General features: G+C 60.2%; 53 protein-coding genes (2 of these 53 only partly in view). 27 read left to right on the top strand and 26 right to left on the bottom strand.

Features of this window, described 5'->3' with window-relative positions; translation table 11 throughout:
- From urtA to ureC, 11 genes are all read left to right on the top strand, one after another.
- On the top strand, window positions 1-153 hold the 3' end of the coding sequence (gene urtA, locus ACM6G4_RS18190) for an urea ABC transporter substrate-binding protein (RefSeq protein WP_007996683.1). The gene continues 1113 nt to the left of window position 1, outside the view; the window shows 153 of its 1266 coding nt (coding positions 1114-1266); the start codon falls outside the window, past its left edge; it ends in the stop codon at window positions 151-153.
- A 155-nt stretch (window positions 154-308) separates the two neighbouring features.
- Window positions 309-1811, top strand: a complete 1503-nt coding sequence (gene urtB / locus ACM6G4_RS18185) for an urea ABC transporter permease subunit UrtB (RefSeq protein ID WP_414914251.1) — start codon at window positions 309-311, stop codon at window positions 1809-1811.
- Window positions 1811-2890, top strand: coding sequence for an urea ABC transporter permease subunit UrtC (gene urtC / locus ACM6G4_RS18180; RefSeq protein WP_056725344.1), 1080 nt, complete (start codon window positions 1811-1813; stop codon window positions 2888-2890). Before urtB ends, urtC begins: the two co-directional genes overlap by 1 nt.
- Entirely contained in the window at window positions 2887-3759 is an 873-nt protein-coding gene (gene urtD / locus ACM6G4_RS18175; RefSeq protein WP_414914250.1) for an urea ABC transporter ATP-binding protein UrtD, read from the top strand. The genes urtC and urtD overlap by 4 nt, the downstream gene beginning before the upstream one ends.
- Before the next feature lie 46 nt (window positions 3760-3805).
- The gene (gene urtE / locus ACM6G4_RS18170) at window positions 3806-4504 is read left to right on the top strand and encodes an urea ABC transporter ATP-binding subunit UrtE (RefSeq protein ID WP_056725349.1); all 699 of its coding nucleotides are present in this window, start codon (window positions 3806-3808) and stop codon (window positions 4502-4504) included.
- Window positions 4505-4918: 414 nt separating this feature from the next.
- Window positions 4919-5758 carry an urease accessory protein UreD gene (locus tag ACM6G4_RS18165; RefSeq protein ID WP_414914249.1) on the top strand — a complete coding sequence of 280 codons (840 nt, stop codon included), beginning with the start codon at window positions 4919-4921 and terminating at the stop codon, window positions 5756-5758.
- Between the two features lie 70 nt (window positions 5759-5828).
- Complete coding sequence (locus ACM6G4_RS18160) at window positions 5829-6131, top strand: urease subunit gamma (RefSeq protein WP_056725351.1); 303 nt, start codon at window positions 5829-5831, stop codon at window positions 6129-6131.
- A gap of 9 nt (window positions 6132-6140) precedes the next feature.
- The gene (locus ACM6G4_RS18155; RefSeq protein ID WP_056725353.1) at window positions 6141-6674 is read left to right on the top strand and encodes a GNAT family N-acetyltransferase; all 534 of its coding nucleotides are present in this window, start codon (window positions 6141-6143) and stop codon (window positions 6672-6674) included.
- 6 nt (window positions 6675-6680) lie between these two features.
- Window positions 6681-7214 (top strand): GNAT family N-acetyltransferase, encoded by a 534-nt coding sequence (locus tag ACM6G4_RS18150; RefSeq protein WP_414914248.1) that lies wholly within the window; start codon window positions 6681-6683, stop codon window positions 7212-7214.
- Window positions 7214-7522 (top strand): urease subunit beta, encoded by a 309-nt coding sequence (locus ACM6G4_RS18145; protein WP_056725355.1) that lies wholly within the window; start codon window positions 7214-7216, stop codon window positions 7520-7522. The genes ACM6G4_RS18150 and ACM6G4_RS18145 overlap by 1 nt, the downstream gene beginning before the upstream one ends.
- A gap of 169 nt (window positions 7523-7691) precedes the next feature.
- Window positions 7692-9392, top strand: coding sequence for an urease subunit alpha (gene ureC, locus ACM6G4_RS18140; RefSeq protein WP_056725357.1), 1701 nt, complete (start codon window positions 7692-7694; stop codon window positions 9390-9392).
- Window positions 9393-9458: 66 nt separating this feature from the next.
- On the opposite strand, the gene ACM6G4_RS18135 is transcribed toward ureC, so the two are convergent.
- Window positions 9459-14729, bottom strand: a complete 5271-nt coding sequence (locus ACM6G4_RS18135) for a dermonecrotic toxin domain-containing protein (protein WP_414914247.1) — start codon at window positions 14727-14729, stop codon at window positions 9459-9461.
- Between the two features lie 247 nt (window positions 14730-14976).
- Between ACM6G4_RS18135 and ACM6G4_RS18130 the strand changes: the two genes are divergently transcribed.
- Window positions 14977-16104 carry a sensor histidine kinase gene (locus ACM6G4_RS18130; RefSeq protein WP_414914246.1) on the top strand — a complete coding sequence of 376 codons (1128 nt, stop codon included), beginning with the start codon at window positions 14977-14979 and terminating at the stop codon, window positions 16102-16104.
- 195 nt (window positions 16105-16299) lie between these two features.
- On the opposite strand, the gene ACM6G4_RS18125 is transcribed toward ACM6G4_RS18130, so the two are convergent.
- Window positions 16300-16605: a chaperone modulator CbpM gene (locus ACM6G4_RS18125; protein ID WP_056725368.1), complete on the bottom strand. Its 306-nt coding sequence runs from the start codon at window positions 16603-16605 to the stop codon at window positions 16300-16302.
- Between the two features lie 27 nt (window positions 16606-16632).
- Window positions 16633-17580, bottom strand: a complete 948-nt coding sequence (locus ACM6G4_RS18120; RefSeq protein ID WP_056725369.1) for a DnaJ C-terminal domain-containing protein — start codon at window positions 17578-17580, stop codon at window positions 16633-16635.
- 298 nt (window positions 17581-17878) lie between these two features.
- Between ACM6G4_RS18120 and ACM6G4_RS18115 the strand changes: the two genes are divergently transcribed.
- Window positions 17879-19153, top strand: coding sequence for an Hsp70 family protein (locus tag ACM6G4_RS18115; RefSeq protein WP_008001051.1), 1275 nt, complete (start codon window positions 17879-17881; stop codon window positions 19151-19153).
- 143 nt (window positions 19154-19296) lie between these two features.
- Here the strand turns inward: ACM6G4_RS18115 and ACM6G4_RS18110 are convergent, their stop codons facing one another.
- From ACM6G4_RS18110 to ACM6G4_RS18100, 3 genes are all read right to left on the bottom strand, one after another.
- Window positions 19297-20310 carry an AI-2E family transporter gene (locus tag ACM6G4_RS18110; protein ID WP_056725372.1) on the bottom strand — a complete coding sequence of 338 codons (1014 nt, stop codon included), beginning with the start codon at window positions 20308-20310 and terminating at the stop codon, window positions 19297-19299.
- 170 nt (window positions 20311-20480) lie between these two features.
- Window positions 20481-20792, bottom strand: a complete 312-nt coding sequence (locus ACM6G4_RS18105) for a PsiF family protein (RefSeq protein WP_056725374.1) — start codon at window positions 20790-20792, stop codon at window positions 20481-20483.
- Between the two features lie 64 nt (window positions 20793-20856).
- Window positions 20857-21651: an AraC family transcriptional regulator gene (locus tag ACM6G4_RS18100; protein WP_223447660.1), complete on the bottom strand. Its 795-nt coding sequence runs from the start codon at window positions 21649-21651 to the stop codon at window positions 20857-20859.
- Between the two features lie 97 nt (window positions 21652-21748).
- Here ACM6G4_RS18100 and ACM6G4_RS18095 point away from each other — a divergent pair, with 97 nt between their 5' ends.
- The gene (locus ACM6G4_RS18095) at window positions 21749-22624 is read left to right on the top strand and encodes a DMT family transporter (protein ID WP_056725378.1); all 876 of its coding nucleotides are present in this window, start codon (window positions 21749-21751) and stop codon (window positions 22622-22624) included.
- Between the two features lie 144 nt (window positions 22625-22768).
- On the opposite strand, the gene ACM6G4_RS18090 is transcribed toward ACM6G4_RS18095, so the two are convergent.
- The 3 genes from ACM6G4_RS18090 to ACM6G4_RS18080 form a co-directional block, all read right to left on the bottom strand.
- Entirely contained in the window at window positions 22769-23659 is an 891-nt protein-coding gene (locus ACM6G4_RS18090) for an esterase/lipase family protein (RefSeq protein WP_414914245.1), read from the bottom strand.
- Window positions 23660-23766: 107 nt separating this feature from the next.
- On the bottom strand, window positions 23767-24072 hold the full coding sequence (locus ACM6G4_RS18085; RefSeq protein ID WP_414914244.1) for a DMT family transporter: 306 nt from the start codon (window positions 24070-24072) through the stop codon (window positions 23767-23769).
- A complete protein-coding gene (locus ACM6G4_RS18080; RefSeq protein WP_414914243.1) occupies window positions 24073-24711 on the bottom strand; it encodes an FMN-dependent NADH-azoreductase in 639 nt (212 codons plus the stop codon).
- Window positions 24712-24832: 121 nt separating this feature from the next.
- Here ACM6G4_RS18080 and ACM6G4_RS18075 point away from each other — a divergent pair, with 121 nt between their 5' ends.
- A complete protein-coding gene (locus tag ACM6G4_RS18075; protein WP_414914242.1) occupies window positions 24833-25735 on the top strand; it encodes a LysR substrate-binding domain-containing protein in 903 nt (300 codons plus the stop codon).
- 99 nt (window positions 25736-25834) lie between these two features.
- Here the strand turns inward: ACM6G4_RS18075 and ACM6G4_RS18070 are convergent, their stop codons facing one another.
- From ACM6G4_RS18070 to ACM6G4_RS18060, 3 genes are all read right to left on the bottom strand, one after another.
- Entirely contained in the window at window positions 25835-26530 is a 696-nt protein-coding gene (locus ACM6G4_RS18070) for a hypothetical protein (protein WP_414914241.1), read from the bottom strand.
- Window positions 26531-26598: 68 nt separating this feature from the next.
- A complete protein-coding gene (locus tag ACM6G4_RS18065; RefSeq protein WP_414914240.1) occupies window positions 26599-27381 on the bottom strand; it encodes a hypothetical protein in 783 nt (260 codons plus the stop codon).
- A gap of 225 nt (window positions 27382-27606) precedes the next feature.
- Complete coding sequence (locus tag ACM6G4_RS18060; RefSeq protein WP_414914239.1) at window positions 27607-29676, bottom strand: AsmA family protein; 2070 nt, start codon at window positions 29674-29676, stop codon at window positions 27607-27609.
- Window positions 29677-30063: 387 nt separating this feature from the next.
- Between ACM6G4_RS18060 and ACM6G4_RS18055 the strand changes: the two genes are divergently transcribed.
- The 7 genes from ACM6G4_RS18055 (at window position 30064) to ACM6G4_RS18025 (ending at window position 35217) form a co-directional block, all read left to right on the top strand.
- Window positions 30064-30492 carry a hypothetical protein gene (locus ACM6G4_RS18055; protein WP_223541720.1) on the top strand — a complete coding sequence of 143 codons (429 nt, stop codon included), beginning with the start codon at window positions 30064-30066 and terminating at the stop codon, window positions 30490-30492.
- A gap of 172 nt (window positions 30493-30664) precedes the next feature.
- Complete coding sequence (locus ACM6G4_RS18050; RefSeq protein ID WP_056725389.1) at window positions 30665-31297, top strand: TetR family transcriptional regulator; 633 nt, start codon at window positions 30665-30667, stop codon at window positions 31295-31297.
- 209 nt (window positions 31298-31506) lie between these two features.
- Complete coding sequence (gene ureE / locus ACM6G4_RS18045) at window positions 31507-32007, top strand: urease accessory protein UreE (RefSeq protein WP_223541721.1); 501 nt, start codon at window positions 31507-31509, stop codon at window positions 32005-32007.
- Window positions 32004-32678, top strand: a complete 675-nt coding sequence (locus ACM6G4_RS18040) for an urease accessory protein UreF (RefSeq protein WP_414914238.1) — start codon at window positions 32004-32006, stop codon at window positions 32676-32678. Before ureE ends, ACM6G4_RS18040 begins: the two co-directional genes overlap by 4 nt.
- A 22-nt stretch (window positions 32679-32700) precedes the next feature.
- The gene (gene ureG, locus ACM6G4_RS18035; protein WP_046039876.1) at window positions 32701-33315 is read left to right on the top strand and encodes an urease accessory protein UreG; all 615 of its coding nucleotides are present in this window, start codon (window positions 32701-32703) and stop codon (window positions 33313-33315) included.
- Between the two features lie 29 nt (window positions 33316-33344).
- On the top strand, window positions 33345-33917 hold the full coding sequence (locus tag ACM6G4_RS18030; RefSeq protein ID WP_414914237.1) for a HupE/UreJ family protein: 573 nt from the start codon (window positions 33345-33347) through the stop codon (window positions 33915-33917).
- 166 nt (window positions 33918-34083) lie between these two features.
- Complete coding sequence (locus ACM6G4_RS18025) at window positions 34084-35217, top strand: AGE family epimerase/isomerase (protein WP_414914236.1); 1134 nt, start codon at window positions 34084-34086, stop codon at window positions 35215-35217.
- Window positions 35218-35240: 23 nt separating this feature from the next.
- Here ACM6G4_RS18025 and ACM6G4_RS18020 read toward each other — a convergent pair whose 3' ends face one another.
- From ACM6G4_RS18020 to ACM6G4_RS17975, 10 genes are all read right to left on the bottom strand, one after another.
- On the bottom strand, window positions 35241-36146 hold the full coding sequence (locus ACM6G4_RS18020) for a cation diffusion facilitator family transporter (protein WP_056725411.1): 906 nt from the start codon (window positions 36144-36146) through the stop codon (window positions 35241-35243).
- A gap of 142 nt (window positions 36147-36288) precedes the next feature.
- Window positions 36289-37050 carry an SDR family oxidoreductase gene (locus ACM6G4_RS18015; RefSeq protein WP_056725413.1) on the bottom strand — a complete coding sequence of 254 codons (762 nt, stop codon included), beginning with the start codon at window positions 37048-37050 and terminating at the stop codon, window positions 36289-36291.
- Between the two features lie 297 nt (window positions 37051-37347).
- Window positions 37348-37596, bottom strand: a complete 249-nt coding sequence (locus tag ACM6G4_RS18010; RefSeq protein WP_056725415.1) for a hypothetical protein — start codon at window positions 37594-37596, stop codon at window positions 37348-37350.
- Between the two features lie 297 nt (window positions 37597-37893).
- Window positions 37894-38610, bottom strand: coding sequence for an ABC transporter ATP-binding protein (locus ACM6G4_RS18005; RefSeq protein ID WP_056725416.1), 717 nt, complete (start codon window positions 38608-38610; stop codon window positions 37894-37896).
- A complete protein-coding gene (locus tag ACM6G4_RS18000) occupies window positions 38607-39482 on the bottom strand; it encodes an ATP-binding cassette domain-containing protein (RefSeq protein WP_056725418.1) in 876 nt (291 codons plus the stop codon). The genes ACM6G4_RS18005 and ACM6G4_RS18000 overlap by 4 nt, the downstream gene beginning before the upstream one ends.
- Window positions 39479-40762 (bottom strand): high-affinity branched-chain amino acid ABC transporter permease LivM, encoded by a 1284-nt coding sequence (livM, locus tag ACM6G4_RS17995; protein WP_056725420.1) that lies wholly within the window; start codon window positions 40760-40762, stop codon window positions 39479-39481. Before livM ends, ACM6G4_RS18000 begins: the two co-directional genes overlap by 4 nt.
- Before the next feature lie 3 nt (window positions 40763-40765).
- Window positions 40766-41680, bottom strand: coding sequence for an ABC transporter permease subunit (locus tag ACM6G4_RS17990; RefSeq protein WP_008048116.1), 915 nt, complete (start codon window positions 41678-41680; stop codon window positions 40766-40768).
- A gap of 249 nt (window positions 41681-41929) precedes the next feature.
- Window positions 41930-43063, bottom strand: a complete 1134-nt coding sequence (locus tag ACM6G4_RS17985; RefSeq protein ID WP_056725421.1) for an ABC transporter substrate-binding protein — start codon at window positions 43061-43063, stop codon at window positions 41930-41932.
- Window positions 43064-43425: 362 nt separating this feature from the next.
- Window positions 43426-44709, bottom strand: a complete 1284-nt coding sequence (locus tag ACM6G4_RS17980) for an NAD(P)/FAD-dependent oxidoreductase (RefSeq protein ID WP_414914235.1) — start codon at window positions 44707-44709, stop codon at window positions 43426-43428.
- Window positions 44710-44853: 144 nt separating this feature from the next.
- Complete coding sequence (locus ACM6G4_RS17975; RefSeq protein WP_414914234.1) at window positions 44854-46344, bottom strand: aldehyde dehydrogenase family protein; 1491 nt, start codon at window positions 46342-46344, stop codon at window positions 44854-44856.
- 175 nt (window positions 46345-46519) lie between these two features.
- Between ACM6G4_RS17975 and ACM6G4_RS17970 the strand changes: the two genes are divergently transcribed.
- From ACM6G4_RS17970 to nadE, 3 genes are all read left to right on the top strand, one after another.
- Window positions 46520-47431 carry a LysR family transcriptional regulator gene (locus ACM6G4_RS17970; protein ID WP_414914233.1) on the top strand — a complete coding sequence of 304 codons (912 nt, stop codon included), beginning with the start codon at window positions 46520-46522 and terminating at the stop codon, window positions 47429-47431.
- Window positions 47432-47637: 206 nt separating this feature from the next.
- Window positions 47638-48864, top strand: coding sequence for a nicotinate phosphoribosyltransferase (gene pncB / locus ACM6G4_RS17965; protein WP_414914232.1), 1227 nt, complete (start codon window positions 47638-47640; stop codon window positions 48862-48864).
- 4 nt (window positions 48865-48868) lie between these two features.
- Window positions 48869-49696, top strand: coding sequence for an ammonia-dependent NAD(+) synthetase (gene nadE, locus ACM6G4_RS17960; RefSeq protein ID WP_056725430.1), 828 nt, complete (start codon window positions 48869-48871; stop codon window positions 49694-49696).
- Between the two features lie 150 nt (window positions 49697-49846).
- Here nadE and azu read toward each other — a convergent pair whose 3' ends face one another.
- On the bottom strand, window positions 49847-50293 hold the full coding sequence (gene azu, locus ACM6G4_RS17955; RefSeq protein ID WP_056725433.1) for an azurin: 447 nt from the start codon (window positions 50291-50293) through the stop codon (window positions 49847-49849).
- A gap of 344 nt (window positions 50294-50637) precedes the next feature.
- On the opposite strand from azu, the gene ACM6G4_RS17950 reads away from it, so the two are divergent.
- Both ACM6G4_RS17950 and ACM6G4_RS17945 read left to right on the top strand, forming a co-directional pair.
- Entirely contained in the window at window positions 50638-51225 is a 588-nt protein-coding gene (locus ACM6G4_RS17950; protein WP_414914231.1) for a TIGR00730 family Rossman fold protein, read from the top strand.
- Window positions 51226-51293: 68 nt separating this feature from the next.
- Window positions 51294-51473, top strand: coding sequence for a hypothetical protein (locus ACM6G4_RS17945; protein ID WP_007973286.1), 180 nt, complete (start codon window positions 51294-51296; stop codon window positions 51471-51473).
- Window positions 51474-51697: 224 nt separating this feature from the next.
- Here the strand turns inward: ACM6G4_RS17945 and ACM6G4_RS17940 are convergent, their stop codons facing one another.
- The 3 genes from ACM6G4_RS17940 to ACM6G4_RS17930 form a co-directional block, all read right to left on the bottom strand.
- Window positions 51698-52588 carry a transglutaminase family protein gene (locus ACM6G4_RS17940; protein WP_223541723.1) on the bottom strand — a complete coding sequence of 297 codons (891 nt, stop codon included), beginning with the start codon at window positions 52586-52588 and terminating at the stop codon, window positions 51698-51700.
- Window positions 52588-55074: a circularly permuted type 2 ATP-grasp protein gene (locus ACM6G4_RS17935; RefSeq protein WP_414914230.1), complete on the bottom strand. Its 2487-nt coding sequence runs from the start codon at window positions 55072-55074 to the stop codon at window positions 52588-52590. The genes ACM6G4_RS17940 and ACM6G4_RS17935 overlap by 1 nt, the downstream gene beginning before the upstream one ends.
- A gap of 88 nt (window positions 55075-55162) precedes the next feature.
- A protein-coding gene (locus tag ACM6G4_RS17930) for a DUF2126 domain-containing protein (RefSeq protein ID WP_414914229.1) crosses the window boundary here: on the bottom strand, window positions 55163-57372 show its 3' portion. It continues 1066 nt past the right edge of the window; only the last 2210 of its 3276 coding nucleotides appear in the window; the start codon falls outside the window, past its right edge — the gene reads right to left on this strand; its stop codon occupies window positions 55163-55165.

Here is a 57372-nt window from a genome sequence, read left to right as displayed (position 1 = left end):
CACCTGCACAAGCCGGTGATGATCGGCGAGATCCAGTCTGACGGTCAGTTCAACGTGGTGTGGCAGACCGAAGGGCCGATCCGCGCCCAGCCGTGGAGCCCGTTCATCCCGGGCAACGACAAGAAGCCGGAGTATGCGGTGAAGAGTAACTAAGCCACTGGGCCTGACGGTAGTTCAGGCCCAACACAACTCCCTGTGGGAGCGGGCTTGCTCGCGAAGACGGCGGCACATCCAACATTTATGTGACTGACACACCGCTTTCGCGAGCAAGCCCGCTCCCACATTTAGTCCGAGCAAGGCGACTCTCTATGCCCACTGCCCTGTACCGATTTCTTCTGGCGATCGCGCTCTTGCTGCCGATGGCCACCCACGCCGGTGACGCCGAAGACTTCGTCGCCGCCAATCCCGTGCAGCAAGCCCGGCTGCTGGAAATCTGGGCCGCGCAACCCGATCCGGCCCGTATCGAACTGATCAACGCCCTGCAACTCGGCGAATTGACCGTCGACGGCCAGCCAAAAAACCTGCGCCTGAACAACCGCCTGCGGGGTCTCATCGACACAGCCCTGGCCAGTCATCAGTTGCTCGCCGCCGACGCCAAACTCCGTCTGGCCGCCGCGCGGCAATTGCAAAAAAGCGCCAAGCCGGCGCAATTGAAATTCCTCGATCAGCAACTGGCGGGCGAAAAGGACGAGAGCGTTCATGCCGCCCTCAGCCTGGCCCTGGCCAATCTGCAACTGGTCGACAGCGATCCGGCCGTGCGCCTCGCCGCTGTGCGCTTGCTCGGCGAAACCGGTGATCCGCTAGCCCGCACACGCCTCGAAGGCTTGCTCGATCCTGGCGTTGAGGCTGATGCCGATGTACGCACTGCGGCCGAAACCAGCCTCGCTCAAGTCAAACGCAAACTGCTGGTCGGCGAGATGCTCGGCCAGGCCTTCAGCGGCATGTCCCTTGGCTCGATCCTGCTGCTCGCGGCATTGGGGCTTGCGATCACCTTCGGCCTGCTCGGCGTGATCAACATGGCCCACGGCGAGATGCTGATGCTCGGCGCCTACTCGACCTATGTGGTGCAACTGATGTTCCAGCGCTTCGCGCCGCAGGCCATCGAGTTCTATCCACTGATCGCGCTGCCGGTGGCGTTTTTCGTCACCGCGGCCATCGGCATGGCGCTGGAGCGCACGGTGATTCGCCACCTCTACGGCCGTCCGCTGGAAACCCTGCTCGCCACCTGGGGCATCAGCCTGATGCTGATTCAACTGGTTCGCCTGGTGTTCGGCGCGCAGAACGTCGAAGTGGCCAACCCGGCCTGGTTGTCGGGCGGCATTCAAGTGCTGCCGAACCTTGTGCTGCCGTACAACCGCATCGTCATCATTGCCTTTGCGTTGTTTGTGGTGGTGCTGACCTGGCTGCTGCTGAACAAGACTCGCCTCGGCCTGAATGTTCGCGCCGTCACCCAGAACCGCAACATGGCCGCCTGCTGCGGAGTACCGACCGGGCGCGTGGACATGCTCGCCTTCGGCCTCGGCTCGGGCATCGCCGGTCTCGGTGGCGTGGCCCTGAGCCAGATCGGCAACGTCGGCCCGGACCTCGGCCAGAGCTACATCATCGACTCGTTCCTGGTGGTGGTGCTCGGCGGTGTCGGGCAGTTGGCCGGTAGTGTTTTTGCTGCGTTCGGCCTGGGCATCGCCAACAAGATTCTGGAACCGCAGATCGGTGCCGTGCTCGGCAAGATCCTCATCCTCGCGCTGATCATTCTGTTCATCCAGAAACGTCCGCAAGGCCTCTTCGCACTCAAAGGACGGGTGATCGACTGATGAACCAGCCCCTGATGCTCAAGGCTACACAAAAGGCCGGCCCCAAAGTCACGATTGCCATCGGCGCGGTGATCCTCGTTTTGCTGCTGGCGTTACCACTGCTGTCGTTGTTAACGCCGGACAGTACGCTGCATGTTTCCGCCTATACGCTGACGCTGGTGGGCAAGATCCTTTGCTACGCCATCGTCGCCCTGGCGCTCGATCTGGTGTGGGGATACGCAGGCCTGCTGTCCTTGGGCCACGGCCTGTTCTTCGCCCTCGGCGGCTATGCCATGGGCATGTACCTGATGCGCCAGGCCTCGGGCGATGGTTTGCCGGCGTTCATGACCTTCCTGTCGTGGACCGAAATGCCATGGTTCTGGACCGGCACCAGCAGCTTCCTCTGGACCCTGTGCCTGGTGGTATTGGCGCCGGGGCTGCTGGCGTTGGTGTTCGGCTTCTTCGCCTTCCGCTCGCGGATCAAGGGCGTGTATTTCTCGATCATGACCCAGGCCCTGACCTTCGCCGGCATGTTGTTGTTCTTCCGCAACGAAACCGGCTTCGGCGGCAACAACGGCTTCACCAACTTCCGCACCATTCTTGGCTTCGGCATCACCGAACCGGGTACCCGCGCCGTGTTGTTTTTCGCCACGGTGCTGTTGCTGGTGGCGAGCCTGTACATCGGCTGGCGCCTGGCGCAAAGCAAGTTCGGTCGGGTACTGACCGCGCTGCGCGATGCGGAAAATCGCCTGATGTTCTGCGGCTACGATCCGCGTGGCTTTAAGTTGTTCGTGTGGGTGTTGAGCGCAGTGTTGTGCGGCCTGGCCGGTGCGCTGTACGTGCCGCAAGTGGGGATCATCAACCCGAGTGAAATGTCGCCCACCAACTCGATCGAAGCGGCCGTCTGGGTGGCACTGGGTGGGCGTGGCACCTTGATTGGTCCGTTGCTCGGTGCCGGCGTGGTCAACGGTATGAAGAGCTGGTTCACCGTGGCGTTTCCCGAGTACTGGCTGTTCTTCCTCGGCGCGCTGTTCATCGTCGTGACCCTGTACTTGCCCAAGGGCGTAATCGGTCTGTTGAAGAAAAGAGGTGAGCAATGAGAGTCACTGCAACCGCTGAATTCATGCTCGAACCGGCGTTCTTTCCACCCCTGGAACCCAACCGCGACGCCGGCAGCAGCCGCGATGCCATCGGTCTTGGTCAGCGTGCCGGTAAAGGCCTGAATACGCGCCACGGCACCATCCTGACCCTGGAAGACATCAGTGTCAGCTTCGACGGCTTCCGCGCCCTGAACAATCTGAACCTGTACATCGGCGTCGGCGAACTGCGTTGCATCATCGGCCCCAACGGCGCAGGCAAGACCACCCTGATGGACGTGATCACTGGCAAGACCCGGCCCAGCCACGGCAAGGCCTGGTTCGGCGAAACCCTGGACCTGACGCAAATGAGCGAAGTGCAGATCGCACAGGCCGGCATTGGTCGCAAGTTCCAGAAACCGACGGTGTTCGAAGCGCTGAGCGTGTTTGAAAACCTGGAGCTGGCGCAGAAAACCGACAAGTCGGTGTGGGCCAGCCTGCGGGCACATTTGAGTGGCCAGCAAAAAGACCGCATTGCCGAAGTACTCGAGACCATTCGCCTGACCCCATCGGTCAACCGCCCCGCCGGTTTACTGTCCCACGGTCAGAAGCAGTTCCTGGAGATCGGCATGTTGCTGATGCAGGACCCGCAATTGCTGCTGCTCGATGAGCCGGTGGCGGGCATGACCGACGCCGAAACCGAGTTCACCGCCGAGCTGTTCAAGAGCCTGGCCGGCAAGCACTCACTGATGGTGGTGGAGCACGACATGAGCTTCGTCGGTTCGATTGCCGATCACGTCACCGTGTTGCATCAAGGCGGCGTGTTGGCCGAAGGGTCGCTGGAACAAGTGCAGGATAACGAGCGGGTGATCGAGGTTTATCTCGGTCGATAGACATGTGAACACCGCTCCCACAGGGGGGGCTGAGGAGAATCTGGAAATGTTGCAAGTCGAAAAACTGCACCAGTACTACGGCGGAAGCCACATCCTGCGCGGCCTGACGTTTGATGTGAAGGTCGGCGAAGTCACCTGCCTGCTCGGCCGAAACGGCGTGGGCAAGACCACCCTGCTCAAATGCCTGATGGGCCTGCTGCCAGCCAAGGAAGGCGCAGTGAACTGGGAAGGCAAACCGATTACCGCCTTCAAGCCGCACCAGCGTGTGCATGCCGGCATCGCCTACGTACCGCAAGGCCGGGAGATCTTCGGCCGCCTGACCGTGGAAGAAAACCTGTTGATGGGCCTGTCGCGCTTTCCCGGCGGCGAAGCGAAGGAAGTCCCGGCGTTCATCTACGAGCTGTTCCCGGTGCTGCTGCAAATGAAGCAACGCCGGGGGGGGGACCTGTCCGGCGGCCAGCAACAACAACTGGCTATCGGCCGTGCGCTGGCCAGCCGCCCTCGCCTGCTGATCCTCGACGAACCCACCGAAGGCATACAGCCGTCTGTGATCAAGGAGATCGGTGCCGTGATCAAAAAGCTCGCGGCCCGGGGCGACATGGCAATCCTGCTGGTCGAGCAGTTCTACGATTTCGCCGCCGAACTGGCCGACCAATACCTGGTGATGTCCCGGGGCGAAATCGTGCAACAGGGTCGCGGGGAAAACATGGAGGCCGAGGGCGTGCGTGGGCTAGTCACGATCTGAGCCAATGGTCACGATCCTCTTGATTCGACTTTCGGGCGTGGAACCCAGCCCGAATCCAGGATTGCCGGATGCGTTTTGTGGATTGATGGAGTAGGCCACCAAAGAACCATCGTGACTTGAGGTGTAATTGTTCTTGAAGACATCGACATGCCTGAAAGCTGTCGCGAGATCGACTGTCAAAGGCAACGCCTGATGCAACTTGATCTGATCTGCGCTGTAGCGGGGGTGAGACCGGGCAGTCTGTTCTGCATACTCCGGTATGTCTAAAAAGGGACAATGCACCAATTTGGTTCTCTACATTTCAGGAGTCTCCCCCTATTGGTGCGTTCAATCCGGCAATAACCGCCTCCTGCTGCGATACCTTGCGGCACAGCCTTTGCAACCATCGTGATGTCCTCACGATAAGCACTGACTATGACTCTTCCCGCTTCTGGTGCCTTGTTTACCCCCAGCTGGCACGCCGAGCTGGAGCTGGGTTACGCCCGATTCGACGACAGCACGCGCCCGGTCCAGCGTCGACACCAAGGTCCGTTGCGGGTGCAAAAACACCTGTATGCCGAAGGGCCGGAAGTCTGCCAGCACATCATCGTCCACCCGCCCGGTGGAATTGCCGGCGGTGATCGGCTGGACATCTCGGCCAGCGTCGAGCGCGATGCCTGGGCACAAATCACCAGCCCCGGCGCGGCCAAGTGGTATCGCGCCGCCGGCCCCGCCTATCAGCAGCTGAAGTTGAAGGTGGCGGCCGGTGCGACACTGGAATGGCTGCCCCAGGAGACGATCATTTTCAGCGCGGCCCAGGCTGAACTCAGCACTTGCATCAACCTTGAAGGCGATGCGCGACTGTTCTACTGGGACGTCGTGGCCCTGGGGCGTCCGGCCAGTGGCGAGCGCTTCGATCTCGGGTACTTCCAGGCGCAACTGGATATCCGCCGCGACGGCCAGTTGCTCTGGCACGAACGCCAGCGCATTGTCGGGGCGGACGGCTTGCTGGATTCGCCCATCGGGCTCGATGGGCGACCGGTATTTGCGACGTTGCTGGTGACCGGGGAAATCGATAGCGACTTGCTGGAAACCTGCCGCTCGCTGCCCAACGACGTGCGCGGGGATCTTTCGCAGTTGCCGGGATTGCTGGTTGCACGGTGCCTGGCCAGTGAAGCGTTGTTGGCGCGGGGATGGTTGATTGATTTGTGGCGCTTATTGCGTCCGACGCTACTGGGACGCGAAGCCATGCCACCACGAATTTGGAACACTTGAAATGCGATTCAATGTGGGATTGTGTTCTCAGATTGAATGACCTTCTAACTGCCGAATACGGATTGCAACAATGGACCTGACCCCACGTGAAAAAGACAAGCTGCTGATCTTCACCGCCGGCCTGGTGGCCGAGCGGCGATTGGCTCGCGGCGTGAAACTCAATTACCCGGAGGCCATGGCCTACATCTCCGCAGCCCTGCTTGAAGGCGCCCGCGATGGCCAGACCGTGGCCGACCTGATGCACTTGGGCACCACCCTGCTGACCCGCGAACAAGTGATGGATGGCATCCCGGAAATGATCCCGGAAATCCAGGTCGAGGCCACTTTCCCCGACGGCACTAAACTGGTCACCGTCCACCAACCCATCGCCTGAGGCCGCGCCATGACTTACCACATCCGCGATGCCGAGCATGCCGACCTGCCAGCCATTCGCGACATCTACAACGACGCGGTGCTCAACACCACGGCGATCTGGAACGAACAGGCGGTCGACCTCGGCAATCGACAGGCCTGGTTCAACGCCCGGCATTCCCAGGCTTATCCGGTCCTGGTGATTGTCGATGCCGACAATACGGTGCTCGGGTACGCCTCGTTCGGCGACTGGCGACCCTTCGACGGTTTTCGCCACACCGTCGAGCACTCGGTCTATGTGCGCAGCGACCAGCGCGGCAACGGCCTCGGTCCACAACTGATGGATGCGCTGATCGAGCGCGCCAAAGGCTGCGGCAAGCACGTGATGGTTGCTGCCATCGAAAGCGGTAACGCCGCCTCCATTCGCTTGCATGAGCGCATCGGCTTTATCACCACCGGGCAAATGCCTCAGGTCGGCACCAAGTTCGGCCGCTGGCTGGACCTGACCTTCATGCAACTGACCCTCAATCCTGGCGCGCAACCACCCGCCGCCAACAAGGAGTGATCGCCCATGAACCCCGCCCAACTGCGACGAGTCAACGTTGAAAGCTTTGCGCATTATCGCCAGGGCCTGATCGATCTGCTGCTCGATGCCGTCGGTTATGGCGCCAGTGTCGGCTTCATGGCTGACCTCGATGCGACCCAGGCCCATGCCTATTTTGATGAAGTCCAGGACAACCTGAACAAGGGCAATGTGTTGCTGTGGGTGGTGGTCAAGGACGAACAGGTGCAGGCCAGCGTACAGCTGAGTCTGTGCCAGAAAGCCAACGGTCTGAACCGTGGCGAAGTGCAGAAACTGCTGGTTCGCGAACATGCGCGGCGTCGTGGTCTGGGCCAGCAACTGATGAGCGCCCTGGAGGCCGCTGCCCTGCAGCACAGGCGCGGCATGCTTTACCTCGACACCGAAGCCGGTTCGCCCGCCGAAGCTTTCTACCAATCGCTGGGTTATACCCGCGCCGGTGAAATCCCCGACTACGCCTGCGACCCGAGCGGCCGCTACAAGCCGACCGCCCTGTACTACAAGATTCTCCAAGGAGCCCATTGATGATTCCCGGTGAATACCAGATCCAGCCCGGCGAGATCGAACTCAACGCCGGCCGGCGCACGATCAGCCTGAAAGTGGCCAACAGTGGCGATCGGCCGATCCAGGTCGGCTCGCACTACCACTTTTTCGAAACCAACGACGCCCTGACGTTCGACCGTTCCGCCAGCCGTGGCATGCGCTTGAACATCCCTGCCGGCACCGCCGTGCGTTTCGAACCGGGGCAGAGCCGCGAGGTGGAGTTGGTGGATCTGGCGGGGCATCGTCGGGTGTTCGGCTTTGCCGGCAGGATCATGGGTGATCTCGACTGACAAATGCGGTGCTCCCAAAAGATCGCAGCCTCGCTTCGCTCGACAGCCCCAACAGAGACCGGGCGCGCGAATGCAGTGTGAACACCCGTAGGAGCTGCCGAGCGCAGCGAGGCTGCGATAGCGAGTAATGCGAGCGGTCTCAAAATCAATTGAATTCCAAGGCGAACACATGAAGATTTCCCGTCAAGCCTACGCCGACATGTTCGGTCCCACTGTCGGTGACAAGGTCCGCCTGGCCGATACCGAGTTGTGGATCGAAGTGGAACAGGACTTCACCACCTACGGCGAAGAAGTGAAATTCGGTGGCGGTAAAGTCATCCGTGACGGCCAGGGTCAGAGCCAGTTGCTGGCCGCCGAGGTGGTCGACACCCTGATCACCAACGCGCTGATCATCGACCACTGGGGCATCGTCAAGGCCGACGTCGGTCTCAAGGACGGGCGCATCGCGGCGATCGGCAAGGCCGGCAATCCGGACATCCAGCCCAACGTCAACATCGCCATTGGCGCCAGCACCGAAGTCATCGCTGGCGAAGGCATGATCCTCACCGCTGGCGGCATCGACACCCACATCCACTTCATCTGCCCGCAGCAGATCGAAGAAGCGTTGATGAGCGGCGTCACTACCATGATCGGTGGCGGCACCGGACCGGCCACCGGCACCAACGCCACCACCTGCACCTCCGGGCCGTGGCACCTGGCGCGCATGCTCCAGGCCGCCGACGCGTTCCCGATGAACATCGGCCTCACCGGCAAGGGCAACGCCAGCCTGCCGGAACCGTTGATCGAGCAGGTCAAGGCCGGCGCCATCGGCCTCAAGTTGCACGAAGACTGGGGCACCACCCCGGCGAGCATCGACAACTGCCTGAGCGTCGCCGACCAGTACGACGTCCAGGTGGCGATCCACACCGACACGCTCAACGAATCCGGCTTCGTCGAAACCACCCTCGCCGCCTTCAAGGGCCGCACCATTCACACCTATCACACCGAAGGTGCCGGTGGCGGTCATGCGCCGGACATCATCAAGGCCTGCGGCTTTGCCAACGTGTTGCCGAGCTCGACCAACCCGACCCGGCCGTTCACCCGCAATACCATCGACGAACACCTCGACATGCTGATGGTCTGCCATCACCTGGACCCGAGCATTGCCGAAGACGTAGCGTTCGCCGAAAGCCGCATCCGCCGCGAGACGATTGCCGCCGAAGACATCCTCCACGACCTCGGTGCGTTCTCGATGATCAGCTCCGACAGCCAGGCCATGGGCCGCGTCGGCGAAGTCATCACCCGCACCTGGCAAACCGCCGACAAGATGAAAAAGCAGCGCGGCCCGTTGCCCGGTGATGGCGAGGGCAACGACAACTTCCGCGCCAAACGCTACATCGCCAAGTACACCATCAACCCGGCGATCACCCACGGCATCAGCCATGAAGTGGGCTCGGTCGAAGTGGGAAAATGGGCCGACCTGGTGCTGTGGCGCCCGGCGTTTTTTGGCGTGAAACCGACGCTGATTCTCAAGGGCGGTGCCATTGCGGCCAGCCTGATGGGTGACGCCAATGCCTCGATCCCGACGCCACAACCGGTGCACTACCGCCCGATGTTCGCCAGCTTCGGCGGCTCACTGCATGCCACCAGCATGACCTTCATCAGCCAGGCCGCGCAGGAGGCGGGCTTGCCCGAAGCCCTGGGCTTGAAGAAGAAAATCGCCGTGGTCAAAGGCTGCCGTGACGTGCAGAAAACCGACCTGATTCACAACGACTACCTACCGGACATCGACGTTGATCCGCAGACTTACCAGGTCAAGGCCGACGGCGTGTTGTTGTGGTGTGAGCCGGCGCAAACCTTGCCGATGGCCCAGCGTTACTTCCTGTTCTGACCCGGCAACCACGACACAAGCAAAGGCCTCGCACACCCTGTGGCGAGGCTTTTGTTTTTTCCGTGGTTACTGGGCGGTTTCAATCCGCAGCCGATCCAGCTTGGCCCGAATCATCGCTTCGCGTGTCAGTTTTTTCAGCAACTGCGTAATCTGCAGATCGATGTCTTCCAAGGCTTGAACATATTGCTCGTCAGTCATCAGCTCGCCATCGGCAAAGTCAGCTTCACTTTTGCCCAATTCACTGCACAGCCCTTTGATTTCCACCTCCACCGCAGCCTTTTCCTCGGAGGTCAGCCCCGTGCCTTCGGCCCTGCGCTGCAACGCATCCTGCAAATCGATGGTCGCGTCGATCCGGCGCTTCAAGCCATTCAATTCCTCGCGGTAAGTCGACTCCAGCCAGGTTCGCCAGAGCGGTTGTTCAACGATTCGATCAATCAGCAACTCGCCCTCCTCCAGCGCCTTGATCCGCTGGAACGCTGCCTCGATCATCTCCTTGCTCACCTTGGCGATCTTGCGAAACTGCATGCCCCGTGCCTGCCACGGCAGATCCAGGCGTTCCGCCAGTTCGGTCATGTAGGCCAGGTGCACTTCCACTTCATCGATAGTGCCGGTCACTTCGCCATCGGCGTCGTAGCGGCGGTACCGCTCTCCCTTCGCCCACCGTTCAGAAACACGCGTACGGGCAATGGCACCGAGTTCATCGAGCCGGGACTTGCCCAGGGCCAGCTCCAGCAATTGCGTTTCGATCAGGTCCGCACGCTCCAGGGCGTAAGCTTCGTGGACCAACACCTGCACGCCCATGGCATTGAACAACTGTGTACCGCCATCCACGCACTCGGTGGGGGTTGCCGCCTCGCTGAACAGCCTGATGCGCAGTTCACTGTCGCTGGCCATGGCTTCGAGCATGCGCCAGACCTTGTCGGTCAGTTCTGACCGATAGGTCCCGCCGGCCTTGAAGTCGGCGGATTCGGTGAGCCTGCGGATTTCATTGAAGAACGGCACTGAATCGAATTCATCCTCGACCGCATCCCAGACTTCCTGTTTTATCTGCCATTGCCGCTCGGTCATGCCCGACTTCCAGTTCTTGCTATCCATTACGCTGCGAGGCGGATAGGGACGTTCCGGATCCATGCCAACCGACTCGATGTAAGACTTGAGGATCTCGAGATCCTCCGGCGAGATCCAGCGCGGGGAACGACTGATCACGGTACGCGCCAATAGCTCTGCGCGAAATGAACCGGGCGCGACCTCGGGTATCCGGCTGATCGGGTTACCGCTCAGATCAAGATAAATACTGCGCGGCCGCGATTGAGAAAACAAACCGACAGGCCAGCTGTCCAGCCCTGTTTCGCCCAGCAACAGCACCTGCAAATACGGCATTCGGCTGATGTTCGGAATGAGCTTCAGCGGGTTGCCGTGCATGTGCAGGAACATCATGCGCGTCAAGTTCTTCAGGCGGTCTACCGCCAATGCATCCAGTTCAATGTTATTGCCACCAAGATACAGGCAAGTGAGATGGGGCATGTCCTCCACCGCCTGCGGCAGCTCTGTCAGCAGATTTTCTTGCAGATTGAGATAGCGCACCTGGTGAAACGAGTCGAGGAATGACATGTGCTCGCCGCGCAACCGGCCCCCGCTCAGGCTCAACTCGGTGACATGATCGAAGTTGGCCTCCAGTTTCGGCAGGGTATCCAGAAGCTCGCTCAACTTTGGAATATTGTCGAACCTCAAGGACTGCGGATGCAGCACACCCACCGCTTCCATACCTTCGGGCCCGGTGCGCTGCCAGCATTGCCTGAGTACTTTGTAGATATTGTTTCGCGCACGCCACTCCGCCATGCCCGCCGGGCTAAAACGAAAGGACTTCGTCGGCGAGTCCAACCAGCGTTGCAGGGCGCGGTTCAACTGGTTGAACTCGGCCTCGAGCACGGCCAGTCGTTCATGCGCCGTACCTTCGCCCTGGCGGACCTCCGCCAGCAGCGTCTCGACCTCCTCCGAGGTAAAACCCGGATACAGCGCACGAGCCCGTCGCCGCAACCCCATGCCATTCGGTGCTTGTCGAGCATAGCCACGCATGCCGCCGCGCAGGCGCATGACGGTCGGATCGTAAGTCGGCTTGAAGTTCGGGTTGTCCCGCAGAATCGGCTCAAATACCTGACGATCCAGCGGATGTGCCTTTATCGTTTGCTCCAGCCGCGCGGCCTCGTTGATGCCGAAGCCCAGGGCCGTTCGTTGCGAATCCGGCAACGCATGCAGCACCGCGGCATACACATTGTCCGCGCCGTGCAGGTGTTGGTCGCTGTCGTCGCGCGCTTCGTATTTGCCATCCTCACCCAGAATCAGCACTTTGCGGATCGGCGCGTCGACGGGGCCGAGACTGTCGGTCAACGTTCCCTCGAATGAATTCTCACGAACCTCCAGACGCACATCCGCCGGCCAGTCTGGCAAGGCCGCCAGGGAGTGCAACTCCAGGCGCGCGGTATCAGCGTTATGCAAGGCATCGAGGTAAAGGCCTTCATAGGCCCGTGTCATCCGCAATTGCTCGGCGTCCTTGCGGGCTTGTTCCGCCAGGCGCAAGGGCACGCGTTTTTTTTCGTTCAGGTGTCGTACGTCCGAAGGATGCGCCTCACCCAGCAACTCTTGCGCCTGGCTGAGCGAGATTTCGGCAAAATCCCCCTTGAGCAGATTCACCAAGGGATCGTCCGAACGGGTCCGACGACTGTACAGAAGGTCGAACAACTTGCGCTTGCGCTGCCCCACCCGTGTTGCCCATTGTTCGCGCAACGCTTCGGTACGCTTCTGCGAGTCACCGGATAACCATTCGCCGAGCAGTTCACGAAGCGCCTGTTCATCAAGGAACCCCACCACGCGCTCGGGCAGCGCCCCCGCCAGCAGGTCGGACCAGCTCATCTGCAACGTATTGGCCGGTAACGCCTGGGCATAACCGTCCTTGATCGCCTTCCCGGTCAGTCCCGGCCCCTGGAAGACTTCAATGGCCTTGTCATCGGGCCAGCCCCTCATTTCGGTCATGATTCGCACGGCGTAATCGGCCCATTCCTCGCCGATCCGGTTGGCCAGAATCTGCTCCGCGCAGGCTTGCGCATCGGTATGGGCCTTGAAGCGCTTGAGGGTATCGGCCAACAGTGCGGGAGGGGTCTGCTGTTCGACGTGAAGCCGGCGCAGCAGATTTTCGTGCACGCCACTGGCGGTCAGAATCTGCTCCAGGGTTTCATCGGAAAGTCCATCCACCGAAGCGCCCAGACGCCTGAGTATCTGCCTCCTGTCCCATTCGAGCGGTTGGTCGAGCTCCGTCTTCCAACTGCCGGCACCGTTGTGCTCCACCAGCGGCTGATAGGCATCGGCGCGAGTCGGGTGTTGAAGTCGATGCCGGCCGGTGGCCGGGTCTTGTTTGACTGCGTAACATTTGTCATCGCGGCGCAGCAGGTCCTGATCCTGATGACGGTACAGCCCTGTGTCACTGGCCTTCGCTCCATCGGGCAACACGATCGGCTGTTCATAGGGACCGAGGTCAGGGCTCCACAAACGCTCCTTGCCGCCGACTTCCACGGGTTTGAGGCCCTCGACAAACGGCGACACTTTGATCGGCGTGACGCCGGTGCCGGGCAGTACATGCCCGGCACCCATGAGTGCCAATTGCGCGAAGTTGATCAAGACCCCATTGAAGTAGGCAGAGGCTTGCTCCTTGTCGCCCTTGCTCCAGTCCTCGATGCCTTCTGCGACCTCGGCGAGCATCTGCGCGACCATGATACCGAGCATGGCTTCGCCCAGTCCGGGCACCAGCATTGCGGCAAAATTGAATACGTTCCAGCCGATCGACAGGTAACTGGTCAAGCGTTTGAAGCGTGCATTGGCATCCTCGTCGTCAGTCGGCACGGCAATGAGCCTGGCATCGGCGATGGCCTTGTCGCGGCGCTCCAGAAACAGCGCCACCCACAGTTCACCCGTAATCTGGTTGGTGATGGGCTCCGCATCGGGGTTTTCAACCGCGGTTTCACGCCACCACGGCCCCATGTCGAGCGGCTCGCGCTCGTGCCAGGCGTAGGTCGTGAGTCGTTCGTTGACCCGGGAGAAAAAAAGTCCTTTGTCCTTCTGAGCTACAAAACGGCTGAAAAAGGCTTGGTAATCGGCATTTCTCAACTGACCGAGCAGCGTTTTCATGAACGCTGTCAGCGACGGATACTCCCTGAAGGGATGCTCCGGATCATCCGGGACATAGGCGATCAACGAACCGGTCAAACGACTTTGTTGATAAATATCCTCGCGGCGCAACAGTTCATCGCTCAGCCCCTGCGGTCCATTGGCAAAGAAGGCTTGCAACAGTTTGAATTGATCATATGCCTGGCCCGGCAGTACCGAGAGGCGGCGCGACCAGTCTATCCAGAAACTCAACAGCTCCGGCGTCAACGCTTCAACTTCGCGTTTTACTTGCGATGGCTCAATGACTGCGCTGAACAGCACGATGCCAGTCATTCGAAAGCCCATCAGCGACAACCGATGACAAAGCAATGGCTGGTTATACAGTTCGATGTTTGCCTGGCCCTCACGCACCTTGTTCAATGTTCCGAAGGCATGGTCACTGATATCCCCCCTCAATCGGGCAATCAGCGCCGCCACATGAAAAGCCGACTTTTCACTGGCCACCGAATCCCGCTGCAAGGTCCTTTGTGCCTGTGGGGTACTGGGTAACAGGACGGACTTGATGTGTCGTCGGTATTGCCCGCCGATATCCAGGCTTCGGCACAAGGCTGCAAACGCCGGGAGGGTGATGGCCGGTTCAAGGCTGAGACTGCCCCGACTGTCCCTGCGGTAAACACCGGAACTGTTGCGCAACGCGTCAGGTGCCGTTTCGTCTTGTTCGAAGTTGTGCAGCGCAGCTTCCAGCAACGTGGATTCGCGCACACGACTGGCCCCGGTATCGATGCCGATAATGAACTTGCTCGGCACCTCGAGCTGTACGGTGAGCTCGTTGAAGTTCTCGACCGTGGTGAATTTCGATTGCAAAGCCGTTTTGAGCAGCGGTTCGGCGAAGGCGTTGATGTCATGCTTCAACTCGCCCCGGGTCTGGTCCAGTACGTCTTGTAAACGCCAACGTTCATCAATCAACCGCTTGAGATATTGACGGTCGACTTCCCGCGCGCCGCTATACCACTCGGGCATTTGCGGCTCGAGCGCAAGCAGGGACTTCAACCTCTCTACCGGCGCATTTTTGATGGCTCCCGGTATCACGTCATTTGCACGACGGTAATGTATCCCGTGACTATCGATGGACACTCCGTCCGGTATTTTCTGTGAGTTGCTTCCATGCAAGTCAGACACTTTTGAATCACCTTGATGACAGGAAAAGAACCACCAGCTTATTCACCTGCACCTGAAACAAAAGTCCAAATAACTGCTTGGCCGCCCCCCCGAAATGGCTCCGGGGGATCGAAATTCAGGGAGCCAAAAACATATATCTACCGCCATCGGCACGTCCGCCTGTGCCACTGCATGAGCGGTCGTGTTTTTTCCGGCAAAGGGACTACTATTCGACTCGCCGCCCCCGATTCATGAACAGGTAACCGCCATGCGTCTTTCCGAATTCATCGTGTTACACGTTGATCGCATCGTCGATGAGTGGGAGCTGTTCGCCAAAACCATCACCCCGGCCGCCGAAAACATGGATAGCGCCGCCTTGCGCGACCATGCCCGGTCGATCCTGCTGGCCGCGGCCCGGGACATGTGCAAACCCCAGACACCTGCCGAACAGGCGGCCAAGGCGCGCGGCGAAGGACCGGAGAAAACCCCCAGCCTCGACGAGGCCGGCGCCAGCCACGGCGAACTGCGTCACACCGTGGGTTTTGATCTGGTGCAGATGACCAGCGAATTCCGTCACCTGCGCGCCTGTGTCATCCGCCTGTGGGTCAACAGCCTGCAATCGCCTGACCTGGCCTACTTCCAGGACATGATCCGTTTCAACGAAGCCATCGACGAAGCCCTCGCCGAATCCACGGCCACATATGCCGAGCAGGTCAATCGTTCACGGGACATTTTTCTGGCGATCCTCGGCCATGACCTGCGCGCGCCCCTGCAGGCGGTGAGCATGTCCACTGAACTGCTGCTGCGCAAAGCCGCGCTCGACGGTGATGCGCTCAAGTGCGCGGTCAATATCCTGCGCAGTACCGGGCACCTGGCGGTGATGGTCGGGGACTTGCTGGAACTGGTGCGCAGCCGCCTGGGCAAGCGCCTGCCGATCGAGCTGGCGCCCATGGACCTGGCCGAAGCCGCGCGCGAAGCGATTGCCCGGGCCTGTGCCAGTCAACCGGAATGCAATCCGACCCTGGATGTGCAGGGCGACACCCGCGGCACCTGGGACCCGCGCCGGCTCGATCAGATGCTGCAAAACCTGATCGGCAATGCCTTGCAGCACGGCTCAAGCAAACGCGAAGTGACGCTGCGCCTCAGGGGCGAGGCTGACAGCGTCCGACTGACGGTGCACAACGACGGAGCCCCGATCCCCTGCGATGCGATCCCGACGATTTTCGACCCGCTGGTGCGCAGTGCCAGCGAAGAACTCGGCGAGCCTACGACCAGCCTTGGGTTGGGGTTGTTTATCGTCAAGGAAGTGGTTGATGCCCATCAGGGAGCGATTGAAGTCAGTTCCCGTGAGATAGATGGCACGACGTTTACCGTGGTGTTGCCGAGGAAGGTCTAGACGTTTGCCGAGGGGAGGCTTTTGTGGCGAGGGAGCTTGCTCCCGCTCGAGCGCGAAGCGGTCGCAAGCCCTGCAATTGCGCTGAACCTGTTGAAATGTGCTGACTGGATGTTTTTGGGGCTGCTTCGCAGCCCAACGGGACGGTGCGGCGATCCGACAAGCTCCCTCGCCACAGGTTGGGTGCCACTCTTTGAGTTACTCCACCACCAACCGCCCCAACCTCTGCTTGAGCATGCGGTTCTCGGCCCGCAGTTGCTGGACTTCTTCGAGCAGGTCCAGCGCCAGGGCGACGCCTTCCCATTCCAGGTCAAGGTCGCGCCGCAGCTTGGCGGCGCGCTTGGCCAGGGTCAGCTCGTAGTCGTTGAAAACCCAGTCCTTGGGCTGGGCGCCCTGAGGTTCGAGGATGCCGTGCTCGACGATTTCGATCACGTAGACGTCCGACAGCCCGGCCGCCTCACAGAATTCTGCCATGTCCAGTTGAACGATCAGGGGACTGCTCATAGTCAGTGACTCCTTGGTTCCATGGGATCAAAAATGCTCTCGCGGGTCGAACGCGGCTTTTTTCGCCAGCTCCTGCCACAGGGCCTTGATGTCCTCGTCGGATTTCTTCGGCATCACGGCTTTCAGTTGCACGAACAGATAACCGCGCTCACCGGCCTTGTTCATCAGGCCATGGCCCTTGGCACGCATGCGCTGGCCATTCTGGCTGCCCGCCGGTACCTTGAGGTTGATCTTGCCGGTCAGGGTCGGCACGGCGACTTCAGCGCCCAACGCCAGCTCCCACGGTGCCAGTGGCAAGGTGATGATCAGGTTCTCGCCTTCGACGTCGAATTTCGGGTGCGGCGCAAAACGGATCGTCAGGTACAGGTCGCCATTGGCCCCGCCACCCACGCCCGGAGCGCCCTGCCCCTTGAGGCGAATGCGCTCGCCGTCGCTCACACCGGCCGGAATCTTCACGTTCAGGCTCTTGCTGGTGTTGCTCACATGCTGGCCGGCCGCATTGTACTGCGGCACCTGGAAGGTGACCTTCTTCGACTCGGTCGACAGCGTTTCTTCGAGAAAAACCCCAAGCTCCATTTCCACGTCCTGCCCTCGACGTCCGGTACTGCGACGCGACTGTCCACCACCACTGAAACCAGGCCCACGGTTGCCGAAGATCGAACTGAAGAAGTCCGAGAAATCGCCCGTGTCCTGGCCACCGCCACCGAAACCGCCACGGCTTTGCCAGCCTGGTGGTCCCTGGAACGGTTGGCCGTGCTGGCCATAGCGGCGCAAATCATCGTATTCGGCGCGTTTGTCGGCGCTTTTCAGCGCTTCATAAGCTTCCGAGGCGTCCTTGAACCTGGACTCGGCGTCCTTTTCCTTGCTGACGTCGGGGTGGTATTTGCGCGCCAGCTTGCGATAGGCGGCCTTGATCGCCTTATCGTCTGCGGTCGGCTCCACACCGAGAATCTTGTAATAGTCTTTGAAGTCCATCGAGGGAATCACCATCCGTTATCAGAATCGCGCCACAGGCCACAGCATGCGCTTGTTTGCAGCCATTGGTTTGACCGATCTCAAGTTTGTGACCGGGCGGCGCGGCAGAAGTTTATCGGCAGCAGGCGGGGCTTCTTGCGAGCACTCCCGCGGCTGTCCGGTTGATGCAGGGTAGTTTGGGGGGGATCACCCATCTTTCAAGGCATTGTCCGCGAAGAATTAGCAGATAACCGGCCTTCGAATCTGGCGCGCTCTGACATACACTGCGCGGCCGTTTTTTAACCGGAACCTGAAAGACATGAACAACGCATCTCCAGCCCGTGCCTTGGGTATCGACTTTGGCACGTCCAACTCCACCGTCGGCTGGCTGCGCCCCGGCGTGGAAACGCTGATCGCGCTGGAGGACGACAAGATCACCCTGCCGTCAGTGGTCTTCTTCAATATCGAAGAACGTCGCCCGGTGTACGGCCGGCTGGCATTGCACGAGTACCTGGAAGGCTACGAAGGCCGCCTGATGCGCTCGCTCAAGAGCCTGTTGGGTTCCAAGCTGATCAAGCACGACACCAGCGTCCTGGGCACGGCGATGCCGTTCAAGGACCTGCTCGGGCTGTTCATCGGCCAGCTCAAGAGCCGCGCCGAAGCGTCCGCCGGTCGGGAATTCGAAGAAGTGGTGCTGGGTCGCCCGGTGTTTTTTGTCGACGATGACCCGATGGCCGACAAGGAAGCCGAAGACACTCTGGTCGACGTGGCGCGCAAGATCGGCTTCAAGGAGGTCTCGTTCCAGTACGAGCCGATTGCCGCCGCGTTCGACTACGAGTCGACCATCGAGAAAGAAGAGCTGGTGCTGATCGTCGACATCGGCGGTGGTACCTCCGACTTCTCCCTGGTGCGCCTGTCGCCGGAGCGTCGGGGTGTGGATAACCGCCACGAAGACATCCTCGCCACCGGAGGTGTGCACATCGGCGGAACCGACTTCGACAAACAGCTCAGCCTGCAAGGCCTGATGCCACTGTTCGGCTACGGCAGCCGCATGAAGAGCGGCGCCTACATGCCCACCAGCCACCACATGAACCTGGCGACCTGGCACACCATCAACTCGGTGTACTCGCAAAAATCGCAACTGGCCCTGGGCAGCATGCGCTACGACATCGAAGACACCGGCGGTATCGACCGCCTGTTCAAGCTGATCGAACAGCGTGCCGGACACTGGCTGGCCATGGAAGTGGAAGAAACCAAGATCCAGCTGACCCACGCCGACAATCGCCACGTGCCACTGGACCGCATTGAAGCGGGCCTGAGCGTGGACCTGAGCCGGGCGCTGTTCGAGTCGGCCATCGACAGCCTGCTGGAGCGGGTGCGCAACAGCGTCACCCAACTGCTGGCGGACGCCGATGTGCGGGTCGACCAGGTCGATACCGTGTTCTTCACCGGTGGTTCGAGCGGGATTCCGGCGCTGCGCAACAGTGTTTCGGCGATGTTGCCGAAGGCGCGGCATGTGGAAGGGAACATCTTTGGCAGTATCGGTAGCGGTCTGGCGATTGAAGCGGCCAAGCGCTACGGCTCTATGGACTGACCACAATCTCTGTGGCGAGGGAGCTTGCTCCCGTAGGACTGCGCAGCAGTTCCCTTCTTTTCAGGGATAAGGGGGCCGCTGCGTGACCCAGCGGGAGCAAGCTCCCTCGCCACAATTTGATCAACTGCTAGATCCGAAGCAGATCAAACCATCCCCACCTGCTTCAACTCACTCTTCAGATACGCGTAGTAAATCGGCCCCGCCACTACCCCCGGCAGGCCGAACGCGGCCTCGAACACCAGCATCGCCAGCAGCAACTCCCACGACTTGGCACTGATCTGCCCGCCGACGATGCGCGCGTTGAGGAAGTATTCGAGCTTGTGGATAACAATCAGGTAACCCAGCGCCGCCACAGCGACCCAGATCGACAACGACAAACCGACGATGGTGATCAAAGTGTTCGACATCAGGTTGCCGATCACCGGCAGCAGGCCGAGCAGGAAGGTCAGCACGATTAGGGTTTTGGTCAGCGGCAGCTTGATCCCGAACATCGGCAGGATCACCGCCAGGAAAATCCCGGTGAAGACAGTGTTGAGCAGGGAAATCTTGATCTGGGCGAACACGATGTTGCGAAACGCCTGGACCAGCAGGTGCAGGCGTTCGAACAGCGCCGCAGCCAGCGGCTTGCGCTTGGTCAGGTCCGGCACACGCTGCAAGGCAATGATCGCACCCAGCACCATGCCGATCAGCAAGGTCACGAACATGTGCGCCGCATCCTTGCCCACCAATTGCAAATCGCTGAGGTGTTTGCTGACCCACTCGCCAATCGCCACGCGGAACTCCGCGGCACTGGCCGGCAGGTAGGCGTCGATGAACGGCGGCAGTTGCCCGCGCGCGCGGTCGACCACTCCCATGAACTTGTCGAGGGAGGCACCGGGGTTTTCCGCCTCGTGCAGCAGGAAGCTGAAGGCACCGGCAAAGATCAGCGATAGCACGCTGACAATCAGAGTCCCCAACAATGCCACCGCCAGCCAGCGCGCACGCCGGCCTTCGATCAGCCGTTGCAGTTGCGGGGTGAGCATGTTGACCAGTTCGAACACCAGCAATCCGGCGAGCAGGCTGGGCAGCAACCGCAGCGGCAGGACCAGCAGCAGCCCGCCAAAAATGATGACCCAGCTGATGACCAGCAAGACTTGACGCTGAGAAAACGTTGGCATACAGCCTCAAAAACGAACGGCGTAAAAAGGATTGGCAGTCTGCCAGCGATCCGGTGCGAGCACTAGGGATTGTGTGGGGCGACCTTAGTGGGGGCCCTGGATGTTTGCAGTGCCTCGACTGGCCTGCTCGCGATGGGGCCCTCACAGCTCCAAAAATTTTCAGCCCTAGTTTATTTTTTCTTCAGGCAATCGCTCATGAACACCTTGCGCTCATCCCCCTTGAGGGCTTTGGTGGCGGCGTCGGCATTGCAGGTCTTCATCTTCTCTTGCTGTGGGGTCAAGGTCTTACCAGCATCGTTTGCCGGCGCAGTCGCCTTCAGACAGGTGCTCATGAAAGCTTTGCGCTCGTCGCCCTTGAGGCTTTTGGCCGTAGCGTCGGCGTTGCAGGTAGTCATCTTCTCTTGCTGGGCCGTATTGGCGGCAAAGCCCTGGGAGCACAGCAGCAAACCGATCATCAACAAAGGGACACGCATCATCTTCATGGAGTTTTCTCCTGGTCGCCACACCGAGGGGCGTGGCCTTGCACTGGAGTGTAGACAACCCCTGTTACACCTTCCTGTTCTCCAGATGGCTGCGCCGATACTGCTCCGGCGTACATCCGGCCTGGCGCTGGAACATCGCGATAAACGCCGAGCCGGTGCTGTAGCCCATGTCGAAGGCGATTTCCTGAATGCTGCGCGGGCTGTCCAGCGCTTCGATCGCCGCCAGAAAACGCAGGCGCTGGCGCCACTCGCCGAAACTCATGCCCAGTTCCCGCACGAACTGCCGCGCCAGGGTGCGCTCGCTGACATGGATGCGTGCGGCCCATTCCGACAGCGGCCGATTGTCCCCCGGCTCGGCCTGCAGCGCTTCCAGGATCCCGAGCAATCCGGGGCTGCTGGCATAGGGCAGGTAGCACTCGTGCACCGGGGCCTGTTGCAACTGGTCCACCAATACCTGGGCCAGACGCTGGTCGGCGGCCTGTTCGGGGATTTTCACGTCCCGGGCGGCGAAGTCCTTGAGGATCGCCTTGAGGATGTCGCTGATGGCCAGGGTGCAGGCTCGCGGCGGCAGGTCGGCGCAGACCTTGGGTGCCAGGCACACCGCGCGGTAGTTGACCGGTTGGTGGCTGTAGAAGCTGTGCTCGATCTGCGGCGGCACCCACACCGCGTATTGCGGTGGCGACATGAAGCGGCTGCCCTCGACGTCCATGTGCAGCACGCCGTGGGCGGCATATTCCAGCGTCCCCCAGGGATGTCGATGGGGCGCGGCGTATTCGTGGGCGTCGAAATCGGCGTAGCGGAAGTACACCGCCGACGGCAGTTCGCTGAAATCCAGCAGGTCGATGTGTTTACTGCTCATGCTGTCCGTCATCAGGGGCCGGTTGTCTGGATCGAAGTATAGGCTTGCATCCAGACAAGAGGATAATTGCCCTTCATTAACGCTCTGGTTTTTCCCGATGCAATACGCTTATCCCCTGCTGGCCATTTTTATCTGGGCCGGCAACACCGTGATCACCAAAATGTCGGCCGGGGCGATCTTCCCCGCCGAGATCGGTTTCTACCGCTGGCTGCTGGCCGGGTTGCTGTTCACGCCCTTCATGCTCAAACCGGTGCTCGCCCATTGGCCACTGATCCGCCCGAAGCTGGGCAAGATCTTTGTCCTCGGTGTTCTCGGCATGGCGGTCTATCAAAGCCTGGCGTACTTCGCCGCGAGCCTGACCTCGGCCACCAACATGGGCATCATCCTGTCGCTGATGCCGCTGATGTCGCTCGCCATGGCGATCATCAGTCTCGGCCAGCGCCTGACCATGGGCGCCCTGGCCGGTGCGGTACTGTCGTTTGCCGGTGTCCTGGTGGTGGTGTCGTCCGGAAGCCTTGGCACATTGCTGGAACACGGGGTCAACCTGGGCGACGCGATGATGCTGATCGCCACCCTGGCCTATGCGGTCTACAGCACCCTGTTGAAAAAATGGCAACTGAAACTACCGCCGCTGGTGCTCTTGTATCTGCAGGTGCTGGTGGCCGTGGTGGTGCTGTTTCCATTGTTCATCGCCTCACCGAAAGTTGGCCCGACCCTGCAGAACATTCCGCTGGTGCTGTACGCCTGCCTGCTGGCATCGATGGTCGCGCCGCTGGCGTGGATGCAGGCCGTGGTGCGTTTGGGACCGAGCCGGACCACGCAGTTTTTCAATTTGCTGCCGCTGATTACCGCCCTGATTGCGGCGGTGGTGCTGCATGAACAACTGGCGCTGTATCACCTGGTGGGCGGGGTATTGACCTTGGGTGGAGTGATTGTTTCCGAGCGATGGACAACGGTGTTGGGTCGCGCCTAGCTTTTTGTGGCGAGGGAGCTTGTCGGATCGCCGCACCGTCCCGTTGGGCTGCGCAGCAGCCCCTATTCATTCACCCAAGACTCAATGATCGATTTGCGACCGCTGCGCCGTCGAACGGGAGCAAGCTCCCTCGCCACAGGCGGTCTAGACGCCTGCCGCCGCCAGCCGCGCCGCATGCTCGACAAACAGCCGGATCGGTTCGGCCCCCTTGCCCACCAGCCCCAGCGACTGGTTGACGATATCGAAGTGATCCAGCGGATACTCATCGCCAATCACCATGCCCAGGTGCGAGCTGTAGCGCCCGACCATGCCGTCGCAATGCCCGGCTTCGCGGACGAAGGTTTTAGCGAATAGCCGGCAAGTGCGGTTGGTGCCGTCCAACAGATTGCGCCCGCGATCGGTAATGCCCGGTTGCAAGGTGCCGGACCAGGAGTAATAACGCACACCGTTGACCTGCTCCGGCCCCTGACCACCCCAGGTGTCAGGCAAGCCCTGTGGATAACGCTGGTTGAACAGCGCCACGCCAGCACTGGTGAGGGAGTGATGAGACGCATGGATATCCACCGGCAGCTTCGGCCCGCGGTAACCGGTATCCAGCCAGCCCATCAGCACCCCGATCATCCGTAGCAAAACGCTCAGCAGACGACCACGGACGCTGTCATGGGGATAATGCTCGTGCAGGTAATCGGCGAGCTCCGAACCGTGGTTCGGCCCCGCCACCGAGGTCACCGAAGCGATCAGGTCCGGGCGTTTGGCCGCTGCATAACGGGCGGTCAGCGAGCCCTGGCTATGGCCGATCAGGTTAACCTTGGCGGCTCCGGTTTCCCGCAGGATTTCGTCGATACGCACCAGCAATTGCTCGCCGCGCACTTCGTTCGAATTGAGCGGCGAGACCTGCACCGCGAACACCACCGCACCACCACGGCGCAACGCCTCGACGATCCCGTACCAGTACGGATAAAGCACCAACCGTATGAACCCGAGCATTCCCGGGACCAACACCAGCGGGTAGCGCGGGGCAGAACCTTGCGACATGGGTGGACATCCTTGTGGTCGGGTGTTGATGCAAGGCGGGATGCAAGACATCCGCCAAGCTAAGCCTGCGAAGATGACAACTCGACGACAAGTCTATGTCATCGGCCCTACTTCAACCCCACCACGCCCGCCACGATCAGCCCGACCGAGACCAGCTTGATCACGCTCAGGCTTTCACCCAGCAGCGCGAAACCGAGAAACACCGTGCCCAGCGAACCGATGGCGGTCCAGATCGGGTACGCGATGCTCACCGGCAACTCGCGCATGGCCAGGGTCAGGAAGTAGATTCCGCCCACAGCGGCCACCACGGTGACCAGTGAAGGCCAGAGCCGGGTGAAGCCCTCGGCGTACTTCATGCCCATGGCGAAGGTGACTTCGAACCCGGCGGCGACCAGCAGAAACAGCCAGGCCATCTAGAACTCCCCGGCCAGCGCCAACAAGCGCTGCTCAGCCTCGGCGGCAGAGATTTCAAAGCTGCGCTCGGCGGACTCTTCGCCCTCGGCAGCCACCACGGTGACGTCGGTGATGCCGATGAATCCGAGCACCGTGCGCAGTAGCGGGTCGGCATGGTTCATGGCTTCCAGTTCGCCGCCCGGGCCAAAACCGAAGCCGCCACGGCTGGTGATGATCAGGGCCTTTTTACCCTGTACCAACGGCTCGTACTGGGCCACGCCATTGTCCAGGCTGTGATCGAAGGTCACCCCGACGCGCACGATCTGATCGATCCAGGCCTTGAGGCCGCTGGGTACGCTGAAGTTGTGCATCGGCGTGGAAATCAGCAACACATCGTGGCCAAGCAGTTCGCCAACCAGTTCGTCACTGAGTGCCAGGTCGGCCTGCATCGACAGCGGCCGAGCGGCAGGCTCGGGGTAAAACGCGGCGGCCACGAATGCTTCGTTGACCGGCGGTATCAGCGCTCGCCCGACTTCGCGTCGGGTCAACTGCGAGTGTGGATGGCGGGCCTGCCAGGCCGACAGAAACACTTCGGCCAAACGCCGGGAGTGCGAACGGTCACCACGTGGGCTGGCGTGAACAGCAAGAATTCTACTCATCTGTCTCTCCTCAGGGCTAAACTCAAACGGCTTTTGGCTTGCAGCTTGAAGCTCACCACCGTCCTCGTTCAAATGAGCAGAAATCAGTCTGGATGAATCCATTTCATCCATGGAGTGTTGAATGTTTGCCTCGTTGCCGTTGACCGCCCTGCGGGCCTTCGAATCCGCCTCACGCCTGTTGAGCTTCAAGGCTGCCGCCGAAGAACTGTCCGTCACCCCGACGGCGGTGTCACACCAGATCCGCTCCCTGGAAAGCTGGCTCGGTGTGCCGTTGTTCGAGCGCCTGCCACGCCAGGTACGCCTGACCGAATGCGGCGAACGGCTGTTCCAGAGCCTGCACGGGGCTTTTCTGGAAGTGGCGCAAAGTGTCGATACCCTGCGCCCACAACGCAGCGGCGCCAACCTGACAGTTTCCACCACCGCCGCCTTCGCCGCCCTGTGGCTGGTGCCACGGCTTGGACGCTTCTACGCCCGTCACCCGAACATCAACGTGCGCCTCGATACCCACTGCGAGGTCATCGATCTGCATCAGGACGCCAGTGTCGATCTGGTGCTGCGCTACAGCCTCGATGATTACCCCAACCTGTACGGCCAGTGCCTGTTCGATGAGTCCTTCGGTGTCTACGGCTCGCCAGAACAGGTGGCCCTGGCGTCGAGTCGCCCCCCCACGCTGATCAGCGTGCGCTGGCACAACTCCAAGCTCTATGCCCACGGCTGGGAGGCCTGGTGTGCGCGATCCGGTGAAACATGGTTGAACGGCCAGCCCGCCGTGCGTGAATACGACGAAGAACACTACGCCCTGCAAGCGGCGATTGCCGGGCAAGGTCTGGTGCTGGCGAGCAATATTCTGGTGTCGGAAAGCGTGGCCAGTGGGTTGTTGGTCGCTTATCGAGGCGAAATTCAGGTCGACGGTGCCGGCTACAGCGCGTTGTGCGTGCCGGGGCGTGAGCGACACCCGCCGGTTCGGGCGTTTTTTCAATGGCTCGCAGAAGAGGCGCGTTTGTCAGGGCATCCCTTGCAATGAGTGCTGCCCCGCAGGGACCACTGCCAAACGTGGGCAACACTTGCAAACAGGCCGCACGCAGCAGACCCTGCCGGATTTTCCAGTGACTGGCTATCGGCATCAAATACGTTGTGAAGTAATGTCAAAAACATACTTGTCCGTTGAATCAGGGAGTTTACTCAGTATCTGGTCCAGCATCCGGTCTTTTTCATATCCCGCCTTGTTCAGCAGTTGCTTCGAGACGTCAATACTGACCTTACCGACAATATGCTCGCCCACAAATCGCTGATTGATAAAATCAACCTCAACGTCTTCAATCGTTCCAAAATGAACAAACGCCGAATAAACAGCCGGCCCCGCCCCTACAAAACTCAACTGCAACGCAATAGTTGAAATAACTGAATCTTTCTCTCCCGGCGCACTCACCACCGCACGCTGCCTAAGTTTCGCACCCACCACTTCCGTATTGAGCGAATCTTCAACAGAAGCCATCAAGCGCTCAAACTGCGGAGCTTGACTCAAGCCAAAGAGACTGCCAAGTCTTGCACCAACCAAATCTTGCAGCACAACAACCGCGCCAACCTCCGGCTCAAAGCTATAACTCTTATATGCTTCACGCCCCCACTTAACTTTCTCCATTGCATTTGAAAAATCTTTATACCACTGATCAGGAGCAACAAACCTGTCAACCTTCGAATTCGCATACAGGCGAGACCAAAGCAACGAATTCAGAGCCTCCTTCCTCCAAAAAGCTGGAATATCGGTTGAAATAGACAACGGATCCCCCGCGACCAAAAAAACAATATCCTTATTCATTAACAACCTCCGTAGAGCAGTAAGCCGACGCGGGTTGCCTTTTCAGTAACCCGCGTGCAGCCTTTCACTTATCCAAGCTTGGCGCCCGCAAAGAAATCTTCCGAGCTCTTATCAAGCCCCGCATATATGAGATCTCTATTGCGCTCATGCACCCGCATATTGAGTTCAACCATGGTAGCTACTTTCTTCATTTTTAATTCCGAAAGCTTCCACTTCCAAAACCAGGCGCCGCCCTGCTGCGTCTTGAGCTCACAATCGACAGCTAGGTAAGCGGTGATAGCGGTACCGCCCTCGGATTGCAAGCAGGGTACAATTCTGAACTCCGCGTTTTTTCCGCTCTTGCTATTATTATCAAACAAAGTGATCAGTTGCTCTTCATCTTTCACCTTGCCCAGGACTCCATCCAGCAATTTCAGCATCGCTGGTGCATTCCTTCCGGCAACAGTTTTTATAATGTCCATGACAATAACGTCCATCGTAACATTAACCTGCTTACTGACATGATCTTCATACTTATTATTGATCAATGTCCAACCACAATGCTTCATGGCCTCACGATATTTCTCATGCCAGTCAATTGGCGTCAACTTAATATCTGAATTGCCGTCAGCATAGCGCTCCGCATAATGAATACTGTCTGCCGCTGCTTGTTTTTTATCTTCATCGAGATTATCTGTAAATCCGATAATCGTAGGGCTTTCTTTGCCGACCAGTACATCTTGCTCTTTTACGCCCACTTCCTCCGACTGAGTAATGACCTGAGCACGAGCAAATCTAACACTTTGTGTTGCAAGCTTTGCCCCTTCAAAAAACGCCTGACTCTCTTCAAAGCTCGGCAATATAATACTCATATAAATCTCCATATTTAAAAATAAATATCACTTGCAAGACCAGCCTTGTGACTGGCGATCAAAACTTAATAAAATTGAGGAATAATAGCCACCAAACAAACATAACACTTCATTACCCACCCCAAGATAAAAATATGAAAATCAAACGCACCAGAAAAAACACAGCTGATCATCCGAGACTAATTCAAATAGTCCGCAACCAAGTTTCCAGCATTTACCGCCAGATCATCTCTCTACACTCTTCGGCGCCTTGCCCGCCTTCATCTGCTCCAGCAATGGCGCGCATTGATTCGCCTCCCCCCCACTCGGCGCCACCAGCGCCAGCAACCCTGCCGCCGGTGCGGCGATCACGCCCAGCGCCACCATCCCGGCTCCGCGCAACATCAACGGCACGGCCTTGACCCCGGCATCGGGCTTGATGAACTTGCCGCGCACGTACAGCGGCGAGCGCAATGAAATCAGGCGCCAGCCCTTGGATTCCGGGGTGATGGTCAGGTCCAGTTGTTCGGTCGCCATGTTCGCCGTGCCATCGATGTAAACAATGGCGTTCTCGGTGTCGAACACAAACAGGCGGGTACTCGCCAGGCCGGACTGGATGCCAAAGTCGGCGGCGGCGCAGTTGATCTTCACTTCCTTGTCGCCAAAGATTTTGCCGACCACGTAGTTGCCGACGTTCAGGCCCGCCAGCTCCATCAACTCGCGACTGATGGCGCCATCGTTGATCAGCATTTTCAGATTACCATTGGCGCTGCCCAGCAGTTTGGCCACCGAATTGCCGTGCCCGCTGATATCAGCATCGCCGTTGAGTTCGCCGAAACTGGTTTTCATCGGTTCAAAGCCGGGGAACAACTGCTTGAGCTTGAAGCCTCGGGCCGTGAGTTGGGCATGACCCTCCAGTGGATCGGCGTGGCCGTTCAGGCGAATCTGCGCATCCAGCTTGCCGCCGGCCACGCCGAAACGCAGCGGTTCGAGGCTGAGTACGCCATCGGTGAGTACCAGGTGGGTATAGAGGTCGTTGAACGGCAGCTTTTCGCTGTGCACGATGCGCTTGCCGGTGAACTCGACATCAGCATCCATATCGCGCCAACGATCGGTCTTGAACTCTTCGACCGGCAGCACTTTGTCCGCCGGCTGTTTGCTGTCACCGCCCCGGGCCTTCTGTTCGGCGTTGGAGTCGGCACCAATCAGCGGCGCCAGGTCAGCGAATAGCAATTGATTGGACAGCAGCGAGCCGCTGAGTTTTGGCCGTGGCTGGCTGGCCACATAGGTCAGATTGCCGTGGATGTCGCTTTCACCGATCTTGCCGTTGAATTGTTCATAGCGGAACACCGCACCACCTGCCTCGTGCAACTTGGCGATCAGGTGGCCATCGGTGGCATAAGGTGGCGTGTCCGGCAGGATCACGCCGGTCAGCGGGTAGAGGTTGCCCAGGCTGGTGCCGGCCAGTTTCAGGCGCAAGTCCAGGGCACCCAGGTTCAGTGGATCGGTCAGGGTGCCGGCCAGTTCAACGCTGGAATCGGCGATCTTTACCTGTGCCTGAAGCGGAAACGGCCGTGCCGCGTCCTGCAACGCCAACAGCCCGCCAATCTTGCCCTGGCCCGCGAGTTTCTGGCCGTGGTACTGGCCGTTGACCTTGAGGGCGAACGCATAATCCTGGGGTGACGAGCCCTTTTCCTGCGCGGCTTTCGCCGCCTTGTCGCCGACGATATCGCTGAACGGGATCGGTTTGCCCAATGGATCGATCAGCACGTCGAGCTGGGTCTTCAGGTTCTGGTCATCGAGGGTGACATGGCCCTTGTCGAAGCCAATCGCACCGATATCCACCACCCAGCTCGAAGGCTCGGCGTCCGGGTCTTTCGGGTCGAATTTGAAGGTCCAATTGGCGCGCCCGTCAGCCAGGCGTTGCAGTTGGGCATTGGGTTCGGTGAGATCGATACGCGGGATCACCACCCGCTGCGCCAGCAATGCCAGGGGTGAAATACGCAGCTCCACCCGCTTGAGGGTGACCATCTGCGGTTGTTTCGACCAATCAGGATTGCCCAGGCTCAAGTCTTCGGCCACCACATGAGGCCACGGCACCCAGGCGCGCCAGCCGCTTTCATCGGGCTCGGGCTGCCAGACCACCGACAGATTGCCGTTGATGGCGAAGGCGCGGTGCAGCTCTTCGGAAACCTTGGCGTTGAGCGGCGGTTTGATCCGGTTCCAGTCAAAAAACACGATGATCAGCACCAGCACCATCAACAAGCTAAGGAAAGTGGAAAGGGTCCAGACCAACGTCTTTTGAGTGCGCGTCATTGCACAGGGCTCCTGATACGACTGAGCGCCCCGACTGCGACGCACATGTGAAACGGTGAGCCGCAAACGGCTCGCCATGAGAGTTACGACTGATAAAAACCCGGCAGGTTTAATCGAAAGACCGATTTCGCTGAATTCACCCAGTCAAAAGCTGACCAATCAGTCATTCAGCGTTACCGCCCCCGCACTACTGCCTGTCGAAGATGAGTCGAAAATACCCATTTCGGGGCAGGACAACTCGCCTGAAACGCCTGGTTTAGAGCCTTCGCAGTAAACAATCAATTCCATTGATTATTACCATTGCGTTTATGAACTTTCATATCGATTTATCGAGAGTAGCATTGCTCTCGTACCCAATTTTTCGCACCCCCGAGGAGCACAACGATCATGAAACGCCAATTACTGCTTAGCCTTACACTCTCGATGCTGGCCAGCACTGCCTTTGCCCTGCCAGCCGCTGACCAGGCCACCCCACAAGTGAAACAAGACCACTCGGCGTTCAGCCAGACCGTTGCCGCCGATGGCTCCGACCGTACTCCACAAGGCCAGACCCTTGCCGAAGGCGGCAATGATCGCCTGAAAGAAAAAGGCCTGATCACTCAGGATGGCTCGGACCGTACTCCTCAGGGCCAAACCCTGGCAGCCGATGGTACCGATCGTACCCCACAAGGCCAGACCCTTGCCGCTGATGGTTCGGATCGCACTCCACAAGGTCAGACTCTCGCTGCTGATGGCTCCGACCGTACTCCACAAGGTCAAACCCTCGCTGAAGGTGGTGGTGACCGTGTGATCGAACGCAACAGCGCCGTGAGCTAAGCCCCATGGCCGCCCTGAAAAAAAGCCCAATCCCCGGATTGGGCTTTTGCCTTTTCAGCGGTCCGCTTGATAGATGCGGCACTTCTCCCGCTTGATCCTCCACAGTCGTTCGACGCCGGCAAAGCCGATTTGCTAGAGTGCGCCGCGTCCCTGTCCAGAAAACGCCCTTGCGATGCTGCCCCGCGCCGAACAGAAACAACAAACCCGTAATGCCCTGATGGACGCTGCCAGGCGCCTGATGGATGGCGGCCGAGGATTCGGCAGCCTGAGCCTGCGCGAAGTCGCGAAAACCGCCGGGATCGTACCGACCGGTTTCTATCGGCATTTTGCCGATATGGATGAATTGGGCCTGGTGCTGGTCAGCGAAGTCGGCCAGACATTCCGCGAAACCATTCGCCTGGTACGACACAACGAATTCGTGATGGGCGGCATCATCGATGCCTCGGTGCGGATCTTTCTCGACGTAGTCAGCGCCAACCGATCGCAGTTCCTGTTTCTCGCACGCGAGCAATACGGCGGTTCGCTACCGGTGCGCCAGGCCATCGGCCGTTTGCGTGAAAACATCAGCTCGGACCTGGCGGCGGATTTGTCACTGATGCCGAAACTGCAGCATCTGGGCATCGCCGACCTCAGCGTCATGGCGGACCTGATCGTCAAGAGCGTGTTCGCTACTCTGCCAGACATCATCGACCCGCCAACCGAGGCCTTGCCCGAGCACCTGACGCCCCAGGCAAAAATCACCCAGCAGTTGCGATTCATCTTTATCGGCCTCAAGCATTGGCAAGGGCTTGGAAGTACTGAGTAACGCCCCTCGTTTCAGAATGCTCCAAAACCCACATTGAGCTTGATCGCTTCAACCTGGTGCAAAAATCAAAAACAACGCACCAACTTCAACCAAAAAACTCACCCCATCGTCGCGCATCCCACATCTCCGTCAGTCATTTCCTACGCATCATGTCGATTGGCAAGCCCCTTGCTCTAGCCTGAGCATTGTCCATTGCTGGAAGCCTTCCGATGCTGGTGATTCATCGCAGAATAGACCCTCAACCCGCCTGGGCTGCCGAACTGCACCTGACGTTCGAAGCCCGCAGCAAAAGCCGTTTGCGCTGTTTCAGTGCCGAAGGCGAAGACGTCGGGTTGTTTTTGGAGCGCGGCCAGCCGCCATTGCATGATGGCGAATGCCTGCAAGCCGAAGACGGGCGAATCGTGCGCGTTTGCGCCCGCCCCGAACAACTGCTGCACGTCACCTGCGCCAATGCCTTCGAATTGACCCGGGCGGCCTATCACCTGGGCAATCGCCATGTCGCCCTGCAGGTCGGCGACGGCTGGTTGCGCCTGCTCGACGATTACGTGCTCAAGGCCATGCTCGAACAACTCGGTGCCGTTGCCGTGAACATCGAGGCGCCGTTCCAGCCGGAACATGGCGCCTACGGCGGTGGTCATCATCATTCTCGCCACGGCGATGAAGACTTCAACTACGCGCCGAAACTGCACCAGTTCGGCGTACGCACATGAACCCGGCCTGGGCGCTGCTGCGCCTGGCCAGTCCACAACTGCCGATTGGCGGCTACAGCTACTCCCAAGGGCTGGAAATGGCTGTGGATAACGGCCGTGTTCACGACGCCGACAGTGCGCGACGCTGGATCAGCGATCAGTTGCTGCTGAATCTGGCGCGCTTCGAAGCGCCGCTGTTGCTCGCCCATTGCGTGGCCGCCAGCGAGGAAAACTGGGACGAGTTGCTGCAGAACTGTGAAGCGCATCGCGCCAGTCGCGAAACTCGCGAGCTGCATCAGGAGAGTCGGCAGATGGGCTACTCGTTGCAGCAATTGCTCAATGGCTTGCCGGAACTCGACGCGCCGGCCCGTGCCTTCCTCGATCAACGCAGCGAGCCGCATCTGGCCCTGGGTTGGGCCTTGGCCGCACGCGCCTGGCGGATCAGCCCGCAGGACGCCCTGGCCGCATGGCTCTGGAGCTGGCTGGAAAATCAGTTGGCCGTGCTGATGAAGACCCTGCCCCTGGGTCAGCAGGCCGCCCAACGCCTGACCAGCGAACTGTTGCCACTGCTTCAACAAGCGCAACAGAACGCCACCCGAATCGATCCCGATCACTACGGCAGCGCCGCTTTCGGCCTGTCCCTGGCGTGTATGGCACACGAGCGCCAGTACAGCCGTCTGTTCCGTTCCTAGGGCCCCTATTTTGGAGAATCACATGAACACACAACCCCTGCGCGTCGGCATCGGCGGTCCGGTCGGCTCCGGCAAAACCGCCCTGACCCTGGCCCTGTGCCTGGCCCTGCGCGAGCGTTACAACCTGGCCGTCGTGACCAACGACATCTACACCCGCGAAGACGCCGACTTTCTGGTGCGCAACGAAGCCCTGGCGCCGGAACGCATCATTGGCGTGGAAACCGGCGGCTGCCCGCACACGGCCATCCGCGAAGACGCCTCAATCAACCTCGAAGCCGTGGATCAGCTCAACCGACGTTTTCCGGGGCTGGACCTGATTCTCGTGGAGTCTGGGGGCGACAACCTCTCCGCGACCTTTAGCCCGGAACTGTCGGACCTGACCATCTACGTGATCGACGTCTCGGCCGGCGACAAGCTGCCGCGCAAGGGCGGGCCGGGAATCTGCAAATCCGACCTGCTGGTGATCAACAAGATCGACCTGGCGCCGCTGGTCGGTGCTTCGCTGGAGATGATGAACAGCGACACCCAGCGCATGCGCAACGGCAAGCCGTTCGTGTTCAGCAATCAGAAAACCGGTTTGGGCCTGGAAGAAATCATCGCCTTCATCGAACGCCAGGGTTTGCTGACCGCGGCCTGAGCAAGACTTATCAACAAGGAAGCTTATCCATGACACTCAAACGCATTCTCGGCGCCCTGGCCCTGCTGCTGGCCCCGACCCTCGCCTTCGCCCATCCGGGGCATGGCGACAACGGCTTGATCGCCGGCATCAGCCATCCGCTTGGCGGCCTCGATCACTTGCTGGCGATGCTCGCCGTCGGCCTGTGGGCGGCACAGCAGCAAGGTGCTGCGCGTTGGGCGCTGCCGTGCGCCTTTGTTGGCACTATGTTGATTGGCGGGCTGTTGGGTTTTGAAGGATTGAACCTGCCGGGACTGGAAGGCGCGATTGCCGCTTCCGTGTTGGCTTTGGGGTTGGCGGTTGCCTTGGCGGTGCGTCCACCGTTGGTGATGGCGGTGGGTGCGACTGCGTTGTTTGCGCTGTTCCATGGCGTGGCCCATGGTCTTGAGCTACCGGACATGTCGAGTCCCTGGACCTACGCCGCAGGTTTTGTCGCAGCGACGGCGGTGTTGCATGCGGCGGGTTATGCAGTCGTGCGGGTGTTGCCACAAGCAGCTGCGCCACTGGTTCGACTGGCAGGCGCGGCTTCGGCGGCGACCGGGGTGTGGTTGCTGGCGGGCTAACCCCCTCCCTGTAGGAGCTGCCGCAGGCTGCGATCTTTTGATCTTGCATTCAAAATCCACATCAAAAGATCGCAGCCTGCGGCAGCTCCTACGAGGATCGCATCCGTCGAGTCAGCCTCTCTGCTAACATGTCGCGCAATCGCCCCTGCCGTGACGACGCCAGCCAATGCCGCCTGTTTCCCGCTCCGCCTCTCAGCCCGAATTGACCGCCCTGTTCGCCTCGGTGCAACAGCACTTCCTGAACGTCATCGTGCCGCTCTGGCAAGGTCCGGGCTGGAACGCCGACATGGCGTTGCCCTACGAGGCGCTGGATGCCGAACACCAACCGCTGCCAGCGCAACGCTACCGAGCCATGGCCTGTGCGCGGCAGTTGTATCTGTTTGCCGGCCTGATCGGTCAGGTGCCGGGTGCCGAAGAGCGTGCCGCCGCGTTGTTCCGCTCGATGCAGCGGCACTTTCACGATGCCGAGCACGGAGGTTGGTTCTATAGCGTCGATGCACAAGGTGCGCCGCTGGATCAGCGCAAGGACCTCTACACCCACGCCTTCATCCTGTTCGCTTGCGCCCATTATTGGGACAAGGTCCGCGAGCCGCTGGTGGAGTCGGTGCTCAACGCCTCGCTGGAAGTGGTCGCGCAGCGCTTCGCCACGGACGACGGCCTGTACGAAGCCACGCTCGAGCGCGACTGGTCGTCGCTGGACAGCGGCCCATTGCAAAACCCGCTGATGCACCTGGCCGAAGCTTTCCTCGCCACCCTGTCGGTGCGCGAAGACCCCGACGTGCAACAGGCGCTCGTCGAGTTATGCACAGCCATGCACGCGCGCTTCATCGATCCGCAGCACGGCGTGTTGATGGAGAAGCCGCTGGGGACTGTGGATAACTGGTTTGAACCGGGGCATCAGTTCGAGTGGTATTTCCTGCTGGAATCCTCGGCGCTGTTGCGCAGTTCGACGCTGCATGCCGATCTGGAGCGGGCTTTTGCCTTTACCGAGCAAGCGGGCGTCGATCAGCAGACGGGTGCCGTGCGGGCGATGCTCGACTTCGCAGCGCAGGGCGGCGTGCGGGATGCCACGCAGCGTATCTGGGCCCAGGCCGAGTACTTGCGCGCATTGACGCTGCGTCCGGACAGCGAAGTGGCTGTACTGCGTCAATTGCAAGCCTTGCAGCAGCGCTCGCTGCATGCCGGCGGCTGGTACGAATGCCGTGACGAGCACGGTGAAGTCAGCCGCCGCGACATGCCTTCTACCACGCCCTATCACCTGGCGACCTGTTATCGCGGGCTGGCGCAATATCTCGGCTGACTTTGTGACGAGGGGGCGTCCAATCACTCAATCCACTTGCGATCGCCGGTAAAGCTGATGGTCAGCCATCGCGCGGCATCCGGCTCGCCAAGCTTCGCGGAAATTTCCTCGCGCAAACTGTCCAGTTGCCCCACACCGTCGAGCCAGTAATCCTTCGGCAATACGATGTGAATCTCGATAAAACAGGCCCTGCCGTGTTTCTGCACGTAGGAAATGTAATCGTCGAAACCATGCTCGACCTTCGCCACCTCCATCACCTGACGCACCTTGTCGTCCAGTTGATCCGGGACGATCCCCAGCACATCGCGCAAGGCCGGTCCGAGGATTTTGAACGCCGGGGGGAGCATGCCCAGGGCCAGCAGGATCAGGATCATCGGGTCGACATACACCGCCCACTTGTCATAACCCTGAGTCTTGAGCAGCAGCGCGATGAGAAAACTCACCAGCAGGCCCGCCGACAGCATCGCGTCCACCAGCCAACTGATGTTGTCGAACTGGATCAGCGATGAGTTGAGTGTGCGATTGCGTTGGCGGACGTAGAAAAAATAAATGAGCTCAACGACAGTGAAGAACGCCGCGTAGAAAATCACCAGCCCCAGTTCGACCTCGCGGCCACCACTGATGATGCCGAACACACCGTTGAGAAAGGCATAAACGGCGACCAGGAAAATGAAGCTGCCCTCGATCACCAGCACCATGGGCTCCAGGTGCCAGGATCCGAACTGGAAGCGCTGGTTGCTTTCCTTGGCGATCAGCCGGGCGGTAATCAGCATCAGGACCTTGATGAAGGCCGCGATCAACGAAAAGAAGCCATCGAACAGGATGGATTGGGCGCCCGAAACAAACCCGGTGATGATCCCGGCGAATGTCACGGCAAGCATCAGGAAGGTCGATTGTTTGAGCAGCGACTGCTCGCCTCGATTACTCACTTGATCTCCTCTAATACCTCTAGACCGCCGGGTGTGGCGGAGTTGTTGGGTGAGGAGTCTAGCTGATGTCTTGCACTGCCAGTTCCGCCCCCTTCGTCGGAGCGCCGCCCGGAGCAAGCCCGCGAAGGGCCGTTACGCGGTCTTAAGACTTACGCTCGATTGCAAACCCGGCCCAGGTCTGGCTGACCGGCATCAGTTCCAGGCTGTTGATGTTGATGTGCGCCGGGGCATTGAGCACCCAGAAGATGGTCTCGGCGATGTCCTGCGGCTGAATCGGCTCGGCACCGGCGTAAGTGGCGTTATAGCGCTCCTGGTCACCGGCAAAACGCACCAGCGAGAACTCGCTCTCGCACAGGCCTGGTTCGATGTTGCTGACCCGTACGCCCGTGCCTTGCAGGTCGCAGCGCAAGTTCACGGAGAACTGCTTGACGAAAGCCTTGGTCGCGCCATAAACGTGGCTGCCCGGGTACGGGTAGTTGCCGGCAATGGACCCCAGGTTGACGATACCGGCACCACGACCATGGGCAATCAGGCGCGGCAACAGCAGACGGGTGCTGTACATCAGGCCTTTGACGTTGGTATCGACCATGGTGTCCCAGTCGTCCAGGTCGCACTTGGGCGCCGGATCAACCCCCAGGGCCAGCCCGGCATTGTTGATCAACCCGCGCAGTTTGGCAAAGGATGGCGGCAGATTGGCAATCGCCTCCTCCATGGCCTTGCGATCGCGCACATCAAGCACCAGGCCATGGACTTCGGTCTGCTTCGACAGCTCGGCGCACAGTGCATTGAGGCGCTCTTCACGACGGCCAGTCAGCACCAGTTTCCAGCCGGCCTCGGCAAAACGACGGGCACAGGCTTCACCAAAACCGGAGGTCGCGCCGGTAATAAACAGGGTGTTGGACATCGTGTTCTCCTTGCTTCGGCTGATCGCCAGCCATTGGAATAGAAAATCAGCAGGCAGCATGCCCGACCTTGTTCACAGCGGCAACCACCGTTCAATCTGTTCAAAAAACGCTCAATCCCGGCAAGCCCTTGACCAGCGCGGCCTACAGCCATGTGCGCGCACGTTATCCACAGGCCGGTCCACAGTCTTTGGGGGCAAGTGGAAAAGCTGCAAGCCGCTATCCACAAGGCTTTGCGCGGCGTTTTGAAACTTTTTCGCTTGACCCTCGACCGCCTGCTGTGTAGCCCTTGGCCATTTTCATGACTGATGGGTCAAACCGACGATGGCGCCAAGCCAGTAACCACGGCCTTCAGCCGAGTCTTTCCAGAGTTTAGTCACAGACTTATCCACAGGCTTGTCCACCCCGATTTCACGCTCTTGCGCCCTGAACAAAAAGGTTGACAAAGCGGCCTTCAAGCTGCGCAAAAACACTTGATCAAAAAACAACCACCCCTCTGCAAGCCACGGTTTAAAAGGCCTCCAGCCAGCTACTCCCACGTTATTCACAGCCGGTTCCACAGTAAACGGGGACAAGTCAAAACTGTGACAAAACAACTATTTGCAGCGGCTTTATGTCGCGGTTTCGGAGCTTGGGAATATTGTTTTCCACAATTTTACTTTACGTCACATCGCCGCTCTTGTGGGAGCTGCCGAAGGCTGCGATCTTTTGATCTTGACCTTTCAAAACAAGATCAAAAGATCGCAGCCTCGTTTCACTCGACAGCTCCTACCACGGCCTTTACAGAGCGGGCATAAAAAACGCCCTGACACTGAGAGCGGCAGGGCGTTTTTTAACGCTGAGGATCAATGCCCGCCGAGATAGGCGTTACGCACATCCTCGTTGACCAACAACTCCTTGCCGGTGCCGGTCATGCGGATTTCGCCGTTGACCATCACATACGCCCGGTCCGACAACCGCAGGGCGTGGTTGGCGTTCTGCTCCACCAGGAAGATGGTCATACCGGTCTTGGCCAGTTCCCGTAGCGTTGCAAAGATCTGCTTCACCACGATCGGCGCCAGGCCCAGGCTCGGCTCATCGAGCAGCAACAACTTGGGCCGGCTCATCAGGGCCCGGGCGATGGCGAGCATTTGCTGCTCGCCGCCGGACATGGTCATCGCCCGCTGGGTACGCCGCTCTTCGAGCCTGGGGAACAGCTCGAACATGCGCTGCATGTCCTCCTTGGCATACTTGTCACCGATAGGGATGGTGCCCATCAGCAGGTTTTCCTCGACGGTCATGTCGGGGAACACCCGCCGCCCTTCCGGCGACTGCGCGATGCCGTTGGAGGCGATGTAGTGGGACGACTTGTGGGTAATGTCCACGCCCTGATAGAGGATCTGCCCGTCGGCTGCCCGTGGCTGGCCGAAGATCGACATCAGCAGAGTCGACTTGCCGGCGCCGTTGGAGCCGATCAGGCTGACGGTTTCCCCTTCGTTGATGTGCAGCGAGACGCCTTTAAGGGCCTGGATCGGCCCGTAGAACACGTCCAGTTCCTTGAGTTCGAGGATGGGTTGGCTCATAGCACCACTTCCTCTTCATCGGCGCCCAGGTAGGCCGCAATCACTTTCGGATCGTTACGAATCGCATCGGGTCCGCCCTCGGCGATGACGATGCCGTGGTCCAGCACCACGATATGATCGGAGATACTCATTACCATGCCCATGTCGTGTTCGATCAGCACCACCGTCAGATCATGCTCGTCGCGCAGCAGCCGGATCATCGCGCTCAGCGCTTCGGTTTCCTGAGGGTTGAGGCCGGCGGCCGGTTCGTCGAGGCAGATGATCTGCGGTCGGGTGCACATGGCACGGGCGATTTCCAGGCGGCGCTGCTGGCCGTAGGACAGTTCACCGGCCAGGCGGTTGGCACAGTCCACCAGGTCCACCACTTCCAGCCAGTAGAACGCGTGGTCCAGTGCATCGCTTTCGGCCTTGCGATAGCCCTTGGTGTTGAGGATGCCGGCCAGCATGTTGCGGTTGACCCACATGTGCTGGGCCACCAGCAGGTTTTCCAGAACGGACATTTCCTTGAACAGGCGAATGTTCTGGAAGGTCCGCGCCAGGCCAGCACGGTTCACCAGGTGGGTGCCGCCGAATGCCTTGTAGAACAGCCGACTGGCGAAGGATTTCGGCGAAACGAAATCCGTTGGTTTGAACGGCTCGCCCAGCAACTTGATGACGTTGGTCTGTTGCCCACGAATGTTGAGTTCGATCTTGCCGCCGGAAGCTTTGTAGAAACCGGTCAGGCAGTTGAACACCGTGGTCTTGCCGGCGCCGTTTGGGCCGATCAGGGCGAAGATCGAGTTGCGGTGCACTTTCAGGCTGACATCGCTCAACGCCTTGATGCCGCCGAAGTGCATCATCAGCTTTTCTACACTGAGTACGACTTCGCTCATGGCGCTACTCCTTTACGCGGGGTCACACCGGTACGGCTGATCCGAATCAGGCCGCGCGGTCGCCAGATCATCATCAACACCATCAGGATGCCGAACAGCAGCACTCGGTACTCGGCAAAGCCACGCAGCAGCTCAGGGGCGACGGTCAGCACGAAGGCGGCAATCACCACGCCTATGGTCGACCCCATGCCACCCAGTACCACGATGGCGAGGATCAGGGCCGATTCGAAGAAGGTGAACGAGGTCGGGTTGACGAAGCCCTGGTAGGTGGCGAAGAACACCCCGGCCAGACCGGCCGTCGAGGCACCAATGGTGAACGCCGAGAGCTTGACCAGCACGTGGTTCAGGCCCATGGAGCGGCAGGCGATTTCGTCTTCGCGCAGGGCTTCCCAGGCGCGGCCGACCGGCATGCGGGTCAGGCGATGCTTGATGTACAGCACGGCCAGCACCACCAGGAACAGCACCGCGTAGATGAAGTAGTACTTCACGTCCGGGTTGTAGGCGATGCCAAAGAACTCATGGAACGGCACGCCGCCATCCTTGGCCCGCTTGCCGAATTCCAGGCCGAAGAAGGTCGGCAGCGGTGCCGGCATGCCGTTCGGGCCGCCAGTCAGCGACAACCAGTTGTTGAGGATCAGGCGAATGATTTCGCCGAAGCCCAGGGTCACGATCGCCAGATAGTCACCGTGCAGGCGCAGCACCGGGAAGCCGAGAATGCAGCCTGCCAACCCCGCGGTAATCGCCGCCAGCGGCAACACCGTCCAGAAACCCAAACCAAGGTATTGATAACCGAGCGCCAGGCCGTAGGCACCGATGGCGTAGAACGCCACATAACCGAGGTCGAGCAGGCCGGCCAGGCCGACCACGATGTTCAGCCCCAGCCCCAGCAGCACGTAGATCAGCCCGAGGATGACCACGCCCAGCAGGTAGGAGTTGGAGAAAAACGGCAGCACCACGGCGATGACGATCATCAGCGGGATGATCCAGCGCAACCGCGACTTGTAGTCCGGCGCGAGCACATGCACCCCGGAGCCTGTCGTTTCAAAGCCTTCGAGGATTTTCAGGCCCTTGGATGTCTGCAGGAACATGCTCAGGGCAAAGCGGCCGGCCATGACGATCGCCACGATCCACGCCACCCGGGTGGTTTCCAGGTTGAAGCCATAGCCATCGAGAACGACGCCGACAATCGGCCCGAACACAATCAGGGCAATGAGGCCGGCAAGAATCGCGTCAACCAGACTTTTTTTGATATCAATGGTTTTTTTAGTGGTTGAAGACATCGCTTACACCTTCGACACAAGAGGACGGCCGAGCAGGCCTTGAGGCCGAAAGACCAGAACGAGGACCAGCAGCGAGAAGCTGAAAACGTCTTTGTAGTCCGAGTTCACCAGACCGGAAAACAGCGACTCGGAAATCCCGAGAATGATCCCCCCGAGCATCGCGCCGGGCAGTGAGCCAATCCCGCCGAGCACCGCGGCGGTGAACGCCTTGATCCCGATGATGAAGCCGGCATAGAAGTCGAATGTGCCGTAGTTCATGGTGATCAGCACACCGGCCAGGGCCGCCATCGCTGCACCAATGATGAACACGTAGGAAATCACCCGATCGGTGTTGATCCCCAGGATCGAAGCCATCTTGCGGTCTTGCTGGGTTGCACGGCACATGCGGCCGAGCTTGGTGTACTTGATGATGTAGGTCAGCGCGGCCATCCCGACGAACGCTGCGACCAGAATGAAGACCTTGGTGTAGGTCAACTGAACGAAACCGGTACCGATATCAACGCGCCAGGCACCCGAGAGCAGAGTCGGAACGCCTTGTTGCTTCGCGCCCTGGGAGATCTGTGCGTAGTTTTGCAGGATCAGGGAGATACCGATCGCACTGATCAGCGGTGCGAGTCGGGTAGAGTTACGCAGGGGTTTATAGGCGACGCGCTCGATGACCCAGCCATACACCGCCGTGACGACGATGGTGAAGATCAGTGTGCCAAGCATCAGCAGCGGGAAAGATTCGATACCGAAGTAAGCCAGCAGAGCCAGACTGATTGCCGCGAGGTAAGCGGAAATCATGTAAACCTCGCCGTGGGCGAAGTTGATCATGCCGATGATGCCATAGACCATTGTGTAGCCGATGGCGATCAGGCCATAGACCGACCCGAGGGTCAGGCCGTTGACCAGTTGCTGCAGGAAAATACCATCCATAACGCAATCTCACGCAATGAGAACCTGCACATGTGGCTGTGCGGTTCTTCTAAGGAAAATACAGATTTACGTCGGAGCAATGTCAGCCACGATCAGTCGACACACACCCCCCTGTAGGAGTGAGCCTGTTCGCGATTGCGGTTTAACATTCAACGAATGTGTTGCCTGTCAGTCCGTCATCGTCGGAACGCCGCCCGGAGCAAGCTCGCTCCCACAGGAGAACTGTGGGTCAGTTGATCGAGTCAGCCCTTACTTCTGTTTTTCCAGCTGGTGGTATTTGCCATCCTTGTCCCACTGGTAAACCACGTAGTCGGAGATTTTCAGGTCGCCCTTGCTGTCCCAGGTCTTCTCGCCCATGACGGTCTTGACCGGGTTCTTCTTCAGCCATGCAGCCGCTTCTTCGCCCTTGTTGGACTTGGCGCCGTTGAAGGCTGCTGCCAGGGCCTGGACCGAAGCGTAGGCGTACAGGGTGTAGCCTTCAGGCTCGGTACCGGCCTTGCGGAAGGCGTCTACCACGGTCTTGCTGTCTGGCAGCAGGCGTGGGTCGGCGCCAAAGGTCATCAGCACCCCGTCAACGAATTGCGGACCGCCAGCGGTGGTCACCAGTTCGTCGGTCACGATGCCGTCGTCGGACATGAACTTGACGTCTTTCAGACCCTGCTCACGCAGTTGACGCACCAGAGGACCGGCTTCCGGGTGCAGGCCACCGAAGTAGACGACGTCAGCGCCGGCGCCGCGAATCTTGGTCACGATGGTGCTGAAATCTTTCTCGCCACGGGTCAGGCCTTCATACAGCACAGGCGTTACGCCGCGCTTGACCAACTGAGCCTTGGTGGCATCCGCCAGGCCCTGGCCGTAGGTGTCCTTGTCGTGCAGCACGACCACTTTCTTGCCCTTGAGCACGTCGACGATGTAGTCGCCGGCCACGATGCCTTGCTGGTCGTCACGCCCGCACATACGGAACATGGCGCTCAGGCCGCGTTCGGTAACGGCGGGGTTGGTGGAGCCTGGAGTGATTGCGATGATGCCCGCTTCGTCGTAGATCTCGGAGGCCGGGATGGTCGACGAGGAGCAGAAGTGACCGACCACGCCGGCGACTTTCTGGTTGGTCAGGTCTTTGGCGACCGTCACAGCCTGTTTCGGTTCGCAGGCGTCATCGCCCTTGACCAGTACGATTTTTTCCCCGTTGACCCCGCCCGCCGCGTTGACCGCATCGGCCGCGGCCTGTGCACCCTTCATGTACTGTTCGCCAAATGCCGCGTTGGCGCCAGTCATGGGTCCCGCTACGCCGATCTTGATGTCAGCCTGAGCAAACGCAGAAACACCCAGCGCAGTTGCCACTGCGAGGGCCAGAAAACCTTTCTTGTAAAACGTCTGGGACATGAGGTGGTGCTCCATGGTTTTTTTAATTGGCACTGCGACTTCACTGAATGCTCAGAGCAAGGGCCGTGCCATCGGTTTTTTATTCTGAAAAAAGTCGCTGCTTTCTTGTTATTTCGACTGTTTCGATCCCATTTTCATTGGGCGTGCAACCGTCTAAACCGCTGAAGGTAGTACCATTATTTTTTTGAGGCGCAACCCGACTGCGCCATCATTGCAACCGCGGCTTTAAACGACGTGCAACCAGCCTGTAACAACGTGCGTCACCGAAGTGCACACTGCTGGTGCGAGACTGCTACAACCCGCACCACTACAGGCTAGCCGCAGATCGAAAAAGCGCCGCTCCCCACTGCAAAAAACAACCTTCAGATCACGATCCGCAGGCACTGGCCTGCGTGATACAGCGAGAATCCCGCCTCATACAGACAGCTGCGCAACCCTACCCCGGCCAATGGCTGCATGGGCGCGAAAGGAATCGGAAGCGCTTGAGGATTTCCGTTACACAGGTAATCGGCAAAGGCCTTGCCGACCACTGTTCCCGTGGTCACGCCCCGGCCGTTGTAACCGGTGACTGCCACTAAACCGGGCGCCGGTTCGAACAGGCGCATCAAATGATCGGGGGTAAAAGCGATGCAACCGGTCCAGGTGCACTCCCATTCCACCGGTTTCAGGTAAGGGAAGTAATGTTGCTGCACCCGGTCGGCCCAGGCCTTGAGGAACCAGGCCGGTTTCTGATTGCCATTACCCAGGCTGCCAAGCAGCAGGCGACCGTCCTTGTCTCGACGGATACTGCTGAGCACCTGTCGGGTGTCCCAGGAACCCTGTCCTCCGGGCAGAATTTGCCGGGCGGCCTCTTCGGTCAGCGGGGCCGAGGCCACCTGATAGTAATAACCGGGGAAGAAATTGCGCCGCAGTTCCGTCCAGTCGCCCTCGGTGTAGGCATTGGAGGCAATCACCACTTTCTCGGCCATGACCGAGCCTTGGGCGGTTTGCACAGACCAGCGTTGGCCCTGACGCTCGAGTCGGGTGACCGGGGAATGATCGAATAATTGACCGCCCAGGCCGATGGCCGCCTTGGCCAGCCCCGTGGTGTAGGCCATCGGGTTGAGCGTGCCGGCGCGGCGATCGAGCAGCGCGGCGGCGATCTTTTTCGTGCCGGTGGCTTGTTCGCAGGCCTGGCCGGTGAGCAATTCCACCGGCGCACCGCGTCGTTTCCATTGTTCTTCACGACTGCGCAAGTCGGCTTCGCCACGGGCGTTGTGCGCCATGTGCAGCGTGCCTTCGCGGCGCAACTGGCAATCGATGTTGTACTTGTCCACAAGGCTGAACACCAGGGAAGGCGCCGCCCCCAGCATGCGGTTGAGCTGGCTGCCGACCGCCTCGCCAAACCCGGCTTCGATCTCGTCCGGGGGAATCCACATCCCGGCATTGACCAGCCCGACGTTGCGCCCCGAACCACCATGGCCGGCACGATGGGCCTCCAGCACACAAACGGACTTGCCCTGCTCCAGCAGATGCACCGCCGCCGACAAACCGGTAAATCCGGCGCCGATGACGCAGACATCTACCGAAACCTCACCCTTGAGGGGCGAATTGTCCGGCCTTTGCGGCGTCAGTTTTTCCCACAGACACTCTTCGCGTAACGGCATTGCCAGACTCCAACAGAAACCTAACCCACCTCGTTGTCGCCGCCAAAAGATCGCAGCCTGCGGCAGCTCCTACAAAATCGCAGCCAGCCACAGTCCCGTAGGAGCTGCCGAAGGCTGCGATCTTTCCAGCTTCACAATCAATACTTAATCGAAGGTGATGCCCTGCGCCAACGGCAACTCCAGCGAGTAGTTCACGGTGTTGGTCTGGCGGCGCATGTAGCCGCGCCATGCATCGGAGCCGGACTCACGACCGCCGCCGGTTTCTTTCTCGCCACCGAACGCGCCGCCGACTTCCGCGCCGCTCGGGCCGATGTTGACGTTGGCAATGCCGCAGTCACTGCCCACCGCCGACATGAACTGCTCGGCTTCACGCACGTCGGTGGTGAAGATGCACGAGGACAGGCCTTGTGGCACGGCGTTGTTCAGGCGCAGGGCTTCCTGGAAGTCGCTGTAACCGACCACGTACAGGATCGGGGCGAAGGTTTCGTGGCACACCACATCGCTCTGCTCGGGCATTTCGACGATGGCCGGTGAAACGTAGTAGGCATTCGGGAACTTGTCTTGCAGCTGACGCTCACCGCCAAACACCCGGCCGCCTTCGCTCAAGGCCTGCTCCAGCGCATCCTGCATGTTGTCGAAACTTTGCTTGTCGATCAGCGGGCCGATCAGGTTTCCTTCCAGCGGATGGCCGATACGCACTTTCGAGTACGCCGCTTTCAGGCGGGTGACGATTTCCTCTTTCACCGACTCATGGGCGATCAGGCGACGCAGGGTGGTGCAGCGCTGACCGGCGGTGCCGACGGCGCTGAACAGGATCGCGCGAACGGCCATGTCCAGGTCGGCGCTTGGACCGAGGATCATTGCGTTGTTGCCGCCCAGTTCCAGGATGCTGCGGGCGAAACGTGCGGCGATTTTCGGTGCCACTTCACGGCCCATGCGGGTGCTGCCGGTGGCGCTGACCAGCGCGACACGCGGATCATCGACCAGGGCTTCGCCGGCATCGCGACCGCCAATGATCACTTGGCTCAGGTACGGTGGGGCATCGCTGAAGTTCTTCAGCACGCGATCGAACAGCGCCTGGCAAGCCAGTGCGGTCAGCGGGGTCTTTTCCGACGGTTTCCAGATCACCGGGTTGCCGCAGACCAGCGCCAGCGTGGCGTTCCAGGCCCATACCGCGACCGGGAAGTTGAATGCACTGATCACCCCGACAACGCCCAGCGGATGCCAGGTTTCGCGCATGTGGTGGCCAGGACGCTCGGAGGCGATGGTCAAACCGTACAACTGGCGTGACAGGCCGACGGCGAAGTCGCAGATGTCGATCATTTCCTGAACTTCACCCAGGCCTTCCTGGGTGATCTTGCCGGCTTCCCAGGACACCAGCTCGCCGAGGTCGGCCTTGTATTCGCGCAGGATGTCACCCAGTTGCCGTACCAGCTCGCCACGGCGCGGCGCCGGGACCTTGCGCCACAGTTCGAACGCATGATCCGCGCGACTGATGTGCTGCTCGACTTCAGCAGCGCCCTCCCAGTTCACGGCGGCAATCGTGCTGCCATCGATCGGCGAATGCACCGGCACTTTGCCGTTCTGGTACAGGGCCGGGTTCACACCTAGACGATCAAGCAATGCGGCAACCATGGGTCACTCCTCAAGCAAAAGACAGAACACGTGCAGCCGGAAATTCACGGCTGATCAGACCTGTAGTTTTAGCTGCCCGGAGGTTACTCAACAAACGACCATTAAGAGAGATATCATTCCGTTTATTCATGCTGTGCATTGCTGGCAATAAAGAGACAAGAACCAAGGACCGCCCATGCTGAATAAACGCTACTTGCCATCGATCGCTGCGTTGCAGTGCTTCGAGGCCGTCACCCGGCATTTGAGCTTCACCCGGGCCGCCGAAGAGTTGAACCTGACCCAGAGCGCCGTGAGCAAACAGGTCGCACAACTCGAAGAGCTGTTGCAGCACCTGCTGTTTCGCCGGGTGCGCCGACGCCTGCAGATGACGCCGGCTGGCGACCTGTACCTGGTTGAGGTGCGAAAAATCCTCACGCAGGTCGAGATGTCGACCCATTACCTGCGTTCCTACGGCGGCGAGACTGAAGTCCTGCGCGTCTCGACACCGCCGACCTTCGGCGCACGCTGGCTGGTGCCGCGCCTGAAAGGCTGGCGCCTGCGGCATCCGTCGATCCACCTGGACCTGTGCAGCGAACAGGAAGCCGACGACTTGCTGCAAGGTCGCAGCGACCTGGCGTTCTATTTCGGCCAGGGTTCGCGGCCGGGTTCCGAATGCCTGAAGCTGTTCGGCGAAGAGCTGGTGCCGGTGTGCGCCCCTGGCAGCCTGCCGGACACACCGTTTACCGATCCGACGCAACTGACGGACCTGGTCCTGCTGCAAAACGCTTCCCGCCCCCAGGCCTGGCATGACTGGTTCGACCATCAGGGCTACCACACCGAGCACAGCTACCACGGCCCGCGCTTCGAAACCTTTTATATGTGCATCCGCGCCGCCCAGGTCGGTTGCGGCGTAGCGTTGTTGCCGCGTTTTCTGGTGGAGGAAGAACTGGCTGACGGCAAGCTGGTCATTCCCTGGCAGCATGCAATGCCCAGCACCGACGCCTATTACCTTGCATACCCGGAGCACTCGGCGGAAGTGCCCAAGGTGCGGGACTTTGTGAAGTGGATGCTGGAGCAGATCGATAGCCCGGAGATGTCGCAAATTTAGGGTTGCACGCCGTACCTGTGGGAGCGGGCTTGCTCGCGAAGGCGTAATACCGGTCAATATTGATTTTGAATGTGCCGGCCTCTTCGCGGGCAAGCCCGCTCCCACAGGGATCTGGAGTGATCCAAGAAATCGCTGGCATTCCAACCCAGTGATATGCGCCACTAGCGCCACCGATCAATACCGCTGCAACGCTGGAGATTCCCGTTATGAGCGAGAGTGTGTTTGCCGATCGCATCGTGCAGAACCTGCTCGACACCGACTTCTACAAACTGACGATGATGCAGGCGGTGCTGCACAACTACCCGAACGTCGAAGTCGAATGGGAGTTTCGGTGCCGTAACGGCGAGGACTTGCGCCCGTATCTGGCGGAAATCCGCTTCCAGATCGAGCGCCTGTCCGAACTGAGCCTGAGCGCCGACCAATTGAGCTTTCTGGAGCGCATCAGCTTCCTGAAGCCGGACTTCCTGCGTTTTCTCGGTTTGTTTCGCTTCAACCTGCGCTACATCCACACCGGCATCGAAAACGGTGAGCTGTTTATCCGCCTGCGTGGCCCCTGGCTGCATGTGATCCTGTTCGAAGTGCCGCTGCTGGCCCTGGTCAGCGAGGTGCGCAACCGCTATCGCTACCGCGAAGTCGTGCTGGAGCAGGCCCGCGAGCAGCTCTACCGCAAGTTCGACTGGCTGAGTGCTAACGCCAGCAGTGATGAATTGTCGGAATTGCAGGTGGCCGATTTCGGCACCCGCCGTCGCTTCTCGTATCGGGTGCAGGAAGAAGTGGTGAACGTGCTCAAGCACGATTTCCCCGGACGCTTCGTCGGCACCAGCAATGTGCACCTGTCCCGGGAACTGGACATGAAACCCTTGGGCACCATGGCCCACGAATGGATCATGGCGCACCAACAACTCGGCCCGCGGCTGATCGACAGCCAGATCGCCGCCCTCGATTGCTGGGTCCGCGAATACCGTGGCCTGCTGGGGATTGCCCTGACCGACTGCATCACCATGGATGCCTTCCTCGGCGATTTCGATCTGTTTTTCGCCAAGCTTTTCGACGGTTTGCGCCACGATTCAGGCGATCCGGTGGTCTGGGCGGAAAAAGCCATCGCCCACTATCACAAGCTCGGCATCGACCCGATGAGCAAGACGCTGACCTTCTCCGACAGCCTGACATTGCCCAAGTGCCTGGAAATATTCCGGGCGCTGCGCGGTCGGATCAATGTCAGCTTCGGCATCGGCACCAACCTGACCTGTGATATTGCGGGTGTCGAACCGATGAGCATCGTGCTTAAAATGGCCGCCTGCAACGGCCAGCCGGTGGCGAAGATCTCCGACGAGCCAGGCAAGACGCACTGCAAAGACCCGAATTTCGTCGCTTACTTGCGACACGTTTTCCAGGTTCCTGCCACCCTTTCAAGTACATCAAGCAAGGAGTGAATTCATGCAAGCCGTACAGCGTGAGATTGCTGAACAGCTCAAGGTCCAGCCGCCATTCGCCGACGAAGCCGCCCTTGAGGCCGAAGTCGCCCGGCGGGTGACCTTCATTCAGGACTGCCTGGTCAACTCCGGGCTCAAGACCCTGGTACTGGGCATCAGTGGTGGTGTCGACTCCCTGACCGCTGGCCTGCTGGCCCAAAGGGCCGTCCGTGAACTGCGCCAGCGCAGCGGTGATGCCGCCTACAAGTTCATCGCCGTGCGCCTGCCCTACGAAACCCAGTTCGATGAGCACGACGCCCAGGCTTCGGTGGATTTCATCAAGCCGGACGAGCGCCACACCGTGAACATCGGCGCGGCGGTCAAATCCCTGGCCAATGAAGTGGCGGCCTTCGAAGGCAAACATGCGGTGTCGGTGGACTTCGTGCTCGGCAACACCAAGGCGCGCATGCGCATGGTCGCCCAGTACACCATCGCCGGCGCGGCCCATGGCCTGGTGATCGGCACCGATCACGCGGCGGAAGCGGTGATGGGTTTCTTCACCAAGTTCGGTGACGGCGCCTGCGATCTGGCGCCACTGAGTGGCCTGGTGAAAAACCAGGTCCGCGCCATCGCCCGCAGCTTCGGCGCGCCGGAGTCGCTAGTGGAGAAAGTCCCGACCGCCGACCTTGAAGACCTGTCGCCGGGCAAACCGGACGAAGCCTCCCACGGCGTGACCTACACCGAGATCGACGCCTTCCTGCACGGCGAACCGGTGCGTGAAGAGGCGTTCAAGATCATTGTTGATACGTACAACAAGACTCATCACAAGCGGGTGATGCCGTTTGCGCCGTAACGCCTGCGCGCAGGAGCGTGTAGGAGCTGTCGAGTAAAACGAGGCTGCGATCTTTTGATGTTCAAGATCAAAAGATCGCAGCCTGCGGCAGCTCCTACAAGTGCAAAAAAAGCGTCCACTAAGGACGCTTTTTTTATGACTGCGATTCGATTACTTCAGGGTAACCGTACCTTTCATCATCGAGATGTGGCCCGGGAACGAGCAGAAGAAACCGTACTTTTGAGCCGCATCCAGCTTGGACACATCGAAGGTCACCGAGTCTGTCTCGCCAGCGCCGATGACCTTGGTGTGGGCAATCACGCGGGCGTCGCCTTCCTTCAGGTAGTTCTTGTCGATGCCGGCGCTCAGGCCGTCGGTGGCGATCGGCTGCATGTCGGCTTCTTTACTCAGCACCCAGTTATGGCCCATGACGTTCTTCGGCAAGCTGCCGGAGTGCTTGAGTTCCACGGTAAACGTCTTGCAGCTCTTGTCGATTTCAATGGCCTTCGTGTCGAAAGACATCTGGTCGGTGGAGTCGACAGTGACTTTGCACTCTGCAGCCATCAATTGGCTGCTAGCCAGTGTCAACAGGGATACCGCAACAAGTTTGGCAAACATGGTGAATCTCCAAGGCAGGGTTAACGAAATCGCGAATAAACAGAAGACTGCCTGAAAACCTCGCAAGTTCATATGACTTGAATCAAAAATTGTATACAACTTTCGCGCTATGACACCGATGCGAAATATCTACCGGCCAAGCGTCTGGCCCGGGCCTATCATCAGACCGTCCCCCTTCAAATGGAACGTCTGTCATGTCAATCAACAGCCTGTTGTGCAGTTTGCTCGCCGCCTATGCCTGCGGCGCCAGCGGTACGTACGAAACTTCGGAACAACAAGTCTAGCCCTTGGAGTGCCGTGCGCCTGCCTTTACTCTGTGGCCCTGATCGACCATGGAGCAAGGCATGTCTTTAACATCCGTTTGTGTATTTTGTGGTGCCAGCACCGGCACCAACCCGGCTTACCGCGAAGCAGCCGTGGCCCTTGGCCGGGCGTTGGCCGAGCGCAAGCTGACCCTGGTGTATGGCGGTGGCGCCGTGGGCCTGATGGGCATCGTCGCCGATGCGGCCCTGGCGGCCGGTGGTGAAGTGATCGGCATCATCCCGCAAAGCCTCAAGGACAAGGAAATCGGCCACAGCGGCCTGACTCGCCTGGAAGTCGTCGATGGCATGCACGCGCGCAAGGCCCGGATGGCCGAGCTAAGCGATGCCTTTATCGCGCTGCCCGGTGGCCTTGGCACCCTCGAAGAACTGTTCGAAGTCTGGACCTGGGGCCAGCTCGGCTACCACGGAAAACCGCTGGGTTTGCTGGAAGTGAACGGTTTCTACAGCAAATTGACGTCTTTTCTTGATCACATCGTCGGCGAAGGCTTCGTTCGCGGGCAGCACCGTGACATGCTGCAAGTGAGCGAATCGCCGCAAACCCTGCTCGATGCTCTGGATGCCTGGCAACCGTCCGTAGCGCCAAAATGGGCCGAGCAAAAACCCAGCTAACGGCTCGGCACCGATACAAGGCAGAATATGCGCCGCTCAACCTCACCTTCGACCCCAGAGGATCGCCCATGGCTAAACCTAATTATTCCTTCGCCAAACGTCAGAGAGACTTGGCCAAGGAGCAGAAGAAAGAGGAAAAGCTTCAGCGCAAGAAAGCTACAGCTGAAGAAGCGGCACTGAACCCTGAGGGTGAAGTGGCGGCAGAAGACGATGTTGATGCACCGAAAGACTCGGCGCCTGACGCCTGAGAACCTCCGGGCCCGATAACCTGATCAGGCCCACCGGATCTGTGTCCAAGGTTGGCAGCTTTGCTGTCGACCCTCACAGGCCAGTCTGAAATACCCCTTTCCAGAAACCACTGCACATCCCCTGTGGGAGCGGGCTTGCTCGCGAAAGCGCAGTGTCAGGCAACATCCTTGTTGAATATGAAATTGCTTTCGCGAGCAAGCCCGCTCCCACATTTTGACCTGCGTTAATCCAGTGGCATTACGGTCACACGCACTTCCGGATCATGGTTGCCCCCACCCAGAATCACCCCCCGCAACGGCGACACATCGGAAAAATCCCGGCCCCAGGCCAGGGTGATGTGCTCCAGTGCCGGTTGCACATTGTTGGTCGGATCGAAATCCACCCACCCCAGCACCGGACAAAACACCGAGACCCAGGCGTGGGACGCATCGGCGCCGATAAGCCGAGGCTGGCCCGGGGGTGGCTGAGTCAGCAAGTAGCCGCTGATGTAGCGCGCCGCCAACCCTCTGGAACGTACGCAAGCGAGCATCAGGTGGGCAAAGTCCTGACAGACCCCGCGCCGACGCTCCAGCACCTCCACCAGCGGCGTCGCCACCTGGGTCGCCTCGGCATCGAAGGTGAACTCGCTGAAGATTTTCTCCATCAGCGCCTGCACGCCGAGCAATAACGCTCGACCGGGCGGAAAACAGCTTTGCGAGAACTCGACGAAGTTTTTCTTCAAATGCACATACGGCGATTCGAAGCGGTATCGGCAGGCTTCAAGCAGCTCGGGCGACAGCGGCTGGCTGCTGTAGGTCAGCGCGCTACGGGTCTGTTCCCACGCGGGTGACCGATTGAAGTCCAACGCAGGCCGGGGCAGCACTTCAATGGTCAGGCTGGCGTTGACCAGCAATTCATCATGAGGACGCTCGAACGCCAGCCGGGTCAGCGGATTACCGAACACATCCAGTTCATCCCGACGCGAGGTCGGCTCGGGGCTGATCTGCAATTGCCGGTCGGTGCAGCGCTGCCAGGCACAAGGCCGCGGCCACAAATGCGCCAGTTGCTGGGCCAGGGACACCGGGCTGTCGTAGTGGTAATGGGTGTCGTGGAAAATCTGGTAATGAGCACTCATCAGACGGACACCGTGCGTTGGCTGACATCATCGACATGGGCGAAATGCCGCAGCGCCAGGCGATCGGAAACCTGCCCGCTGGCGTCGGCGATCTCTTGCAGCAGCGCGGCCAGCCCCTCGATGGCGGCGCGAACACTGGCGTCGCCGAACAGCGGGTTTTCCAGGCAGCCCAGATCGAATCGCGCCAGACGCTCGACCAATTGTGGCAGCGCGGCTTCACGCGGCACGCCAAAGTCATCGTTGAGACGCTTGAGGGTGCGGGTCACCAGTTTCAACTGGAACAACACGGCATGAGGGTTCTGCTCGTCGAGCAAAAGCAGGTCGAGCACCGGGATCAACTGTGCCACCGCCAGGTATCGAGAACGGTAGGTGATGCTGCTGTTGCCCAGTTCCAGCAGCCATTCCAGCCCGGCCTGGTCAAAAGCCCCGGCGCCCCGAAGGAACGCCGCCAGGCTGCCGCTGAGAAATTGCAGGCGCTCGATCCGTCGGCCAATCATCAGGAAACGCCAGCCTTCGTCCCGGGTCATGTCGTCCAGTGCAAAGCCGGACAGCGCCGCCAGGGACATCACCAGACGGTTGAGGAAATCCAGCAGCTCGCCGAAATCCGGCTCTTCGGTTTCCAGCTCCATGGCTTCGCGCTGCAACTCCACCAGCGCCTGCCAGTTTTCCCGCGAGAGCTTGCCGCGCACCTGCGAAGCAGCCCACTGCAAGCGCTGCAGGTTGGAACGCAGGCTGAACGGCCAGTCATCACCGAGCAACGCCGCCAACAGGCGCTCCTGCAACTCGCCCTCCTCGGGCAGCAATATCAGCCGTTCGCCGAGGTCCACAGCGGCCTGCAGGGCTTGCGGGTCGTCGCCGTCGACATAGCGCGCCAGCATGATGCGCAGCAAACGGGCACTGTCGTCGCAACGCTCGCAGTAACGACCGAACCAGAACAGGTTTTCCACGACTCGCGACGGCAGGTACGGATCGCGCCGCACCAGATCGTGAACGCCGATGTTGCGCTGGGCCTTCCATTGTTCGCCACTGGGCGCACGCTCGCCCAACACCCAGGTGTCCTTGCTGGCGCCACCGCGCTGCATCGACACCACTTCGGCATCGGCTTGGGCGGCGACCCGGGTCAAGCCACCGGGCAATACCCGATATCCCTCGCGACTGGCCACCGCATACACGCGCATGCCGATGGCGCGGGGTTGCAATTGACCGTCTTCGGCTTGCCAGATCGGCGCCTGGGACAACTGCGCGAGTTCTTGCGCCACATAGGCGTAGGGCCGAGCCTGCATGCGCTCGGCGAGTTCCTGGCGCTGTTTTTCACTCAAATCCCGGCCAAATACCGGAGCAAAGCTCTGGGACGGAAACGCCGGCTTGATCAGCAGTTCCGGCAGTTTCTCCAGGGCCTGGGCCAGAACCGGCGCTTCGCCACACCACCAGGTGGCGATGGACGGCAGGATCAGTTCTTCGCCAAACAGGAATTGATTGATCTTCGGCAGGAAGCCCAACAAACCGGGCGACTCCAGCACTCCGCTGCCGAGGGCGTTGGCCACCAGCACCCGCCCCTGCCGCACGGCTTCCAGCAGGCCCGGCACGCCGAGGGCTGAGTCGGTACGCAGTTCCAGCGGGTCGCAGAAATCGTCATCAAGCCGACGCATGATCGCGTGAACCCGACGCAGGCCACTCAGTGTTTTCAAGTAGACCGTGGCGTCGCGCACCGTCAGGTCGCCGCCCTCCACCAGCGGATAACCGAGCTGGCGAGCCAGATACAAATGTTCAAAATAGCTTTCGTTGAAACGCCCCGGTGTCAGCAGTACCACCAACGGCGCGTCCCCGTCACTCGGGGCCTGACGGGCAAGGGTTTCCTGCAAGGTGCGGAAGAACCCGGCCAGGTGCTGCACTTTCAAATCGCGGTACAACTCGGGAAAGGCCCGGGACACAATCGTGCGGTTTTCCAGCGCATACCCGGCTCCCGAAGGCGCCTGGGTACGATCCGCCGTCACCCACCAGCGACCATCGGGTGTGCGCGCCAGATCCACGGCATACAGATGCAGAAAGGCCCCGTCGGGCGGGCTGATACCCTGGCAGGGCCAAAGGAAGTTGTTGTGACCGAACACCAGCTCGGCGGGCAGCAGACCTTCGGCAATCAGCCGTTGCGGACCGTAAAGGTCAGCCAGCACGGCATTGAGCAAGCGCGCCCGCTGAGCGATGCCCGCCGACAACTGTTGCCACTCATCAGCTGCGATGACATGGGGCAGCAGGTCCAGCTCCCACGGCCGGTCCGCGCCCTTGGGATCGGCATAGACGTTATAGGTAACGCCGTTTTCCTGAATCTGCCGGGTCAGCAGGGCCTGACGCTGCACCAGCTGCGCCGGCGTGCTGCGTTGCAACTGCTCGAACAGCCGGCACCAGTGCGGGCGCACGGCGCCACTGTCGTCGAGCAGTTCGTGATAGGTGCCCGCCGTCAGCGGGTAGCGGTCTAGCAGGTCAGGCATGGAAAGCTCGGCAGACAGCAATGAACGGTCAGACTAACGCAGGCTCGTGACGCCCGGATATACGAAAAATCCGAGCGTCGCGTACGGTTTAGAAACGTCGCAAATCGAGTGTCATAGGTAGCTCGTCATTAATTTCCACATTGGGTACAGGAAGTTTTCCCGGCGTGTGTCCGATGCGGAAGAACCGCGCCATTCGCCGGCTCTCCGCTTCATTGGCATTGACCGGCAAGCTGTCGTAATTGCGCCCGCCCGGATGGGCCACGTGGTACTGGCAACCGCCCAGCGAGCGCTGCATCCAGGTGTCGAGCAGGTCGAACACCAGCGGCGCGTGCACCGGGATGGTCGGTTGCAGGCAGTTGGCCGGTTGCCAGGCGCGAAATCTCACGCCCGCGACGAATTCGCCTACACGTCCGGTGGGCTGCAAGGGCACCGGAATGCCGTTGCAGGTCAGCAGATAACGCTGGGGCGGCAAGCCGCTGAGCTTGACCTGCAAGCGCTCCAGCGACGAATCCACGTAACGCACCGTACCGCCCATGGCGCCCTCTTCGCCCAGCACGTGCCAGGGTTCGAGCGCCTGGCGCAGTTCCAATGCAATGCCGCTGACGGCGTAGTCGCCAACCTTGGGGAAACGGAACTCCAGATGCGCGGCGAACCATTCCGCCCGCACCGGATAACCGGCGGCGTTGAGGTCGACGATGACATCGGCGAAGTCTTGCTCGATAAAGTGCGGCAACAGGAAGCGATCGTGCAGCTCCGTTCCCCAGCGCGCCAGTTTCGGCGGTGCATAGGGCTCGCGCCAGAACCGCGCGACCAGCGCCCGCAGCAACAGCTGTTGCGCCAGGCTCATTCGGGCATGGGGCGGCATCTCGAACGCACGCAGCTCCAGCAACCCCAGGCGCCCGGTGGCACCGTCCGGCGAATAGAGTTTGTCGATGCAGAACTCGGCACGGTGGGTATTGCCGGTCACATCGATCAGCAGATTGCGCAGCAGCCGGTCCACCAACCATGGCGGACATTCTTCACCCGGTTCAGGCATCTGTGCGAAGGCAATTTCCAACTCGTACAAGGCATCGTTGCGCGCTTCGTCGACACGGGGCGCCTGGGATGTCGGGCCGATGAACAATCCGGAAAACAGGTAGGACAGCGACGGATGGTTGTGCCAGTAGCTGATCAGGCTGCGCAGCAGATCCGGGCGACGCAAAAACGGCGAGTCCCCCGGCGTCGCGCCACCCAGCACGAAGTGGTTACCGCCGCCCGTGCCGGTGTGTCGGCCGTCGATCATGAATTTCTCGGTGGTCAGCCGGGTCTGGCGCGCTTCTTCGTAGAGGAATTCTGTGCGCTCGACCAACTCATCCCAGGTCGCGGACGGCTGCACGTTGACCTCGATCACCCCCGGATCCGGGGTGATGCGGAAATTGCTCAGGCGTGGATCGCTCGGCGGCTCGTAGCCTTCCAGCAACACCGGGCACATCAGCTCTTCGGCGGTGGCTTCGATGGCAGCGACCAGTTCGAGATAGTCCTCGACCCGTTCCAGCGGCGGCATGAACAGGTACAACCGACCCGCCCGCGCCTCGGCGCAGAAGGCGGTACGGGTCAGCCAGTCGGCGGACTCGTCGATCTTCGGTGCGCGTTCCTGCACCTCGGCAGCTTCGCTTTGGCTTTGCAGTTGCGTGGTGTCGGGCAGCGGCGGGAAGTCTTGATTCGGGTCTTGCGGATGAATGAACGGATATTCCGCCGCTTTCACCCAGGGTTGCGAACCCAGCGGCAAGCGATAGCCCAGCGGCGAGTCCCCCGGCACCAGTCGGCAGTGCTCGTCGCGCAAATACCAGCGGCCGCTCTGCCATTGATCGCCCTTGGCAGTGCGCGCCAATGGAAGGACCTGGCCAATCACCTTGTCCAGGCCTTGGCTGAACACTTTGCGCAGGCGCGCACGCTCCAGAGGTTCTTCCAGGCGCGAGTCTTCGGCGCTGACGTTTTGCGGCAGCATCCCTTCGCGCCAGAGGTAATAGAAATTGTCTTCGTAGGCCGCAAACACAAAGCGTGTCGGAATTTTCAGGCGTTCGGCGACACTCGCCAGAAAACGCCCGGCCAGTGCTCCGTCGGCGCCGTAGTCTTCCTGCTCGTCGGCGATCAGCGCGCTGTTGTGCCAGATCGGCACGCCGTCACGGCGCCAGTAGCAATTGAGCGACCAGCGCGGCAGTTGCTCGCCGGGGTACCACTTGCCCTGCCCGAAATGCACCAGCCCCTGGGGCGCGTAGTGTTTACGCATGCGTTGGAACAGTTCGGAGGACAACCGTC

This window comes from Pseudomonas sp. IT-P258 (genome assembly GCF_949767825.1).
Taxonomy (GTDB): Bacteria; Pseudomonadota; Gammaproteobacteria; order Pseudomonadales; family Pseudomonadaceae; genus Aquipseudomonas; species Aquipseudomonas monachiensis.
This window is presented reverse-complemented; position numbering and strand designations above follow the sequence as displayed.

Coding starts and splice junctions, on each gene's coding strand:
- ACM6G4_RS18090 (WP_414914245.1), bottom strand. CDS start 23,659: ATGTCGCAAGGTTCTGCCCCGCGCTACCCGCTGGTGTTGGTCCCGGGA.
- ACM6G4_RS18145 (WP_056725355.1), top strand. CDS start 7,214: ATGATTCCCGGTGAATACCAGATCCAGCCCGGCGAGATCGAACTCAAC.
- ACM6G4_RS17990 (WP_008048116.1), bottom strand. CDS start 41,680: ATGGATGGTATTTTCCTGCAGCAACTGGTCAACGGCCTGACCCTCGGG.
- urtE (WP_056725349.1), top strand. CDS start 3,806: ATGTTGCAAGTCGAAAAACTGCACCAGTACTACGGCGGAAGCCACATC.
- urtC (WP_056725344.1), top strand. CDS start 1,811: ATGAACCAGCCCCTGATGCTCAAGGCTACACAAAAGGCCGGCCCCAAA.
- ureE (WP_223541721.1), top strand. CDS start 31,507: ATGCTGGTGATTCATCGCAGAATAGACCCTCAACCCGCCTGGGCTGCC.
- nadE (WP_056725430.1), top strand. CDS start 48,869: ATGCAAGCCGTACAGCGTGAGATTGCTGAACAGCTCAAGGTCCAGCCG.
- ACM6G4_RS18125 (WP_056725368.1), bottom strand. CDS start 16,605: ATGAGCAGTCCCCTGATCGTTCAACTGGACATGGCAGAATTCTGTGAG.
- ACM6G4_RS18025 (WP_414914236.1), top strand. CDS start 34,084: ATGCCGCCTGTTTCCCGCTCCGCCTCTCAGCCCGAATTGACCGCCCTG.
- ACM6G4_RS18110 (WP_056725372.1), bottom strand. CDS start 20,310: ATGCCAACGTTTTCTCAGCGTCAAGTCTTGCTGGTCATCAGCTGGGTC.
- ACM6G4_RS17945 (WP_007973286.1), top strand. CDS start 51,294: ATGGCTAAACCTAATTATTCCTTCGCCAAACGTCAGAGAGACTTGGCC.
- ACM6G4_RS18085 (WP_414914244.1), bottom strand. CDS start 24,072: ATGGCCTGGCTGTTTCTGCTGGTCGCCGCCGGGTTCGAAGTCACCTTC.
- ACM6G4_RS17970 (WP_414914233.1), top strand. CDS start 46,520: ATGCTGAATAAACGCTACTTGCCATCGATCGCTGCGTTGCAGTGCTTC.
- ACM6G4_RS18165 (WP_414914249.1), top strand. CDS start 4,919: ATGACTCTTCCCGCTTCTGGTGCCTTGTTTACCCCCAGCTGGCACGCC.
- ACM6G4_RS18100 (WP_223447660.1), bottom strand. CDS start 21,651: ATGAGCAGTAAACACATCGACCTGCTGGATTTCAGCGAACTGCCGTCG.
- ACM6G4_RS17940 (WP_223541723.1), bottom strand. CDS start 52,588: ATGAGTGCTCATTACCAGATTTTCCACGACACCCATTACCACTACGAC.
- ACM6G4_RS18060 (WP_414914239.1), bottom strand. CDS start 29,676: ATGACGCGCACTCAAAAGACGTTGGTCTGGACCCTTTCCACTTTCCTT.
- ACM6G4_RS18160 (WP_056725351.1), top strand. CDS start 5,829: ATGGACCTGACCCCACGTGAAAAAGACAAGCTGCTGATCTTCACCGCC.
- pncB (WP_414914232.1), top strand. CDS start 47,638: ATGAGCGAGAGTGTGTTTGCCGATCGCATCGTGCAGAACCTGCTCGAC.
- ACM6G4_RS18115 (WP_008001051.1), top strand. CDS start 17,879: ATGAACAACGCATCTCCAGCCCGTGCCTTGGGTATCGACTTTGGCACG.
- livM (WP_056725420.1), bottom strand. CDS start 40,762: ATGTCTTCAACCACTAAAAAAACCATTGATATCAAAAAAAGTCTGGTT.
- ACM6G4_RS17975 (WP_414914234.1), bottom strand. CDS start 46,344: ATGGTTGCCGCATTGCTTGATCGTCTAGGTGTGAACCCGGCCCTGTAC.
- urtD (WP_414914250.1), top strand. CDS start 2,887: ATGAGAGTCACTGCAACCGCTGAATTCATGCTCGAACCGGCGTTCTTT.
- ACM6G4_RS18105 (WP_056725374.1), bottom strand. CDS start 20,792: ATGAAGATGATGCGTGTCCCTTTGTTGATGATCGGTTTGCTGCTGTGC.
- urtB (WP_414914251.1), top strand. CDS start 309: ATGCCCACTGCCCTGTACCGATTTCTTCTGGCGATCGCGCTCTTGCTG.
- ACM6G4_RS18075 (WP_414914242.1), top strand. CDS start 24,833: ATGTTTGCCTCGTTGCCGTTGACCGCCCTGCGGGCCTTCGAATCCGCC.
- ACM6G4_RS18065 (WP_414914240.1), bottom strand. CDS start 27,381: ATGAGTATTATATTGCCGAGCTTTGAAGAGAGTCAGGCGTTTTTTGAA.
- ACM6G4_RS18070 (WP_414914241.1), bottom strand. CDS start 26,530: ATGAATAAGGATATTGTTTTTTTGGTCGCGGGGGATCCGTTGTCTATT.
- ACM6G4_RS18150 (WP_414914248.1), top strand. CDS start 6,681: ATGAACCCCGCCCAACTGCGACGAGTCAACGTTGAAAGCTTTGCGCAT.
- ACM6G4_RS18155 (WP_056725353.1), top strand. CDS start 6,141: ATGACTTACCACATCCGCGATGCCGAGCATGCCGACCTGCCAGCCATT.
- ACM6G4_RS17980 (WP_414914235.1), bottom strand. CDS start 44,709: ATGCCGTTACGCGAAGAGTGTCTGTGGGAAAAACTGACGCCGCAAAGG.
- ACM6G4_RS18055 (WP_223541720.1), top strand. CDS start 30,064: ATGAAACGCCAATTACTGCTTAGCCTTACACTCTCGATGCTGGCCAGC.
- ACM6G4_RS17950 (WP_414914231.1), top strand. CDS start 50,638: ATGTCTTTAACATCCGTTTGTGTATTTTGTGGTGCCAGCACCGGCACC.
- ACM6G4_RS18015 (WP_056725413.1), bottom strand. CDS start 37,050: ATGTCCAACACCCTGTTTATTACCGGCGCGACCTCCGGTTTTGGTGAA.
- azu (WP_056725433.1), bottom strand. CDS start 50,293: ATGTTTGCCAAACTTGTTGCGGTATCCCTGTTGACACTGGCTAGCAGC.
- ACM6G4_RS18005 (WP_056725416.1), bottom strand. CDS start 38,610: ATGAGCCAACCCATCCTCGAACTCAAGGAACTGGACGTGTTCTACGGG.
- ACM6G4_RS18130 (WP_414914246.1), top strand. CDS start 14,977: ATGCGTCTTTCCGAATTCATCGTGTTACACGTTGATCGCATCGTCGAT.
- ACM6G4_RS18120 (WP_056725369.1), bottom strand. CDS start 17,580: ATGGACTTCAAAGACTATTACAAGATTCTCGGTGTGGAGCCGACCGCA.
- ureG (WP_046039876.1), top strand. CDS start 32,701: ATGAACACACAACCCCTGCGCGTCGGCATCGGCGGTCCGGTCGGCTCC.
- ACM6G4_RS18040 (WP_414914238.1), top strand. CDS start 32,004: ATGAACCCGGCCTGGGCGCTGCTGCGCCTGGCCAGTCCACAACTGCCG.
- ACM6G4_RS17985 (WP_056725421.1), bottom strand. CDS start 43,063: ATGTCCCAGACGTTTTACAAGAAAGGTTTTCTGGCCCTCGCAGTGGCA.
- ureC (WP_056725357.1), top strand. CDS start 7,692: ATGAAGATTTCCCGTCAAGCCTACGCCGACATGTTCGGTCCCACTGTC.
- ACM6G4_RS18050 (WP_056725389.1), top strand. CDS start 30,665: ATGCTGCCCCGCGCCGAACAGAAACAACAAACCCGTAATGCCCTGATG.
- ACM6G4_RS18095 (WP_056725378.1), top strand. CDS start 21,749: ATGCAATACGCTTATCCCCTGCTGGCCATTTTTATCTGGGCCGGCAAC.
- ACM6G4_RS18080 (WP_414914243.1), bottom strand. CDS start 24,711: ATGAGTAGAATTCTTGCTGTTCACGCCAGCCCACGTGGTGACCGTTCG.
- ACM6G4_RS18000 (WP_056725418.1), bottom strand. CDS start 39,482: ATGAGCGAAGTCGTACTCAGTGTAGAAAAGCTGATGATGCACTTCGGC.
- ACM6G4_RS17935 (WP_414914230.1), bottom strand. CDS start 55,074: ATGCCTGACCTGCTAGACCGCTACCCGCTGACGGCGGGCACCTATCAC.
- ACM6G4_RS18030 (WP_414914237.1), top strand. CDS start 33,345: ATGACACTCAAACGCATTCTCGGCGCCCTGGCCCTGCTGCTGGCCCCG.